Genomic DNA, 55,011 nt, shown 5'->3' with positions numbered 1-55,011 from the left:
ATCATCACCGCGGACGTGGCGAAGGGACTGGCGCTGGCCGACCGGATCCCGACCGGTATCGCGCACATCAACGACCAGACGGTCAACGACGAGGCGCTGGCCCCGTTCGGCGGCGTGTTCGACTCCGGCACCGGCTCCCGGTTCGGCGGGCCCGCCGCGAACATCGAGGCGTTCACCGAGACCCGCTGGGTCACGATGCGCGGCGACGTCGCCGGCTACCCGTTCTGACGCGCGGCGGGGGCGCCGGCGGCGCCCCCGCTCAGCCGACGATCCCGTCCACGAAGCACCAGCGCCAGTTCTCGCCGGGCTCGTAGCTGCGGATCACCGGGTGACGCGTGTCGTGGAAGTGCTGCGTGGCGTGCTTGCGCGGCGACGAGTCGCAGCAGCCGACGTGCCCGCACTCCAGGCACAGCCGCAGGTGCACCCACGACGAGCCCTCGCGCAGGCAGTCGACGCAGCCCTCGGCGTCGGTCTCCGGCACGCGTGCCTTCTCCAGGTGCTCGCAAGTGCCCGCCGTGGCCTCGGGGGTCTCCAGCTCACGTTCCATGCCCGGCTCCTCCTCGGGTCGCTCCAGCAGCGACTCCTCGATGTCCAGTCCGTCCATCACCCGCCGGAGCACCTCGTCGTCGGCGGTGCCCCGGTCCCGCGCGGTGAGCAGGACGTCCCGCTCGGCCGCGAGCATCTCGGCACGCAGCCGACGGTACGCGTCGCTGGGGGTCTCCTCCAGCGAACTGAGCCTGCCGAGGTTCTCCCACGCCGAGTCCGACCGGTAGGACTGCTTGTCCCGCAACCGGTCGATGACCTCGGGTGGGTCGGCCGGGCGGCGGATCTCCTCCAGCCGGGCCAGGCCCGCGGACGTCATGTCGTGCAGCAGCGCGGCCTCCTGCAGCGCGTCCTCCGCCGGGTTGGGCGGCGGCAGGCGCAGGCGGCGCACCAGGCCGGGCAGGGTCATCCCGTGCAGCAGCAGCGTTCCGGCCACGACGACGAACGCCGCCAGCACCAGCACCGCGCGCTGCGGGGTGTCGTCGGGGAGCACGAACGCGGCGGCGAGCGTGACCACGCCACGCATCCCGGCCCACGAGATCACCGCGAAGTACGACCACGGAGTGCGTTCGCCCGGCCGCATCCGCGCCACGAACCCGTACCCGAACACCCACACGATCCGGGCGAGGATGGTCGCGGCCAGCACGCCGGCGCAGATAAGCGTCAGCTCCCACCACGCGAGCCGGGAGTCGCCGACCTCCTCGACGATGCGCCGCACCTGCAGCCCGATCAGCAGGAAGACGACGTTCTCCAGCAGGAACTGGACGGTGCGCCAGTTCAGCCTGCTGGCCAGGCGGGACGGCCCGGACAGCAGCTTCGGCGTCTGGTGCCCCATGATCAGCCCGGCCACGACGACCGCCACCACCCCGGAGCCGTGGATGGCCTCGGCGGGCAGGTAGGCCAGGAACGGGATGACGAGCGACCACGCGGTGTCCATCACCGGGTCGGTCAGGCGGCGGCGCAGCAGGCTCGCGGCCCACCCGATCAGCGCGCCGACCGCGACGCCCCCGCCGGCGGCGAGCAGGAAGTCGCCGCCGACCTCCCAGATGCTGACCGCCCCGGCGATCGCGGCGATGGCCGTGCGCAGCGACACGAGCGCGGCCGCGTCGTTGAGCAGGCTTTCGCCCTCCAGGATCCGCACGATGCGGCGCGGCATGCCGACCCGGCGGGCGACCGCGGTGGCGGCGACCGCGTCCGGCGGCGCGACGACCGCGCCGAGCGCGAACCCGGCGGCCAGCGGGATGCCGGGCACGATGAGCCACACGACCCAGCCGACGACGAGCGTGGTGAACACGACCAGGCCGACGGACAGGGCCGCGATCGGCACGCGGTTGGCCCGGAAGTCGAACAGCGGCGTGCGGATCGCGGTGGCGTACAGCAGCGGCGGCAGCAGGCCGATCAGGACGACCTCGGGGTCGAGGTGGTAGTCCGGCACGCCGGGGACGAAGGACGCCGCGACGCCGATCAGCACCAGGCACAGCGGCGGCGACCAGTTGAGGCGCTGCGCGATGCCGGTGACGACGAGGACGACGGCCACCAGCACGGCCAGCTCGACGGCGACGATCATCGGGACCGCGCCGCCGTCGCCTCGCCTGCCAGCGGCGCGGCGACCTCGTAGAGGCGGGGGGTGGCGCGCCAGAAGTGGCTGCGGCCGACGATCCGGCGTCGGGCGTACCCGCGGCTTTCCAGTGTGTAGACGATCGAGGCGCACGTGGCGAGCGGGATGGCCGTCGCCCGCGCGAGCGCGGTGAGGGTGAGGCCCTCACCGGCCTCGACGAGGGTCTCCAGCACGGTCAGCGTGCGGTCGACCGAGGGGGATGCCGGTCTGTCCGACGCCATGCGCGGTGCCTCTCGGGGTGATCTTCTCGGGTCTCGATGATAGTCACCCCGGTCAGGGAGCGTGAAGGCCACCGTCAGCACGCTGAACGTCCCGGCGGTGGCCGCCCGCCTCACTTCAGGTGCGCCCACGCCTCCGGCTCGGCGGCGAGGAACTCGGCGAAGGTCCACGGACGCCGCCCGGTGACGTGCTCGACGGTGTGGCTGGTGACCGACACCTCGCCCGTCGCGATGGCCGCGTACGAGCCGACCCAGCCGTCGATCTCCCACTCCTGCGCGCCCGCCCGCGACGCGCGCGCCTCCTCCAGTGTCTCGGCGTGGTAGGTGATCTTCCGCCCGGTGACCTCGCTCAGCAGGGCCGCGGTCTCGTGCAGGTCGATGGCTTCGGGGCCGGTGACGTCGTAGACCTGGTTGGCGTGCGCGTCGTCGAGCAGGCATTCCACGGCCAGCCGCGCCACGTCCTGCCGCGCCACCCACGCCAGCCGCCCGTCGGCGGACGGGCCGCGCAGCACCCCGTCGGGCCCGACGAAGTGCGGCGCGACGTCGGCGTAGAGCGTGTTGCGCAGCGCCGTCAGCCGCAGCCCGGACTCCCGGATCAGCCGCTCGGTCTCCGCGTGCTCGCGGGCGAAGGTGAACGTCGCCAGCGGGGCCGCGCCGAGGAAGGAGGTGTAGACGACGCGGTCGACCCCGGCCTCGGCGGCGGCCCGCACCGCGCCGCGGTGCAGGTCCATCCGCTCCGGACCTTCGTGGCCGGACACCAGGAACAGCGTCGAAACCCCGGCCAGCGCGTCACGGAACCCCGCGGTGTCGGCGTAGTCCGCCGCGACGACCTCGGCGCCCTCGGTCTTGGGCGCCCGCGCCGGGTCACGCACGCACAACCGCTGCGGCACACCCCGCTCCGCGAGGAGCGCGGCCACCCGCGAACCCAGCTGCCCGGTGGCCCCGGTGACGGCGATCCTGCCCATGGTCCTCCCTCTCACGTGCCGGCACCGGGCAGGATACGTTCGGCGGCGGGTTGTCCGAGGGCCCGGTTCACCGCCGCGGGCACCTCCGCCACGTCGGTGAGGACGGCCGCCACGTAGGCGTCCGGGCGGATCACCCACACCTCGCCGGGCCGCGCGTCCAGCGCTTCGGCGAGCACGCCGGTCACGTCGATCTCGGCCAGGCGCAGGATCCGCATCGGCGCCCCGGTGTCCACTGCGTCCGCGGACGGGTCCAGGTCCACCCCGTCGGTGGTGAGCAGCAGGACGCCGTCGCGGGCCAGTTCGCGGAACCGGCCGCACGAGGAACCGGTCACCGACACCGGCACGTCCGGCGCCAGGATCCCCGGACCGGCAGGCGGCACCTCGCCGCGCGGCGGGCGGCCGGTGAACGGCCGCGTCGCCGCCGGCGTGGTCAGCGGCGAGTCCACGTACCAGAACGGCTCGGCCAGCCGCCCCGAGTCCACCTGCGCCCGCACCGCCGGATCGGTCGCCGCCGCCTCCAGCACCGAGCGGCGCCGGTGGTGCTGCTCGTCGGTCTGCGGCACCAGGAAGTCCATCGTGGCGGTGGTAACGGCGATGTTCTCCAGCGCCGCCGCGTGCCGCTCGTCGTGGTAGGACTCCAGCAGCTCCTCGCCCGCCCAGCCGTGCAGGACGAACGCGAGCTTCCAGGCCGCGTTCTCGGCGTCGCCGACCCCGGAGTTGAGGCCGCGCGCGCCGAACGGCGACACCAGGTGCGCGCAGTCCCCGGCGAGCAGGACCCGGCCGACGCGCATCCGGTCGGCCACCCGCGAGTGGAAGCGGTACACCGACTTCCACACGATCTCGTAGGGCTGGTCGCCGATGATCGCGCGGATGCGGGCGTCCAGCGCGCCACTGGCCTCCTCGGCGGCGAGGTCGTAGTCGCCGGGGACCTGCCAGTCGATGCGGAACGTCGAGCCGGGGCACGGGTGGATCAGCACCTGGCGGCCGGGGTTCCACTCCGGATCGAAGTAGAACCGCCGCTCCTGCGCCCAGCCGGGCATGTCGGCACGGATGTCGCAGATGAGGAACCGGTCGTCGAAGGAGTGCCCGCCGAAGCCGACGCCGAGCATCCGGCGGATGTCGTCGCCGCGGGCACCGGCGCACGCCACCGCGTAGTCGGCGCGCACGTCGCCCCGGCCGTCGACGGTGAGCGTGACGCCGTCATCGTCCTGGGCGATGCCGGTGACCCGGTGGCCCCAGCGCACGTCGATCAGCGGCTCGGCGGCGATCCGCTCGTCCAGGATCTCCTCGGTGCGGGCCTGGGAGATGTTGACGAACGGCGGGAACGCCGAGCGGCCGGGATCGGCCATCGAGTAGGCGAACAACTCGCGGTCCCGGTGGAAGGTGCGCGCGGTGGTCCAGGTGACGCCCTCGGCGGCGATCCGCCGCCCGGCGCCCACGGCCTCCCACACGTCGAGCACGTCGCGTTGCTGGCAGATCGCCTTGGAGCCGACCAGGTCGCGCTCCGGCCGCCCGTCCAGCAGCAGCACCGGAACGCCCCACCTGGCCAGCAGCAGCGCGGTCGTCTGGCCGACCGGGCCGTTGCCGATCACCGCCACACGGTGATGTCTGGTCGAGGGGTCTGTCGTCGTCATCGCTCAGCCCTGCAGCTGGTCCCAGACCTCGCGGTCCCGCTGCGCGGTCCAGATGACCGGGCGTTCGATGCCGGACAGCTCGTCCCACAGGCGGGAGACGTCGAAGGGCAGGCAGTGCTCGAAGATCGGCCAGTGCCCGTACTGCGGGGCCAGCGCGGCGTGGGTGCGCTCGAAGGCCTCCTTGAGCGTGCCGCCCGCGCGCTGCACGGCGCCGACCTCGCGGATCATCACGTCCAGGAAGCCGCGGGTCTGCTCGATCGCGGCGTCGACGGCGTCCCGGCCCCTGCTGACCGCGCCGCGGCCGCCGACCAGCGCCTCCGCGCCGAACGCCTTGACCCGGTCCAGCGTGCCCGAGGCCCAGTCGCGGTGGAAGGCGTCGCCGGTGTAGAGCGCGGCCTCGGCCTCCACCAGGTCGCCCGCGAACAGGATCTTCTGGCGCGGCAGCCACGCCACGATGTCGCCCTCGGTGTGCCCGCGGCCGCAGTACTGCAGCACGAGGTCGCCGCGGTCGCCGCCGAGGTCGATGGTGAGCCGGTCGGAGAAGGTCAGGGTGGGCCAGGTCAGGCCGGGCACCGACTCGGCGCCCTTGGCCAGCCGCGGCATCCGGCCGAACTCGCTCTCCCAGTCCTCCTTGCCGCGCTCGGCGACCAGGGCGCGGGTGTTCTCGTGCGCGACGATCACCTCGGCGTCGAACGCGGAGGCGCCGAGCACGCGCACCGCGTGGTAGTGCGAAAGCACGAGGTACCGGACGGGCTTGTCGGTGTGCTCGCGCAGCTTCGCGAGCCAGTCCTGGGCCGCGACCGGGGTGGCCAGCGCCTCGAAGCAGACCAGGAAGTCCTCCCCCTCGATGGCGCCGACGTTCGGGTCGCCCTCCGCGGTGAGCGCGTAGACCCCGTCCTCGAGCACCTCCAGGGTCTGCTCCTTCTCCGTCAGGTCGCCGGACGAGGCGAACGACTTCTGAGCCACCCCGCACCTCCTTTGATCAAAGCTTTGACTATTTGACGGACGTCAGAGTAACGCGGACCACTCCGCAAGGGAAGACTACTTCCGAATCAGGACGCTGTTCGGATGAGCGGGCGGGCAGCGCCTAGCCTGGGGCGCATGACCGCAGAACCGGCTGCCCCCGACGAGCTGGACTACCTGACGTTCGTGGACTACGCGATCGCGCGGACGACCGCCGAACTGCCGGCGGTCGACGCCACCGCGATGCGCCTCGGTCTGACGCTGCACCGCCTGACCAGCGCACTCGTGTACGACTGGGAGTCGACCGTGCACCGGCCGCGCGGGTGGAGCTGGGGCGGGTTCCGGGTCCTGTTCGCGCTGTGGCTGGCCGGCCCGATGGAGGCGAAGCGGGTCGCACAGCTGTCCGGGATGAGCCGCGCGGCGGTGTCCGCGCTGGTCAACACGCTGGAGCGGGACGGGCTCGTGTCCCGCAAGCAGGCCGAGCACGACCGGCGCGCGGTGCTGCTGAACCTCACCGAGGCCGGCCACGAGGCGATCACCAGCGCGTACGAGGCCCACAACGCCCGCGAGCAGGCGTGGGCCAACGCGCTGACCAAGCCGGAGCAGACGATCCTGATCGGCCTGCTGGAGAAGCTGACGACGAGCCCCGCGGCGATGGACGCCAAGCGGCGGTTCTAGGAACTGGCCCCTTGGCGTCCGTGGCGCAGGTCACTACGATGCCCCGCCGGATTTGTCAAAGCTTTGACCGATTCAGGCGGCCGGGAGCACCGCTTCGATAGCCTCGACGACCTCCGGGGCCTCCGGGTCGGTCCGCGGCCGGAAGCGCGCCACGACCTTGCCGTCCGGGTCGACGAGGAACTTCTCGAAGTTCCACTGCACGTCCCCGCTCGCGCCGTCGGCGTCCGGCGTCTCCACCAGCTCGGCGTAGACCGGGTGCCTGCCGGGGCCGTTGACCTCGATCTTTTCGAACATGGGGAACGTGACGCCGTAGGTCGCCGAGCAGAACGTGGCGATCTCCTCGGCGCTGCCCGGCTCCTGGCCCGCGAACTGGTTGCACGGGAACCCGACGACGGAGAATCCCTTGTCCCCGTAGCGTTCCTGCAGCCGCTCCAGCGCGGCGTACTGCGGCGTCAGGCCGCACTTCGACGCGACGTTCACGACGAGCAGGGCCTTGCGGCCCAGCCCGCCCAGCGTCGCGGTCTCACCGGCGAGCGTGCGCAGCTCGATGTCAGCCAGGGCCATGACGATCCTCCGCGGTGGTCGGCAGCTACCACCTGTGGCAACGCCGGCCCGGCCGCGCCGTTCCCCATCCGGCGGCGACCGTGACCAGCGTTACACCCGATCAGCCGAGCCGTTGCGCCGGAACCGGCGCGATCCCCTCCGCCGGCTTCAACCCGAGCGCGTCCAGCAGCAACGCGCAGTCCTCGGCGTTCTCCGCCGCGGACGCGACCGCGCGCACCGCTCGCCGGCGCTGCGCCACGATCATCTCGGTGTCCTCGGCCGACGTGACCGGGACGTTGAAGTCGGCGACCTCCTGCAGGTGCTCTCGCATGTCCATCCCCTGTCCGCACGTGATCCGTGTAGGGCGGCGGCGCCCCGGGTAGCCAAGAGACCGGAGAAAGGAGCGGTTGATGAACTACTCCCCGGACCCGGTGCGTGCCGAGGGCCCGGCCGCCGTTACCGAAGGTACCCCGGACGGGCCGACCGTGCTGGTGCTCGATCCGACCGGCCTGGCCAAGCACGAGGGACTGCCTGCGACCTGGCGGGACAAGACGAGCCAGTGGCAGGTCGTGTGGTGCCGCCTGCCCTCCGACGGCGGGCTGACCCAGGCGGACGACCTTCTGTCCGACCCGCCCGCCGCAGCGGTGCACGTGGTGGCGAGCGGGCCGTTCGCCGACGGAGCGCTGCGGCTGGCGGAGAAGCACAGCGGCGCGCTGCGCTCGCTCCTGCTGGTCGACCCGGCCGCGGACCAGTTCGTGCCGCCGGGCGACGGCGAGATCGCCGACCGGCACTGGGAGGACGACCACCGGGAGCGGATCGACGCGCTCGCGAAGTCCGGTGTGCCGGTGCGGGTCGTCGCGCACAGCACCGGCGGCGCCGAGGACCGGATCCCCGCGCCACTGCCGCTGGGCCACCCGGACGTGGTCGCGGGTGTCGAACGCGCGATCACCGAACTCGAGAACACCCACTGACACGAGGAGGGAACCCGCGTGACCGAGCCCGACGAGGAGTCCGTGCGCGAGGCGCTGGAACGGGAATCGCCGCTACCGCCCGACCCCGAGGCGCCGGAGGCCGACGCGCTGGCGCAACGGCAGAACGTGCACGCTCCGCGGCAGACCGGCCTGGAGCCCGGGCTCCCGCCCGAGGCAGACCCCGGCGACGTCGCCGAGCAGCAGCAGGAAGTGGAGTTCGAGACGGACGAGGAGGCGCTGCGTGGCTGACCCCGCCCGCATCGTGATCATCGGCGGGGGCTACGTCGGCGCCACCACGGCCCGGCAGCTGCGCAAGCGGCTCACCGCCGAGGAAGCCCAGCTGACCGTGATCGACCCGCGGTCCTACATGACCTACCAGCCGTTCCTCGCCGAGGCCGCGGCCGGTTCCGTCGAACCGCGGCACGTGGTCGTGCCGCTGCGCGAGGTGCTGCCCGGCTGCAAGGTGATGGCCGCCGAGGCGACCGGCGTGGACACCACGTCCAAGTCGGTCACGCTGCGCGTCGCCGACGGGCACGTCGAGCAGCTCGGCTACGACATCCTCGTGGTGGCGCCCGGCTCGGTGTCCAAGACGCTGCCCATCCCGGGCCTGGCCGAGCACGGCATCGGCTTCAAGACCCTGGAGGAGGCCGTCTACCTGCGCAACCACGTGCTGTCCCGGCTCGACCTGGCGGCCAGCACGATGGACCGCGAGCTGCGGCGCAAGCTGCTGACGTTCGTGTTCGTCGGCGGCGGCTACGCGGGCATCGAGGCGATGGCGGAGCTGGAGGACATGACCCGCCACGCGCTCAAGGACTACGGCATCGACCGTTCCGAGCTGCGGTGGGTGCTGATCGAGGCGGCCGACCGGATCATGCCGGAGGTCAGCTCGTCGCTGGCGAGCTACACCCTCGACGTGCTGACCAAACGCGGTTTCGAGGTACACCTGGGCACGACGCTCAAGTCGTGCGAGGACTGCCACGTCGTGCTGGGCGACGACACCGAGTTCGACGCCGACACGATCGTGTGGACCGCGGGCGTCAAGCCGAGCCCGATGCTCGCCGACACCGACCTGCCGCTGAACCCGCGCGGCCGGGTGTGCTGCGCGACGACGCTGGAGGTGGACGGCACGCCGGGCGTGTTCTCGGCCGGTGACGCCGCCGCGGTGCCGGACGTGACCAGCAAGGAACCGGGCGCGGTGTGCGCGCCGTCGGCGCAGCACGCGTCGCGGCAGGCGGTCGTACTGGCGAAGAACATCGTCGCGACGCTGCGCGGCGGGCCGCTGGCGGGCTACCGGCACTCCTACGCCGGGTCGGTCGCGAGCCTTGGCCTGTACCAGGGGGTCGCACAGATCTACGGCGTGAAGCTGCGTGGCTGGCCGGCGTGGGCGCTGCACCGCGCGTACCACCTGATGACGATGCCGACCGCGCACCGCAAGACGCGGATCGCCGCGGACTGGCTGATCTCGCTGCCGTTCCGGCGCCAGGTCGTCGCGACCGGCGAGCAGCACCACCCGCGGGAACAGTTCGTGCGAGCCAGCCAGAGGTAGCTGTGGGGTTCCCGGTCGCCCGCAAGCTGATCGACAGCCACCTGGTGTCGGGTGAGCCGGTGCCGGGTCGCGAGATCGGCCTGCGGGTCGACCAGACCCTGACCCAGGACGCCACCGGCACGCTGGTGATGCAGGAGCTGGAGGCGCTGGGGCTGGACCGGGCGCGCACCGAGGTGAGCGTCCAGTACGTCGACCACAACCTGCTGCAGGCGGACGAGAAGAACGCCGAGGACCACGCGTTCCTGCGGTCGGCGTGCCGCCGGTTCGGGATGTGGTTTTCCAAGCCGGGCAACGGGGTTTCGCACCCGACGCACATGGCGCGGTTCGGCGTGCCGGGGCGGACGATGGTCGGGTCCGACTCGCACACGTGCGCCGCGGGGTCGCTCGGCATGCTCGCGATCGGGGTCGGCGGGCTGGAGGTCGCGATGGCGATCGCCGGGGAACCGCTGTACCTGCGGATGCCGGAGATCTGGGGCGTGCGGCTGACCGGCGCGCTGCCGGAGTGGGTGTCGGCGAAGGACGTGATCCTGGAGATGCTGCGCCGGCACGGCGTCAAGGGCGGGCTGAACCGGATCGTGGAGTACCACGGGCCGGGGCTGGCGTCGTTGTCGGCGATGGACCGGCACGTGATCGCGAACATGGGCGCGGAACTAGGCGCCACGACGACGGTCTTCCCGGCGGACGATGCGGTGCTCGAGTTTTTGCGGGCGCAGGACCGGGCTTCGGATTTCGAGGAGCTCGTCGCCGATCCGGACGCGGTGTACGACGTGGCGGAGGAGATCGACCTGTCCGCGCTGGAGCCGCTGATCGCGTGCCCGTCGTCGCCGGACAACGTGGTGCCGGTGCGGGAGGTGGCGGGCACCGAGGTGCGGCAGGTGGTGATCGGCTCGTCGGCCAACCCGGGTTTGCGGGACTTCGCGGTGGCGGCGGCGATGGTGCGCGGGCGGCAGACGCACGACGCGGTGAGCTTCGACGTGAACCCCACGTCGCGGGAGATCCTCGCAGACCTGACCAAGTTGGGTGCGACGCTCGACCTGGTGTCCGCGGGCGCGCGGCTGCACCAAGCGGGGTGCCTGGGGTGCATCGGGATGGGGCAGGCGCCGGCGGCCGGGCACAATTCGCTGCGCACGTTCCCGCGGAACTTCCCCGGCCGGTCCGGGACGCGGGAGGACCGGGTGTGGCTGTGCTCGCCGGAGACCGCGACGGCGGCCGCACTGACCGGGGTGATCACCGATCCGCGTGAGCTGAGCATGGGTTACCCGTCGGTGGTGCTGCCCGAGCGGGCGACGGTCAACACGGCGATGCTGGTGCCGCCGTTGCCGCCGGAGCGGGCCGCGCGCGAGGAACTGGTGAAGGGGCCGAACATCTCGGCGCTGCCGGACTTCCCGCCCCTGCCGGACGACATCGAGGCCGTCGTGTTGCTGAAGGTGGGCGACAACATCTCGACGGACGAGATCTCCCCGGCCGGCGCGGCGGCCCTGCCGTTCCGCTCGAACATCCCGAAGCTGGCGGACTTCACGTTCACCCGCGTCGACGAGACGTACCCGTCACGGGCACGTGAGGCGGAGGGCGGGCATTTCGTCGTCGGCGGGGACAACTACGGGCAGGGCTCGTCGCGGGAGCACGCCGCCATCACGCCGCGGCACCTCGGTCTGCACGCGGTGATCGCGAAGTCGTTCGCGCGGATCCACTGGCAGAACCTCGCCAACTTCGGGATCCTCGCGCTGGAGTTCACCAATCCGGCGGACTACGACCGCGTCGAGCAGGGACACGTGCTGGCGCTACGGGATTTGCGCTCGCAGTTGACCGAAGGCGAGGAGCTGACCGCGACCGACACGACCACGGGGGTGGACATCCCGCTGCGGCACCGGCTCTCCCCGAGGCAGGTGGAAGCCGTCCTGGAGGGCGGCCGAATCCCCCTCCTCGCACGACGCTGAACCGGGCCCACGCGGGCCGGACAGCCGCCGGCGCCGGGCGGATTTTCCCTGGCACCGGGCGGTTTTCCCCAGCACCGCGGTGAACGCGACCCGCAAGCAGGCCACCGAACCACCAAGCACCGAAACGAATTCCCCTCCCACGGCCGAACCCAGCCCACGCGCAAGCCGCCGAACCCTCAAGCGCCGGGCGAAATTTCCTCCTGCGGCGGTGAACCCGGCCCGCACGCGGGCCGCCCAGGGATCAAGCAGCCGCGCGGATCCCCTCCCGGGACGGTGCACACCGCCCACCCCCGGGCCGCCCGGCCGTGCGGCCTGCGCGAGGGGCGCGATGTCGTCTCGCATCTTGGTGCCGCGTCACCCAGGGTCTCCGCCGCGGCTCGCAACCGTGACTCCAGTGCGCCTCCGAGCGTTTTCAGTTGTCAGGATCCAGGTTCCGTACCTCCCTTGTGGACAGCCGGCTCATCGCAGCCAGGAACGCGGCGTCGGCGCCAGGCGGAGCCGCTGGGGTGGCCGTGACCCGGCCGGGAGCAGGCCGGCCGGGGCCGCGGATCTGCTCAGCCAGACGAAAACCTGTTCGCCCTCGCGGACCGGCAGGCGCGGATAGTCGTTGGGGTGCGCCGAAGTGCGGAAGGACGCCAGCGGTGGCGCACCCGCTTCGGCGAGCGCGGGCAGCACCTCGCGGCGGAAAAGCTCCGGGAACGCATCCGGGTCCTCCGGGTGGCAGATCACGATCTCGAACCCCGCCGCACCGTCCCCGCCCGCGCGAGCCGGCGGCGATGCGCGAGCCGCGTCGAGGTCGCCGGTCACCGGGGTCAGCAGCAGCACGTCGTCCGAATCCATCATCGTCGCGTTGGCGGCCTCCCGGTGTGCCAGCCACGCGGGATGTCGCTCGTAGAAAGCGGCCAGCGACTCGGCTCTCCGGGAGGCGTCCGGGAAGCCCCGGATCCACACGAAGCGGTCCGGGTCGTCCAGGTCGCGGAACTGGCCGTACACCCGCATGCCCGCCTCGGCCTGCGACTCCACGAACTCGTTGTCGAACAACGCGATCAGCTCGTCGCGCCGTCCCGGGTGCAGCGTGTACTGCCGGAGCTCGAACAGCTCGGTCATCGGGTCCCCCTCGTCGTGATCCATCCAGCACGCCGAGGTTAACGAGCACCACCGACAATTCCGGGCCGCTCGGGCCGGTCCCCGTTCTGGGCGGTGTCAGCGGCGTTGCCGGCCGTGTTCTACTTCGGGGACATCCCGTTCGGGCCGGGGGCGCACGTGCACCCCCGGCGAGGAGAGGAGCCTGATGGATCTGGTCGCCCTGCGCCGGGACGTGCACGCGCACCCCGAACCCGCCTTCTGCGAGGTGCGGACGGCGGCGACGGTCCTCGCGCACCTGCGGGAACTCCCGGTGGAGGTGCGCACCGGCGTCGCGGCGATGCGGCGCGAGGGCGTGCCCGCCTACCCGGACGAGGCCACGCTCCGGGATTTCGCCGACCGGGCGGTCGCGACGGGCGCGGACGCCGCGGACGTGCGGCGGTTCGCCACCGAGGGCACGGCGATCATCGCCGACCTCGCCGGCCGCCGCCCCGGCCCGGTCTGGGCGCTGCGGTTCGACATGGACGCGCTGCCGGTCACCGAGGCCGACGACCCCGCGCACACCCCCGCGGCCGACGGGTTCCGCTCGCGGTACGAGGGGTTCATGCACGCCTGCGGGCACGACGGGCACGTGGCGATCGGGCTGGCGCTGGCGCGGCGGCTGGCCGACCGCGACTTCCCCGGCACGGTGCGGTTCCTGTTCCAGCCCGCCGAGGAGGGCGGCCGGGGCGCCCGCGCGATGCTCGCCGCGGACGCCGTCGCCGGGGTCGACCGTTTCCTGGCCGTGCACCTGGGCCTCGACCTGCCCGCGACGACCGTCGCGGCCGGGATCACCGGCATCTTCGCGACGACGAAGATGCGTGCGCGGTTCACCGGGGTCGCCTCGCACGCGGCGGCGGCGCCCGAGGACGGCCGCAACGCGCTGCTCGCCGCCGCGACGGCCGTCCTCGGCATCCACGGCCTGCCGCGGTTTTCCGCCGCCGACACGCGGGTCAACGTCGGCACCCTGCACGCCGGGGGCAACGTCAACATCGTGCCCGCGGCGGCCGAGCTGACCTGCGAGGCGCGGTCGACGGACGGCGCGGTGAACGCGGACCTCACCGAGCGGATCAAGCAGGTCCTGTGCGGCGCCGCGCAGGCGCAGGGCGTGGCGGTGGAGATCGAGGAGACCGGCGGCTCCACGTCGTTGAACTGCGACGACGAGCTGCTGGACGCCGTGCTCGCGGCGGCCGCCGCGACCGGTCACGGCGAGCGGGCGCTGCGGACGCACGAGATGGGCGGCAGCGACGATGCCAGCCTCTTCGCCGAGGCCGTGCAGCGCGCGGGCGGTCTCGCCACCTACACGGTGATCGGTGGCGGCAACCCCGCGCCGCACCACAACCCGTACTTCGACGTGGACGAGGCGGCGCTGCCGGTCGCGGTCGACGTGCTGGAAGCTCTTGTGCGCCAGACCACACGTACGGATGACAATACGTAGCCGACTCGGTGGTTCGGCTGATGTGTGCTCGTCTCGCCGAGGGGCACCCTTTGTGGTATGACCGCGCAAGATATGCAAGCCCTGGCCGACACGGCCGCCGGGCTCATCCTGTTCCACAACGGCTTGTGGGGAGCGCCCACGTGCTACATGTGGGCCGGCCCCGACGGCGCCGCGGCCGGGCGCGTCCCGCCGTGGGAGTGCGAGGCGCTCGACCGGCTCCGCTGGCGCAAGCTGATCTCCGCGCCGTCCGGCTCGGGAGTCGAGGATGTGCCCGTCGTGCCCACCGAGGCCGGGCTCGCCGCGCTGCGCGCGCAGCGGGCGCACGCCGCCTGAAGATCGCGGTCAGCGCACCAGCGCGCTGAAGTCCTCCGTGAACCGGGCCAGCAGCTTCGCGAGCGCCGCCCGGTCGTCCCGATCCCACCCGGCCGTCACCTCGGCCACCACCCTGGCACGGAACGCCTGGATCTCCTCGATCGCCCGACGGCCCTGGGCCGTGGGTTCCAGCAGTGATCGGCGGCCGTCGGCCTGATCGGCGCGCCGGCGCACCAGTCCCGCTTCCAGAGCTTGCGCGGTCAAGCGGCTCGCCCGGGGCTGGTCGATCCCGAGCGCGGCGGCGGCCTCGGTGACCGTCGGCGCGCGCCCGGCCGCCGCGACGATGTCCAGCAGCTCGTACACGGCGTCCGGCACCGGGCTCGTCCTCCCCCGCTCACGCGACAACCGGCCCAGTGCGCGCCGTGACTGCGCCCGGCGCAGAGTGGCCAGCGCGCGGGCGATCGAATCGGCGTTGCGGTCCATGCCCGTCCTCATCCATACTCGAAGACAACTACATGTCATATTACATAGGAGTTGTCGTGGACCCGCTCGACAAGCCGATCGGTTTCTGGCTCAAGCACGTGGACAACCTGCTGGAGGACGGCCTCACGCGGGTGCTCGCCGACCGCGGCCTCACGCGCCGTCACTGGCAAGCTCTCAACACCTCACGGCATGGCGCGGACGCGCTCGAGGTGTTCGACGGCGCCGCGGAGGCACGAGCCGACCTGGTGGCCCGCGGCTGGATCACCGCGGACGGCGCGCTCACCGACGAGGGCCGCGCGGCGAGGGGCGAGATCGCCGAGCGGGTGCGGCGCTTCCGCGAACTGTCCGTCGCCGGGCTGACGAAGGACCAGTACGCCGAGACCGTCCGGGCATTGGCGACGATGGCGGGCAACCTGGAGGCTGCACGGTAGGTCCCCAGCTCAGCGGGGACAATGGCCGCGATGTCGCGTGGATCAGCGACAGCGGCCAGCGCAGCGGCTCGGCCAGCACGGTCGAAACCACCGCGCGGACAGCGCGAAACCCTGGAGCCCGCGGAGTCTGAAGGCCGCGTGCACCTCCCGCAGCAGGCCGCCGCCGCAGGAGACAGTCGCCACGTCGAGTGAATCAGCGACAGCCGCTCGGCCGGCGGCGCCGACACCGTCGAAACCCCCACGGGTACAGCAGGAAACCTGGAGCCCCCGCGCCGACGTGTAGATTCCCCGGGCCCGTGCGCGGCGGCCACCCAGCCGCAGAAGCCCCGCGACCACCCCGGCCGCCAGGAGTCACGACACCTCGGCCCCCAGCTCCGCGTGCACCTCCCGCAGCAAAGCCGCCGCCGCGGGAGACAGCGGCCGCGCCGTCGCGTGGATCAGCGACACCGACCAGCGCAGCGGCTCGGCCAGCGGCACCGGCACCACGCCCGCCATGTTCCCCGCCGCGCCCGAGGGCAGGAAACCGATCCCGAGCCCCTGGCAGATCAGGGCCCGCGCGGTGCCGTAGTCCGACACCTCCAGCGGCACCTGCCTGCTCAGCCCGGCCCCGGCGAAGGCGCGGTCCACCAGCGTCCGGTTCCCCCACCCCACCGGGAAGTCCACGAAGGACTCCTCCGCCAGCTCGGCGAGCGTCGCCCCGCTGCGGCTCGCCAGCGGGTGGTCCGGCGCGGCCAGCAGGCTCAGGTCCTCCTCCGTGACGATCTCGTGCGCCAGCCCGGCCGGCACCTTGCCCGCCAGGGACGCCAGCGCCAGGTCCATCCGCCCGTCGAGCACCGCCCGCACGTGTCCCGCCGAGCCCGACGGCGAGTACTGCAACCGCACGGCCGCGTGCGGGTGCCGTCGCGAGAACCGGCCCAACAGCCGCGGCACGTTGACGCGCCCGGTCGACAGGAGCGTGCCCATGGTGACCGCACCGCGCACCTCGCCGCTCGCTCCCGCCGCGGCCTGCGCCGCCGCGCGGGCCGCGGCCAGTGCGGTTCGCGCCTCGGGCAGCATCGCGGCGCCGGCGGCCGTCAGCGCGACCCGGCGGCTGTCCCGGTCGAACAGCTCGGCCCCGACCTCCCGTTCCAGCGCCCGGATCGCCGTCGACACCGCCGACTGCACGACCCGCAACCGCTGCGACGCGCGCGTGAAGCTCAGTTCCTCGGCGACCGCCACGAAGTACGACAGCTGACGCAGTTCCACACTGCCTATCTAACACTGCGATAGCTGTCAGCGAAAACATTCGTTGGACGAGATGAGCAAACGGGCGCACTCTGGGGTCGTGATCATCGAGGCCCTTCCCCCGCGCACCACGTCCCGCCGTCACGGCGCGGGCTTCTGGCTCGTCGCCTACACCTTCGCGGTGACCATGGGGTTCTCCGCCGCCCCGGCCCCGCTCTACGTGCTCTACCAGGCCAAGGACGGGTTCGGCCCGTTCACCGTCACCCTCGTCTTCGCCGCGTACGCGCTGGGCGTGATCGCCAGCCTGTTCGTCGCCGGGCACGTGTCCGACTGGGTGGGCAGGCGCCGGGTGCTGGTGCCAGCCGTGCTGGTCAACGTGCTCGCCGGGATCGTGTTCCTGGCCTGGTCGGCAGTGCCCGCGCTGCTCGCCGCGCGGTTCCTGTCCGGCATCAGCATCGGCCTGCTCACCGCGACCGCCACCGCGCACCTGACCGAACTGCACCTGGCGGCGCGGCCGGGCGCTTCGCGGACCCGGGCGGACGTCGTGGCGACCGCGGCGAACCTCGGCGGCATCGGGCTCGGCCCGCTCGTCGCCGGGCTGCTGGCCGAGTACGCCGGCGACCCGCTGCACGTGCCGTACCTGGTGTTCCAGGTGCTGATGCTGATCGGCGCGCTCGCGGTGACGCTGGCGCCGGAGACGGTGACCGCCACGCGCGTGCGCTACCACCCGCAGCGGGTCTCGGTGCCGCCGCACGCCCGCGCCCGCTACCTGGCCGCGGGGGCGGCCGCGCTCGCCGAGTTCGCCGTGTTCGGCATGTTCACCTCGCTCGCGCCGGGGTTCCTGGCGAACACCCTGCACCAGCACTCGCACGCGCTGGCCGGGGCGAGCGTGTTCGCGGTGTTCGGGTCCGCGGCGGTGGCGCAGATCGTGCTGGCGCGGACGGCGCTGCGGCGGTTGCTCGCCACCGGGCTCGGCCTGCTGACGGCGGGCCTGGTGCTGGTGACGGTCGCGGTGTGGCTGCCGAGCCTCGCGTTGTTCCTGCTCGGCGCGGTGCTCGCCGGCGCCGGAGCGGGCGCCGGGTTCAAGGCCAGCGTCGGGATCGTGCTCGGCCTGGCCCCGGCGGAGAGCCGTGGCGAGGCGCTGTCCGGGCTGTTCCTGGCCGCCTACGCCGGACTCGCGGTGCCGGTGCTCGCGCTCGGGGTGGCCACCCAGGCGGTGGACGTGCGGATCGCGCTGGCCGGGTTCACCGTGGCGCTGCTGGCGATCCTGGCGACCGTGGTGCGGCGGCTGTTCCGGGCGAGCTGAGCGCCTGCACGTCCGCATAGGACGGGACAGGCGGGATGGCGCCGCCCGCCGTGATCGCGCCGACCGTGCGGACCACGGCCTGCAGCGCGGCCCGGAACAACAGCGACCCGCAGCTGACGCGCCGGACGCCGAGCTCGGCGAGCCGCCGCAGGGGCGGGCCGGCCAGGACGTTCACCGGGACGTCGACCGCCGCGACGACCGCGGCGATCGTCGTCTCGTCCGTCAGCCCGGGCACGAACACCCCGTCGGCCCCGACGTCGCGGTAGGCGCGGACCCGGGCCACGGGGTCGTCGCCGGTGCCGAGCCAGTGCGTGTCGGTGCGGGCGTTGACGAACAGGCCGGGCGCGGCGTCCTTGAGCGCGCTGATCAGTCGCTGCTGGTGCGCGGGCTCGGCGAGGCGCCCGCCGTCCCGGCCGTCCTCGATGTTCACCCCGGCCACGCCGAGCGCGGCGAGTTCCGCGCCCAGGGCGGCGACCTCGCCGGGGTCGTCCGAGAAGCCGCCTTCGATGTCGACGGTGACGTAGCAGGGCAGCCGGGTCAGCCTGCGGGCGAGGGCGACGGTCTCGTCCTTGGTCGCCCCGGTCCCGTCGGGCAGGCCGGCCGCGGCGGCGACGCCCAGGCTCGTGGTGCCGATGGCCGCGAAGCCTTCGGCGACGAGGACGGCCGCGGACGCGTAGTCCCAGGCGTTGGGCAGCAGCAGGGGTTTCCCGGTCCGGTGCAACTCGGCGAAGCTCATGCCGGAACGCTAACGCCGGGAATTGTCGGTCGTGGCCGATACGATCCGTTCCGTGAGCAACCCGCACCTGGAACCGGACCCGGTCTTCGCCGGCGCGCCCCTGGACCGGGCCCGGCGCGCCGCGCTCGTCGTGCACGGGCGAGGTCAGACGCCGGACTACATGCTCGCGATCCTCGACCGGGTCGCGGTGCCGGACATCGCGTACGTGCTGCCCCGGGCCGCGGGGCAGACGTGGTACCCGGCGGGGTTCATGCAGCCGCTCGCGGCGAACCAGCCGTGGGCGGACCACGCGCTGGACGCGATGGCGGCATTCCTGGCGCGCATCGCCGAGGCCGGGATCGCGGCGGAGGACGTGTTCCTGGTCGGGTTCTCGCAGGGGGCGTGCCTGTTGTCGGAACTGCTGGTGCGCTCGCCGCGGCGGTACGCCGGGGCGGCGCTGCTGACCGGCGGGTACCTGGGGCCGGACGAGCGCGCGCCATCGGGGTCGCTGGCGGGCACGCCGGTGTTCGCCGGCACGAGCCGCTACGACGAGTGGGTGCCGCTGGAGCGAGCGGAGGCCACGGCGAGGCTGCTGGAGCGGATGGGAGCCGCGGTGACGATGCGCGTGTACGAGGACCGCGAGCACCTGGTGAACGACGACGAGATCGCGGAGGTGCGCAAGCTGCTGACGAGCTGAGGTGCACCTGCCGCGGTGATTTGGACCGTGCGCGGGTCACTCACGGCCAGGTGGCCGGGACATGTGGGTGGCGCCCAGGGGACGATCGCGGTTCCAGGCTGAGATTCGGTCCGCCGGGTGGGGAGGGCTCCCCGGGCACACGGCTGCTGGGGGAACACCCGCACCCGCCAGGGGAACCACACGCCCGGCCAATCCCCCGCGCCGCCGCCTGCACCAACGGCGCCAACGCAGCCGGCTGGACACCATCCGCGTGCGCCACCAACGACACGGCCGCGACCACCGCACCCGAACCACCCCACACGCGCGCGGCAATACCCCACCGGCCAACACAAGCGCGGCGCGCACTCACCGGGCAATCGGCTCCCGCGGAAACACCCGCGCCCCACCAGGGGAACCACACGCCCGGCCAATGCCCCGCGCCGCCGCCTGCACCAACGGCGCCAACGCAGCCGGCTGCGCACCATCGGCATGCACCACCAGCGACACGGCCGCGACCACCACACCCGAACCGTCCCGCACGGGCGCCGCCACCGAGACCGCGTCCGTGGTCACCTGGCCGTCGCTGACGGCGTAGCCGGTCTGGCGCACCGCGGCGAGCATCTCGCGCAGCCGGGCCGGGCTCGTCACCGTCTTCGGCGTGTACGCCTGCAACGGCGCGGCCAGCACCTCCTCCTGCACCTCCGCCGGCGCGTGCGCGAGCAGTGCCAGCCCGACGCCCGTCGCGTGCAGGGCGAACCGGCCGCCCACCCGCGTCCACACCGGAACCGCCTTGCGGCCGGAAATCCGTTCCACGAACACGAGTTCCAGGCCCTCCCGCACGGCGAGCTGCACGTTCTCGTGCGTGACCTCGTACAGGTCCTCCAGGAACGGCATCGCCGCCTCACGCAGGGCCAGCCCGCGCGGCGCCAGCGAAGCGACCTCCCACAACCGCAACCCGACGCGGTACCGGCCGTCCGCGCCGCGCTCCAGCGCGCCCCACGCGACCAGTTCCGCGACCCGCCGGTGCGCGGTCGCCAGCGACAGCCCCGCCCGGCGCGCCAGCTCCGACAGGGTCAGCTCGGGGCATTCCGGGGTGAACGCGCCGAGCAGCGCGAGCACCTTGCCGGTCACCGTCCGGACTTCGCCGTCCATCCGATCATCCTGCCCCGCGCCGGCCTACAGATCCAGCACGAGCCGCGGCCCGCACGAGCGCGACACGCAGATCATCATCGTGTCGTTCGCCGCGCGCTCGGCGTCCGTGAGCAGCGAGTCCCGGTGGTCCGGCACGCCGTCGAGCACCGGCGTCTCGCACGTCCCGCAGGTGCCCTCCTGGCACGACGACAGCACGCTCACCCCGGCTTCCTCGACCGCGGCCAGGATCGACTTGTCCGGGGGCACGGTCACGGTCCGGCCGGACGCCGCGAGCTCCACCTCGAACGTCGTCCGCTCCCCCGCGTCCGCGCCCGCCTTCGGGGAGAACCGCTCCACGTGCAGCGAGCCCGGTGGCCACGCGGCGCAGCGCTGCTCGACCGCCGCCAGCAACGGCTCCGGCCCGCAGCAGTACACCGCCACGCCGTCGTGCGGTGCGCCCAGCAACTCGTCCAGGTCCAGCAGCCCGGTCTCGTCCTGCGGCCGGATCTCCACCCGGTCGCCGTAGCGCGCCACCAGCTCCTCGCGGAACGCCATCGACGCCCGCGACCGCCCGCCGTACACCAGCCGCCAGTCCGCGCCGGACGCCTCGGCCCGCGCGATCATCGGCACGATGGGCGTGATCCCGATCCCGCCCGCGACGAACAGGTACCGCGGCGAGTCCACGAGCCGGAAGTGGTTGCGCGGCCCGCGGATCCGCACGGTGTCCCCTGTGGACAGACGGTCGTGCACCCAGGCCGATCCGCCGCGCCCGTCCGGCTCGCGCAGCACCGCGACCTGCAGCACGCTCCGGTCCGCCGGATCGCCGCACAGCGAGTACTGCCGCACCAGCCCCTCGCCGAGCACGAGGTCCAGGTGCGCCCCCGGCTCCCACTCCGGCAGCGGCTCGCCGGCGGGGTGCCGCAGGGTCAGCCGCACCACGCCCGCGGCGAGTTCTTCCTTGCGCTCCAGGAGAACGTCGAGTTCCACTTCGGTCAGCACCGCCGTCATCACGCACTCCCCGCTCCGGCGAGCACCGGGTCACCGGCGGGCGCCGGGTCGTCGTGGCCGTCGGGATGGGCCAGCAGCCACTCCCACAGCTCGACCGGGTCCTCCGACTCGTGCTCGGCGCCGCAGTGGCAGACGCCGATGAGGAGATCGGTGCCCAGTTTCCAGTGGATGCGGTACACGGTGTCGCCGTGCAGCATCGCGGTCCGTTCGGTCATCGCGTGGCGGCCTTCTCCGGTTCGCCCGCCATCTTCTTCAGGATGCGGCGCGCGGCCAGGCCGCCGGTGTCGATGTTGACCGACAGCTCCTGGTAGCCCTGCGGCTCGGCCTGGATGACCCGCTCCAGGATGTCGAGCGCCTCCACGTCCTGCAGCACCACGGTGCGGTTGCTCTGCGCGAGGAAGTCGGACACCTCCTGGTCGTCGAGCGCGAAGTCCCGCGCCACGGCCCAGAAGTCGTGGGTCGAGTGCTCGGTCTCCGGGGTGATCGCGTAGACGACCTCGACGTGGAACCCGTCCGGGTCGGTGCCGTCGGCGTTGGGCAGCACGCCGACCGGCGCGATACGGCTGTGCAGCAGGTACAGGCACGGCGGGTGGTACTCGATGTCCTGCCAGCGCGTGATGCGGCCCTCGATGCCGGTCGACTTCGCGTAGAACGGCGGGCAGGCCGCGTCGTCCATGTGGCGGCTGACGTAGATGATCCGCCGGTCCTCGTCGACCTCGGTGGTGATCGGGGTGTTGGCGACCTCCGGCGTGCCGATGTAGCCGCCGTGCAGGTAGGTCTCGTGGGACAGGTCCATCAGGTTGTCCACGAGCAGCTCGTAGCGCGCGGCCAGCGGTTCCATGCCGCAGACGGTGGTGTAGGCGGGATCGGCGAGCCACGGCGCGCGCGGGATGAGCGTGGTGTCGGCGCGGGCGGGGTCGCCGATCCACACCCACACGAACGAATCCTGCTCGACGACCGGGTAGGACGGCACGCGCGCGGTGCGCGGGATCCGGGACTGGCCGGGCACGAAGACGCAGCTGCCGGAGGGCTCATAGGTGAAGCCGTGGTAGCCGCACACGATGCGGTCCCCGTCCAGGCGGCTTTCCGACAGCGGGTAGCGGCGGTGCACGCAGCGGTCGGCCAGCGCGACGACTTCCCCGGCTTCGGTGCGGTAGAAGACGATGGGCTCGCCCAGGATCGTCCTCGCCAGCAGCTCCCGCCCGACCTCGCTCCCGTAGGCGGCGACGTACCACTGGTCGCGCACGAACGCAGTCATCTGCAGCTCCTTCGGTGTAGATGCGACGACCACACTTTCGCTGCCGGGACCGGGCCGGGACCAGCCGTGTTTTCAGCAGGTGAAAGCTCACCGGCGGAGCGACTTCTCCCACCGGCGGGCCCAGGTGTCCAGCGGCAGGAGCGATTCGACGAGTTCGCGGCCGAGCCGGGTGAGCCGGTAGCCGTCGGCGCCCTCCTCGACGAGGGCGACGTCGGTCAGCTCGGCCAGCCGGGTGGTCAGGACGCTCGAGGACATCCGGTCGCAGCGCCGCTGGAGCTCACGGAAGCCGGCCGGCGCCCGGTGGAGCTCCCAGATCACGCGCAGCGTCCAGCGCCGCCCGAGCAGGTCCAGCGCCGCCATCACGGGACGTCCGGTGGACGAGCCGCGGACGGGGGATCCCGGCCGGGGCACGGACTGGTCCGCCATGGCTCAACTCCTTGCGCTTCGATTCTCGAAGCAGCATAGTGGTTCGAAAATCGAAGCACTACCCGCAGGAGGTCCCGTGACCCGGATCGCGCCACTGACCCCGCCCTATCCGCCCGGCATCGAGGACGCGCTGCGGCGCTGGATGGCGCCGCACGTCGCGCACGATCCGCTGGTGCTCTTCCGCGTGCTGCACCGGCACGCGGAGCTCGCGTCGCGGATGCGGGTGCTCGGCGCCGGCCTGCTCGCCCACGGAGAACTTCCCGCCGCGGACCGCGAGCTGGTGATCGCCCGGACCTGCGCGCGCTCCGGGTGCGAGTACGAATGGGGCGTGCACGCGGTGGTGTTTCCCGAGCTCACGGCGGACGAGCTGGCCGCGACGGTGCACGACGGCGCCGGCGCCCCGGTCTGGTCACCGCGGCAGCGGGCACTCGTGGGCGTGGTGGACGACCTGCACGACACCGCGACGGTTTCGCAGGCCAGGTGGGCCGAGCTGGCCGCGCACCTGCCCGACACCCAGCTGCTGGAGTTCCTGGTGCTGACCGGCTGGTACCGGACGATCAGCGGGCTCGCCAACGCCCTCGCCCTGCCACCCGAACCCTGGGCGGCGCGCTTCGGGGACAATGCCGATCATGCTGGATGAGGAGAGCTTCCTGTTCTTCACCGATCGCGCGCTCGACGGGATGACGGCGATCCTCGCCGGCCTGGGTGACGAGCTGGCCAACACCCGGCCGGATCTGCCGGGCGCGAACACGCCCTACGCGATCGTGAACCACTGCCTCGGTGTGATCGCCGCCTGGGCCGGGCAGGTCGTCGCGGGCCGCAGCGTGCACCGCGACCGCGAGGCCGAGTTCGCGGCCGCCGGGCCGATCGCGCCGCTGCTCGACCGCGTCGCGCGGGTGCGGGAGCGACTGCGCGAGGATGTCGCGGCCGCCGATTTCGACGCTCCGCCGCGGGGCGAGGTGCCGGACAAGTACGCGAACACGCCGGTCGGGCGGCGGCAGGGCGCCGCACTCGTGCACGTCTACGAGGAGCTGGCCCAGCATCACGGTCAGCTCGAGCTGACCCGCGACATCCTGCTGGCCTCCGTCAAGTCCTGAGCAGCCGCCGGAGGATCTTGCCCGTCGGGGACTTCGGGATCCGCTCCACGAACTCGACCTCGCGCACCTTCTTGTACGGCGCGACACGCTCGGCCACGAACGCCATCAGCTCGTCCGCGCCGACGGCGCCCTCGGCGACCACGAACGCCTTCGGCGCCTCGCCGCCCTCGGTGTGCGGCACGCCGACCACCGCGGCGTCCAGCACGGCCGGGTGGGTCAGCAGCACGGCCTCCAGCTCGGCGGGCGCGACCTGGTAGCCCTTGTACTTGATCAGCTCCTTGAGCCGGTCGACGACCCAGAACACGCCGTCGTCGTCCGCGCGCACCAGGTCGCCGGTGTGCAGCCAGCCGCCGGTGATCGTCGCGGCGGTGGCGGCCGGGTCGTCCAGGTAGCCGTCCATCACCTGCGGGCCGCGGATCAGCAGCTCGCCGGTCTCGCCGGGGGCGACGTCGGAGTCCGTGCCGGGCGCCACGATCCGCGCCTCGGTGTTCGGTGACAGCCGTCCCACACTGCCCGGCGGGGTCGTCGGGAAGTCGTCGTCGAACACCTGGTGCGTGCCGGGGCTGGCCTCGGTCATGCCGTAGCCCTGCCGGATCAGGCAGCCCAGGCGCCGTTCCGCACGCTCGGTCACCTCCACGTCCAGCGGCGCGGCCCCGCACAGCGCGAACCGCAGGCTGGACAGGTCGTGGTCCTCGACGTGCGGCGCGGTGGCCAGCGCCAGCACCATGGGCGGGGCGAAGTAGGCGCGCGTGACCCGGTGCGCGGCCAGCGTCCGCAGGTACTCGTCCAGCTCGAACCGCGGCAGCGTCACCACCTTCGCGCCGCCGAGCAGCCCGGAGTTGAGGATGATCGTGAAGCCGTAGATGTGGAAGAACGGCAGCACGGCGGCCTGCACGTCGTCCGGGCCGATCCGCCACCCGGCCCGCGTCTGCGCCAGGTTCGCCACGAGGTTGCGGTGCGTCAGCCGCACGCCCTTCGGGATCCCGGTGGTGCCGCTGGAGAACGGCAGGACCGCGACCGTGGTGGCCGGGTCCAGGTCCAGCTGCGGCGCCGGCCCGTCGGTGAACAGCGACGTGAACGAGCGGGCACGCGGGTGCTCGCCCAGCACGAACACCTCGCTCGCGACCTCCAGCGCCTTGTCCACCACGGGTTCCGCGGCGATCAGCAGCCGCGCGCCGGACAGCCGCAGCTGCTTGGCGATCTCCCCTGGCGTCAGCGCCGGGTTGACCGGGGTGACCGCCGCCCCGGCCGCGATCGCGGCGTGCAGGGCGACCACGAACGACGGCTGGTTGTGGCTCATCAGCGCGACGACGTCCCCGGGCCCGACGCCGTGCGCCGCGAGGCCGGCCGCCCCGGCCGTGACCGCCGATCGCAGCTCGGCGTAGGTCAGGCTTTCGCCGGTGCGGCCGTCGACGAGCGCGGTCGCGTCGCCGAACCGGGCCGCGCCGCCGATCACGAACTCAGTGAGCGTGACGCCGGGGATCTCGACGTCCGGCAGCGGGCTGCGGTGGATCATCCCCGCTCCTGGGCCAGGCCGAGCACGCGGACGGCGTTGTCCTTGAGGATCTTCGGCCGCACGTGGTCCTTGATGTCGAGCCGCGCGAAGTCGGCCATCCACCGGTCCGGCGTGATGAGCGGGTAATCCGAGCCGAACAGCACCTTGTCCTGCAGGAGGCTGTTGGCGTAGCGGACCAGCTGCGGCGGGAAGTACTTGGGCGACCAGCCGGAGAGGTCGATGTAGACGTTCGGCTTGTGCGTGGCCACGGCGAGCGCCTCGTCCTGCCACGGGAACGACGGGTGGGCCATGATGATCGTCAGGTCCGGGAAGTCGATGGCCACGTCGTCGAGCAGCATCGGGTTGGACAGGCCGAGCCGCACTCCCCCACCGCCGCGCATGTTCGCGCCGATGCCGGTCTGACCGGTGTGGAACAGCGCGGGCAGGCCGTGCTCCTGCGCGATCTCCAGCAGCGGGTACGCGCTGCGGTCGTTGGGCGCGAAGTCCTGCAGGCTCGGGTGGAACTTCAGGCCGCGCACGCCGTGGTCGGCGATGAGCCGCTCCAGCTGCCGGGCGCCCGCCCGGCCCTTGGCCGGGTCGATGCTGGCGAACGGGATGAGCACGTCCGGGTGCTTGGCCGCCGCCTCCGCGATTTCCTCGTTGGACAGCGCGGGGTGCCCGGTGAACGCCTCGATGTCGACGGTGAACAGCACCGCCCCGATGCGGCGCTCGCGGTAGTAGGCCGCGATCTCGTCGATGGTCGGGCGCCGGGCGTCGGCGCCGAAGTAGGCCGAGGACGCCTCGACGAAGTCGTCGGGCAGGGACAGGTGCCCGTGGTCGTCGGTCTCGACGTGGACGTGCACGTCGATCGCCTCGAGCTGGCTGGGATCCATGGTTGTCAGGTGTACTGATACGTATCCGGCGCTGTCAACGCCGCTTCTGCTCGCCGGAAGTGTCCGCTTCATTGCAGATCCTCCGGAAATGCGCATCAGAATGCGATCCGGATCACCGCTCACACAGTGAGAGCTTGGTCATCCGATCCGGCGAAAATCAGTTAGCATAGGTCAACTAATTTTCGCTGGTTGGAGTGATGGAAGTGCAGCCTGCGCTCGGTCCCCGCTACAAGTGGATCGCGCTGTCCAACACGACGCTGGGCATGCTCATGGCCACGATCAACTCCTCGATCGTGCTCATCGCGCTGCCGGACATCTTCCGCGGCATCGACATCAACCCGCTGGAGCCGTCGAACACCAGCTACCTGCTGTGGATGATGATGGGCTTCCTCGTCGTCACCGCGGTGCTCGTGGTCGGTTTCGGCCGGCTGGGCGACATGTACGGCCGCGTGCGCATGTACAACCTGGGTTTCGCGGTCTTCGCGGTGTCGTCCATCTTCCTGGCGATCACGTGGATGAACGGCGGCGCGGCGGCGATCTGGATGATCGCCTGGCGCATCGTCCAGGGCATCGGCGGCGCGTTCCTGATGGCCAACTCCAGCGCGATCCTCACCGACGCCTTCCCCAAGCACCAGCGCGGCATGGCGCTGGGCATCAACGGCGTCGCCGCGATCGCGGGCTCCTTCCTCGGCCTGGTGATCGGCGGGCTGCTCGGCCCGGTCGAGTGGCGGCTGGTCTTCCTCGTCTCCGTCCCGTTCGGCGTGTTCGGCACCATCTGGGCCTACCTCAAGCTGAAGGACACCAGCGAACGCCACCGCGCGAAGATGGACTGGTGGGGCAACCTGACCTTCGCGGTCGGCCTCATCGCGGTGCTCGTCGGCATCACCTACGGCATCCAGCCCTACGGCGGGCACACCATGGGCTGGACCAGCCCGTTCGTGCTGTCCTGCCTCATCGGCGGCGCCGTCGTCCTGGTCCTGTTCTGCGTCATCGAGACCAGGGTCGCGAACCCGCTGTTCAACCTCGGGCTGTTCAAGATCCGCGCGTTCACCTTCGGCAACCTGGCGAACCTGCTCGCCTCGCTGGGCCGCGGCGGCCTGCAGTTCGTGCTGATCATCTGGCTGCAGGGCATCTGGCTGCCGCAGCACGGCTACAGCTTCGAGAAGACCCCGCTGTGGGCGGGGATCTACATGCTGCCGCTGACGATCGGCTTCCTCGTCTCCGCGCCGGTGTCCGGCATCATCTCCGACCGCATCGGCGGGCGGCTGCTGTCCACCGGCGGCATGCTGATCACCGCCGTCAGCTTCGTCCTGCTGGAAGTCCTGCCGGTCGACTTCAACTACTGGGCCTTCGCCGCGATCCTGCTCCTCAACGGGCTCGGCATGGGCCTGTTCACCTCCCCCAACCGGGCCGAGGTGATGAACAGCCTGCCGAACAACGCACGCGGCGCGGGCGCCGGGATGACCGCGACCTTCCAGAACTCCGCGATGGTGTTGTCCATCGGCTTCTTCTTCAGCCTGATGATCGCCGGCCTCGCCGACCACCTGCCGTCCGCGATGGCGCAGGGCCTGACCGCCAACGGGGTGCCCGCCGCCGACGCGAACCAGATCGCGTCGCTGCCGCCGGTCGGCGTGCTGTTCGCCGCGTTCCTCGGCTACAACCCGATCGAACAGCTCCTCGGCGGCGTCCTGCACACCCTGCCGCCGGACCAGGCGGCCTACCTGACCGGCCGCAGCTTCTTCCCGCAGCTGATCTCGGGACCGTTCGCCGACGGCCTGACCGCCGCGTTCTGGTTCGCGATCATCGCCTCCGTGGTCGCCGCGCTCGCGTCCTGGTTCACCGGCCACGGACGCAAGCCCGCGCCGGGGCAGCCGCACGAGACCGTGGGCTCCGAACTCGCCGCGGCGGTGGGCGACCTGGTCGACGTGAGCGAGCACGACACCGTCGCCACCGGCCCCGGCCGGATCGCCGGCCGCCTGCGCACCGCGGGCGGCAACGCGCTCGCCGGCGGCGTGGTGACCGTGACCGGCGCGGACGGCAGGCAGGCCGGCCGCACCCGGGCCGGCGCGGACGGCGGCTACGCGGTCTCCGGCCTGCGCCCCGGCACCTACACACTGATCGTCACCGCGCCCGGGTTCCAGCCGGAGGCCGCCGCGGTCACCCTCAACGGCTCCGGGGCCGTGCGCGACTTCGTCGTGTCCGGCGGCGGGACCGTGACCGGGATCGTGCGCCGCGCCCCCGGCGGCGCCGGAGCCGGCGACACCGCGGTGGTCGCCACCGACAGTGGCGGCCAGGTGGTCGGGCAGACGCGCACCCTCGACGACGGCACGTTCCAGCTCACCGGACTGCCCGCCGGGGAGATCACGGTCACCGCGCACCTGGACGGCCACCGCCCTGAGGCCGCAACGGTCGTGGTGTCCGGCACCGAACCGGCCGTGGCCGACCTGCTGGTCCAGGCCGCCGGGACGCTGCGCGGCACCGTCACCGGGCCGGACGGCCGCCCGGTGCCCGGCGCGCGCGTCGCCGTCAGCACCGCCGCGGGCGAACTCGCCGCGGCCGCGGTGACCGACGAGCACGGCGGCTACGCGGTGGACGAGCTCGCGCCCGGCGACTACACCGTGGTGACCAGCCTGTTCGAACCCGTGGTGCGGCAGGTGGACCTGAGCGGCGGCGAATCGGCCACCGTCGACGTCGACCTGCACGCCGGCCGTCCCGAGCAGGCCCGCTCATGACCGAGGTGACCGGACGGGTGCGCGACACCCGGGACGCTCCCGTGCCCGGCGCCGCGGTCACGCTCGTCGACTCCGCCGGACAGCAGATCGCGCGCGGCGCCACCGGCCCGGACGGCGGCTACCGGCTGCCCGCGCCCGGCCGCGGCGTCCACGTCCTGATCGCCTCGGCGCCGGCGTACCGGCCGGAAGCGGTCACCCTGACCGTCGGCGACACCGCGGCAGTCCTGGACCTCGTGCTGGACAACGCGACCGGGCTCGGCGGCGTGGTCCGCTCCGCGGGCACCGGGGCGCCGGTCGCGAACGCGACGGTGACGCTGACCGACGCCCGCGGCGAGGTCGTCGGGTCCTACATCTCCGGCCAGTGCGGCGAATACTCGTTCGGCGCCCTGCCCGCCGGGACGTACACGCTCGCCGTGAACGCTCCTGGCTATCGGCCCTCCGCGGTGGCGGTGCACATGACCGACGCGACCGTGCGACAGGACCTGGACCTGACCGAGGCCGCGGTCATCCACGGCACGGTCAACGTGCGCGACCTGCCGCGGCCGTGGCCGCGGATCACGGTGAGCCTGCTGGACGAATCGGGCGACGTCGCCCGGCGCACGTACGCGGGCGAGGACGGGCACTACGCCTTCCACGACCTCGAACCCGGCACCTACACCGTCGTCGCTACGAGTTACGCACCGGTAAGGAAAGCGGCCCGCGTCGGCGGCGGCGACACCCGGCTGGACGTGCGGCTCACCTGAGCGTTTCCCGTGACGGGACAAGGTGAACCACCTTCCGTCGATCACCCGGGCACGGTGCGTCAAGATCGCGGAGAGTGGTGGACACGGGCGGGGTCGGAGTGGTTGCATAGCGTTCACCGGCGCGGGTTCGGCCACACGCGGGGGAAGGGGTCCCCGCGACGGTTGAGCCGCCGCACGTGACGAACCCAGGCAGTTAGGACGACATGGCGACGCGGGCTCGAGAACTGCTCAACCGCTCACGCGCGCTGCTGGACCGCTCGAGGGAAGCGGCCTCGCAGCTCTTCGGCCCCCCACCCGCGCAGCCGCCACCGCGGCGGCCGCCGGTGATCGTGCAGTCCCCGTCCCAGGCGGAGCGCGAGCGGGCCAACGAAGAGGCGCTCGCGGCGCTCTGCGCGAACGTGGCGCTGCGCGACCTCAACCTGGTCGACTCCCTGCTCTCCCAGCTGGAGGAGATGGAGGCCAGGGAGGAGGACACCGAGCGGCTCGGCGAGCTGTACCGGCTGGACCACCTCGCGACCCGGCTGCGCCGCAACGCGGAGAACCTGCGCGTGCTGGCCGGCCGCGACGCCACCGACACCGCGACCGAGACGACCTCGCTGGTCGACGTGGTGCGCGGCGCGATGTCGTCGATCGACCAGTACGCCCGCGTCAACATCGGGCGGATCGTGTCGCTGGGCGTGGTCGGCTTCGCGAGCGAGGACCTCAGCCGGCTGATCGCCGAACTGCTGGACAACGCGACGAAGTCCTCGCCGCCGAACACCCCGGTGCGGGTCAGCGCCCACCTGACCGAGGCGGGCAGCGTGCTGGTGCGGATCGAGGACGAGGGCATCGGCCTGCCGCCGGACCGGCTGCAGGAACTCAACGACCGGCTCTCCGGCGAGCCGGTGCTCGACGACTCCTCGGTGCGGCACATGGGCCTGGCGGTGGTGCGGCGGCTGTCCGCCCGCCACGGCATGCGCACCCGGCTCGACCGCCGCGTCCCGCACGGCACCACCGCCTCGGTGCTGCTGCCCGCGGGTCTGGTCGCCGATCTTCCGGAGGCCAACTGGTCCGGCACGCAGACGGTGGTGTTCCCGCAGTCCCCGCGCGGCACGGCGGTGGCCGAGGCGCCCGCGCAGCCCCGCCACCGCGCCGGGCTGCCCAAGCGGGAGCCCGCGCCACCGAGGCCGGCGCCGGCGCGCCGCCCCCAGCCTGGGTCGATGGTCGGCGGCACCACCGCCAGCGGCCTGCCGCGCCGCGTCTCGCACAGCCTGAAGAACCCCCAGGGGCAGGCGCCCTCGGCGCAGTCCGCGGCGGAGCCGACCCCCGCCGAGGACCGCGCCGCCGGGCACGAGAAACTGCTCGCCGATCTCGGCGCCTTCACCGACGGCGAACGTGCGGCGCGCGAGAAGCAGGGCACCGACGAATCCGGGGGGCAGCAGCAGTGACCGCCGACACCGGCCAGGACTTCACCTGGCTGATCAACGACTTCGTCCGCAAGGTCCACGGCGTGTCGCACGCGCTGATCATGTCCTCGGACGGGTTCCCGCTCACCGCCTCCGACGACATGTCGACCGAGGAGCGCGAGCAGCTCGCCGCGATCGCGAGCGGACTGCTCAGCCTGGCCCGCAACAGCGCGGCTCTGTTCCACAAGGGCACCTGCGAGCAGATCATCATCCGGCTCACCCATGGGTACTTCCTGTTCATGGGCATCGACGCGCACGCCGGGCTGGCGGTGCTGACCACCTCCGACTGCGACATGAAGGTCGTCGCCTACGAGATGACGCAGTTCGTCTCCAGCGCCGGCCACGCGCTGACCCCCGAGATGCGCGCGGACCTGCGCCGCGTGCTCACCGGCCGCCGGCCCCAGGCCTGAGCACTCCCGACAGGATGTGATTCACGATGTCCCAGGACACCGGGCCGGACGAGCGGGCGGTCAAGCCGCGCAGCAAGCGGATCCGGCCGTACACCCTGACCGGCGGCCGCACCAGGGCACGGCACCAGCTGCTGGTCGAAACGCTCATCTCGGTGCCCCAGTACGACCCGGCCCTGGCGGAGAAGCTCATGCCGGAGTCGCGGGCCCTCTACGAACGGGCCCGCTCCCAGGTCTCGATCGCCGAGCTGTCCTCGCTGCTGACCATTCCGCTCGGGGTGGTCCGCGTGCTGGTCAGCGACCTGGCCGCGCAGGGGGCGGTGTTCATCCACCCGACCGCCCACGCCTACTCCCACGACCGGAACATGCTCGAGAGGATCCTCAATGGACTCAAGCAGCTCCCCGTCTGATCCGGGCCTGCTGACGATCTCGGCGAAGATCGTGATCGCGGGCGGGTTCGGGGTGGGCAAGACGACGCTGGTCGGGTCCGTGTCCGAGGTGCCGCCGCTGAACACCGAGGCGTGGATGACCGAGGCCGGCGAGGGCGTCGACGACCTGCCGCCGGACGGCGCCAAGACCACCACGACCGTCGCGATGGACTTCGGCCGGATCTCGCTGTACGACGACCTGATGCTGTACCTGTTCGGCACGCCCGGGCAGGCGCGGTTCTGGTTCCTGTGGGACGACCTCTCACGTGGCGCACTCGGCGCGATCGTGCTGGTCGACACGCGCCGCCTGGACCAGTCGTTCGCCGCGATCAACTACTTCGAGAACGACTCGGACCTGCCGTTCATCGTGGCGATCAACCGGTTCGACGGGGAACTCGCGCACGACGTCGACGAGGTCCGGGAGGCGCTGGCGCTGAGCCCGGACGTCCCGCTGGTCACCTGCGACGCCCGGGACAAGGCGTCGGTGCTGGAGACCCTGCAGGAACTGGTGTCCTACACGCTGTCACTGGCCGAAGTCTCGGAGGGGGGCCGGATCCGCGCCCATGCGTAAGATCCTGATCGTCGGTTCGGGCCAGTCGGGCCTGCAGCTCGCGCTGAGCCTGCAGGAGCACGGCTACGACGTGACCGTGATGTCCGCGCGCACGCCGGACGAGATCCGCGCCGGGTGGGTCACCTCGACCCAGTGCATGTTCGCCGACGCGCTCGCCATCGAGCGCAAGCACGGGCTGAACCTGTGGGACGACGTCGCTCCCCGCGTCGCGGGGCAAGGGTTTTCGATGGCCGGGCCGGACGGGCAGCGCGCGCTGAACTGGATCGCCTCGTGGGACGGCGGGCCGGCGCAGTCCATCGATCAGCGGGTGAAGATGGCGGCGTGGCTGGAGTTGTTCGAGGAGCGCGGCGGCAACGTCGTGATCCACGGGGTCACCACGGCCGACCTGAACGGCCTGGCGCGGCTCTACGAGCTGGTGATCGTCGCGGCGGGCAAGGGCGAGCTGGTGCAGCTGTTCGACCGCGACCCGTCGCGATCCCCTTACACGAAGCCGCAGCGCCGGCTTTCGGTGTCCTATGTGCACGGTCAGGAGTCGCGTCCGGAGCGACCGGGCACCACCGACGTGTGGATGAACATCATCCCGGGCGTCGGCGAGCTGATCAACATCCCGGGCTACACGTTGTCCGGGCCGTGCGACATCTTCTATGTGTCCGGCATCCCGGGCGGGCCGTTCGACGCGTTCGCCGACCGGCCGCCCGCGGAGGAGCAGTTGCGGCGGCACCTGGAGCTGTTCCGGCAGTACATCCCGTGGGAGTACGAGCGGGCGAAGAACGCCGAGCTGACCGACGGCAAGGCGGTGCTGGTCGGCGGGTACCCGCCGGTCGTGCGGCGCCCGGTGGGCGAGCTGCCCTCCGGCGGGTTCGTGCTCGGCATGGCGGACGTGGTGGTGGCGAACGACCCGATCACCGGTCAGGGCGCGAACAACGCAGCCAAGTGCGCCGAGTCGTACCTGGGCAGCATCCTGGAGAACGGGGACCGGCCGTTCGACCGGGAGTGGATGCAGGGGGCGTTCGACCGGTACTGGGAGCACGCCCAGTGGGTCACGATGTTCACCAACGCGATGCTGCAGCCGCCACCGCCGCACGTGCAGCAGATCCTCGGCGCGGCGCAGACGAACCCGGCCGTGGCGAAGCGGTTCGTGAACGGCTTCAACAACCCCACGGACTTCCAGCACTGGCTGCTGGACCCCGCCAAGACGGAGGAGTACCTGGCTTCGGTGTGACCGGGCGGCCGTCCGCGGCCGCCCGGCGCTCGTTTCAGTGGCCCACGTCGATGACGACGCGGGTCGGTGCGGTGAGCGTGAACACCCGCACCCAGGACTTGTACCGCGTGCCGAGACCGATCGACACGTAGCCTTCGAAGTCCCCGGTCACCGCGACGGCCATGACGTTGCGGAGGTTGCGGGTGCGGAACTTGTCGGGCCCCGGGTAGGTGCGGTTGCCGTTGTCGTCGTGGGCGCGGGCCGGTGTGGTGGTGACGGCGACGAAGTACTCGCCGGTGAGCCACACGATGTCGCCGGAGCCGTCGGCGATCAGCTCGTCGACCCACTGGTAGGACGCCTGGGGCGCGGGGCCCGTCATGTCCAGCACGATCCGGTCGAAGCCGGTGTTGAGGCCGGTGCGGATGTTCGTCATGGTGGCGACACCCGCTTGCGCACCGGCCGGCGCCGCCGCGACGACGGTGCCGGAGAGCGCGAGCAAGGCGGCGGCGCAGACCGCGAACAGCCGCCGTGGGGTGAGGGTCATCGGTGACCTCCTGCCGGGAGGGGATGGGGTTCCCAGCGCTGGTGCCTGAAGAGACGTGCCCGGCGGGATGGAGGTTGTCCGGGTTCGGTCTCGGTACGGACACCGCGCCGGCGCGCCCGCCGGCCGGGCCAGCGGCCCGTGGGCGGCGGCACCGGTGACGCCCCACGGCCGCACTGGATGCGCGAACCACCACCCAGCCGCTCCCCTTCCGCCCCGCCGGCGGGAACCACCGCCCCTCCGGCCTAGCGTTCCCAGCGCACCTCCGCCCAGGGCACCTCCCGCGTCCCCCGGTGCAGCACCTTCGCCAGCCACGCCAGCAGCATCGGCCCGCGCTGGCTGGTCCGCTCGTACCCCAGCAACCGCCCCCGCCGGCGAGGGGTCACCAGCACCGCGACGGTCCGTTCCCGGCCGAGCTCGTCCGGCCGCGTGATCAGGTCGGTCACCTTCCCCAGCGGACGGCCGCGCGCGTCGTACACCCGGCGTCCCAGCAGGTCGCTCGCCCGCACCTCATCCCCCGGCATGGCCGCTCCCCGGGATCCGCGCGATCAGCTTGTCCCGCAACCACTTCTCCAGCGACGGCACCTCCAGCACCTCCGCGCGCAGCGACAGCGTCACCTCGCTGCTCACCTGCTTCACGTGGTCGTAGGTGATCCGCAGCGGCTCGGGCCGCCCGCCGCCCAGTCGCGTGGCCAGCCGGCACAGCACCTTCCCGAGCAGGCCGCCGATCCGCTGCCCCAGCGCGTGCTGCCCGACCAGCAACGCGACGACGTGGTAGGTGCCGTCCGCGTCGCGGGCCAGTTCGACGTCGTCGACCTTGCCGACCGGGTGCCCGTCGACGTCGACGATCTGGCGGTCCAGCAGGTGGAATTCGACCCGCAGCGGGTCCGGGCGGCCGTGGGTCATGTCTGCCCCATCCCGGTGATGATCATGAGCGGGACGGCCGCGACCGCGGCGACGACGACGACGATCAGGAACGTCACGCCGAGGAAGTTCTGCACCCGCCCGTTCGCGTGGTCGCCGAGGTAGTCCCGGTCGTTGGCGACGACCAGGATCGGCAGGTAGGTCAGCGGCAGCACCACCGCGCTGAACAGCAGCGACAGCTCGGTGATCTGCACCGGGTCGATCGTCGTCAGCAGGGCCGCCGTGCCCAGCAGGACGCTGACCAGCACCACGGTGTGGAACCGCGCCGCCTCACGGGGTTTCACCAGCTTGCCCCACTGCCAGCCGAAGTACTGCGCGATCGAGTACCCGGTGGACAGCCCGGTCTCCAGCGCGGCGCCGAACGTGGCCGCGAAGAACCCGATCATCACCACGACCAGGCCCAGCTTGCCCAGTGCCAGCGCGACCGGCAGGGCGGTCTGGCTGAGCTGGTCGACCTGGATGCCGGCGGGGAAGAACACCGTCGCGGCGCAGCCCATGATCGCCAGTCCGAGCAGCCCGCCGAGGGGGAAGCCGACGAAGGTGTTGCTGCGCTCGGTCGCCAGGTCCTTCGTCGTCCACTTCTCCTCGACCCCGCCGGAGGAGAAGAAAAACACCTCGTACGGGGTGAGGGCGGAGGCGAACAACGACACGGCGAGGTAGCCCCAGGTACCCCAGTTCTCGCCCTGCGGCGGGCCCGCGTGCGTGAGCTGCTCGGCGAAGGCGCCCCACGGCGGGTCGAGCGCGATCAGGGCGACCACGAACACCACCAGCGCCAGCCCGAACACGCCGAACACCTGTTCCATCACCTGGAACTTCACGCGCCACAGCACGATCCACACGGCGAACCCGGCCAGCGGCACCCACAAGACGTGCGGCAGGCCGCTGGCGAGCTGGATGGTGAGCGCGATGCCGCCGATCTCCGCGGTCAGGGTCAGCAACGTGACCAGGTAGGACCCGACGAGGTTGGTCATCGCGATGCGCGGCCCGAGGCGCTCGCGCACCAGGTCGAACACCGGGCGGCCGCTGACCGCGGCGACGCGGCCCGCCATCTCGGCGAACACGCAGATGCCGACGACGCCGACGACCACGACCCACGCCTGCCGCATGCCGAAGCGGGCGCCGGACTGGGCGTTGGCGACCAGGTCGCCGATGTCGACGAACCCCCCGATGGCGGTGAGGATGCCCAGTGTGACGGCGATGAGCTTCTTCACTGGTGGCCCGCCACGAACGCGGTCAGCTCGTCGCCGACCCGCACCAGCTGGGTGTCCGCCGCGGCGATCCGGCCGGTGTCGCCCGAGTCCAGCGCCTCGCGGGCCTCGGTGACGCGCGCGACCGCGTCCTGCAGGTGCGGGTGCAGCTCGTCGTAGAGCTGCTGGGTCTCCGGGCTGGTGGGCGGCCGGCTGTCCAGCTCGTCGAGCGCCTTGGTGGCGGTGGCGAGCACGTCGTCGGTCGCCGCGGTGGCGAACGTGGGGAACAGGCGGCCCTCGGTGTGGGCCCGGATGACCTGGTGCAGGGTGCCGACGGCGGAGAGGCCCTCCTGCGCGCTGACGACCGCACTGTCCTCGTAGCTCGCTGCTGAGCTGCCGGAACAGGCGGTGAGCGTGACCGCGAGCGCGAGGCCCGCGAAAGCCGTCCTCCTCCGCATCAGGCCTGGTGTACCCCTAGGTCAACTTGGCAAACGCGACCGGTTCTCAGGGGTTTCACGGCCGAGCGGCAGGCGATTCTCAGAGAAGCGGGGTTCACTGGAGGGCGGAGGAGGGGCACTCATGAGCTATTACCCACCGCAGTACGACCCCTGGGCGCCGCCACCCCCGCCGCCGCCACGCCGGAAGCGCGGGCTGGGCACGGCGCTCGCCGCGCTGGGCCTGGTGGTGCTGGTCGTGCTGGGTTTCGTCGCGTGGGACCTGGGCCGCGGGTCGCTGTCGCCGGGCAGCACCTCGTCGCCGCTGGAGCGGAGCCTGCGCAACGAGCAGACCGGCAACTCGACGCTCGACGTGGCCGAGGTCGCGGAGAAGGTCGAGCCCGGCCTGGTCGACGTGTACTCGACGCTCGGGTACTCCGGGCAGCAGGCCGCGGGCACCGGCATGGTGCTCACCGAGGACGGCAAGGTCCTGACGAACAACCACGTCGTCGCGGGGGCGACCAGCATCAAGGTGACCGACGTGGACACCGGCCGCACCTACCGCGCCGAGGTCCTCGGGTACAGCCGGTCGCGGGACGTGGCGCTGCTGCAGGTGCAGAACGCCTCCGGGCTGGGCACCGTCACCACGGGCGACTCGTCGGAGGTGTCCGTGGGCGATCCGGTGGTGGGGCTCGGCAACGCGGGCGGCGACGGCGGCGAACCCAGCGTCTCGCCGGGGAAGGTCACCGCGCTGAACCAGTCCATCACCGCGACGGACGAGTCCACGGGCAGTTCCGAGCAGCTGACCGGGCTCATCCAGGTGGACGCGAACATCCAGTCCGGCGATTCCGGCGGCGCGCTGGCCGACGCCGAGGGCCGGGTGATCGGGATGAACACCGCGGCCTCGACCGGTTACCAGTTCGGGCAGACCGAGCGCGCCGCCGGGGTGAGCGGGTTCGCCATCCCGATCGACGACGCACTGAACCTGGCCCGGAAGATCGAGGCGGGCCAGGGCTCCGACACTGTCCACATCGGACCGTCGGCGTTCGTCGGCGTGTCGGTGAGCGACGCGGGCGGCTCGGGTGCACTGGTGCAGCAGGTGGTCCCCGGCGGACCGGCCGACGACGCGGGACTGGTCGCCGGCGACGTCATCGTCGCACTGGACGGGCGCACGGTCGGCTCGGCCACCGACCTGACCGCGGTGATGGACACGCTGCACCCCGGCGACCAGGTCTCGGTGACCTGGCTGGACCAGTCCGGGCAGCAGCGCAGCGCGACCGCCACCCTGGTCGAGGGGCCGGTGGGTTAGCCGCCGCGGCGCCGGGGTAGCTGGGAGGTATGACGAACACAGCTCCCCTGCCCGCGGAGCAGGGCGGACGGCCGCGGACCGCGATCGTGACCGGTTCCGACTCCGGCATCGGGCGCGCGATCGCCGTCGCGCTCGGTGGTGGCGGCGTGGACGTCGGCATCACGTGGCACCGGGACGAGGAGGGCGCCAACGCGACCGCGGCGCAGGTGCGCGAAGCCGGCGCGCGCGCCGAGGTGCGGCAGCTCGACCTCGGCGACCTGCCCACGGCGGCGGCCGCGATCGACGAGCTCGCCGAGGCGCTCGGCGGGGTCGACGTGCTGGTCAACTGCGCCGGCACGGGCACCGGCCAACGGGTCATGGACATGGACTTCGACACCTGGCGGCACGTGCTGAGCGTCGACCTGGACGGCGCGTTCCTGTGCGCGCAGCGGGCGGCGCGGCACATGATCGACGCCGGTGGCGGCGGGCGGATCGTCAACATCACCAGCGTGCACGAGCACGCCCCGAAGGTCGGCGCGGCGCCCTACTGCGCGGCGAAGGCCGGGATGGGCATGCTCACCAAGGTGCTGGCGCTGGAGCTGGCCGAGCACGGCATCACGGTCAACTCGGTGGCGCCCGGCGAGATCTCCACGCCGATGACCGGCCAGACCGACGTGAACCCGCGCGACCAGGAGCGCCCCGGCGTGCCGCTGGGCCGGACCGGGCACGCGGAGGAGGTCGCCGCCGTGGTGGCGTTCCTGACCACGCCCGCGGCCGGCTACGTGACCGGCTCGTCGTACGTGGTGGACGGCGGGATGCTCCTCATGGGCCCCCAGGGAGCCTCCGGCCTCGGTGACAACAGCTGGCGCAAGATCTGACAACGCCCGTATGCCGCGAGCGTGAGCGGGACTCGCGAGGTCAGGTCAGCTCCGCCAGCACCGCTTCGATGCGGGACGCCAGCCACAGGTCCGGCTCGGTGACCCGGCCGGGGAAGCCCGTGGTGACGGTGAACGTCAGCTCGCCGCGGCGGCGTTCGAACTGCGCGTGGTCGCTCAGTTCCGCCGCGTCCCGCTGCACGCGGTCGATCAGCGCGCCGTGCGCCTGCTCCGGCACGCGCACGGTGCGCGACAGGTGGCCGGCGTCCCCGCGCCATCCCGCCAGCCCGCCCAGCGCCCGGGCGATTTCGGTGTCCGACAGCGTCTCCGGCACGACGTCCTCCTTCCGTTTCCCGGGCGGGTACCCGTGGCCCCGCGGGGCGAACCGCGCAAGATTGGAGAAGACGCGCGGCACCCGTGCTCCTTACGGTCTAACCACCTGACACGGGAAGGAGCGGCGATGAGCGGGGTTCGCGTGCTGGTCGGCACACGCAAGGGGGCCTTCGTCCTGACGTCCGACGAACGGCGCGCCGACTGGGAGGTCACCGGCCCGCACTTCCCGGGCTGGGAGATCTACCACGTCAAGGGCTCCCCCGCCGATCCGGACCGGATCTTCGCCGCCCAGTCGACCAGCTGGTTCGGCCAGCTGATCCAGCGTTCGGACGACGGCGGGAAGACGTGGCACCCGGTGGGCAACGAGTTCGCCTACGAGGGCGTGCCCGGCACCCACCAGTGGTACGACGGCACACCGCACCCGTGGGAGTTCGCCCGCGTGTGGCACCTCGAGCCGTCGCTGACCGATCCGGACCTGATCTACGCCGGGGTCGAGGACGCGGCGCTGTTCCGCTCCAACGACGCGGGCGCGACCTGGCAGGAGCTGCCCGGCCTGCGCGGGCACGGCTCCGGCCCGAAGTGGCAGCCCGGCGCGGGCGGGATGTGCCTGCACACGATCATCCAGGACCCGCGCGACGCGAACCGCCTGATCATCGCGATCTCCGCGGCAGGCGCGTTCCGCACCGAGGACGGCGGCAAGACCTGGCAGGCCATCAACCACGGCCTGAAGTCCGGCCAGATCCCGGACCCGGACGCCGAGGTGGGCCACTGCGTGCACCACATCGCGCGCCACCCGCAGCGGCCGGACGTGCTGTTCATGCAGAAGCACTGGGACGTGATGCGCAGCGACGACGGCGGCGACAACTGGTACGAGATCAGCGGGAACCTGCCGACCGACTTCGGGTTCGTCATCGACGTGCACGCCCACGAGCCGGACACCGTCTACGTGGTCCCGATCAAGAGCGACGAGCACCACTTCCCGCCGGACGGGCGGCTGCGCGTGTACCGCAGCCGCGGCGGCGGCCACGAGTGGGAGCCGCTGACGGCCGGGCTGCCGCAGGAGAACTGCTACGTCAACGTGCTGCGCGACGCGATGGCGGTGGATTCGCTGGAGTCGTGCGGCGTCTACTTCGGCACGACCGGCGGCCAGGTCTACGCGTCGGCCGATTCCGGGGACACCTGGGCGCCGATCGTGCGCGACCTGCCCGCGGTCCTGTCGGTGGAGGTCCAGACGCTGCCATGATCCGCGTCCACCTGCCCGCGCACCTGCGCACCATCGCCCACATCGACGGCGAGGTCGAACTGGAGCTCGACGGCGCCGTCACCCAGCGTGCCCTGCTGGACGCGCTGGAGGAACGCTATCCGATGCTGCGCGGCACGATCCGCGAGCACGGCACCGGCAAACGGCGGGCGTTCGTCCGGTTCTTCGCCTGCGAGGAGGACCTGTCACACGAGGAACCGGACGCCCCGCTGCCCGCGCCGGTGGTCGCGGGCGCCGAACCGTTCCTCGTGATGGGCGCGATGGCAGGCGGTTGATCTTTTCCCGGTACGGCCGGGAATCGCGGAACATTCACCACGGGGCGGCGCTTGGTCGGCGCACCGGATGTGTTTAGGGTGAAGGCCCCCGACCGGTCCCCCGACGCGATGCCCTGGTGATGAAGACAATTAGCGACGACACTGTCGAAATTCCGCGGGAGAAACCCGTTTTCGTCGATCCGTCCGGGCGAAGACGCCGCATCGTGCGCCGCGTGAGCATCGCGGCGTGCGCTCTGGTCAGCGGTTACGCCGTGCTGTTGGTGGCTTCGCTGCTGGGCGCGCCGATCCCCGCCTCCGTGCTCCTGCCGGTGCCCGCCGCGCCGTCCGCGTCCCCGGCACCGCCGCCGCAGGGCGGCCCGTCGGTGGCCGACGACACCACCGCACCGCGCGGCACCGACCCGTCGTCCCAGGCCCAGACCCAGACCGAGGGCACGGACCAGGGCACGACCGCACCGGTGCCGCAGGCCCCGGCCGTGACCACCACGGCCGCACCACAACCACCGTCGTCTCCCGGCGAACCGCGCAACTCGCGCGCCCGCCCCGATCCACCCGGGCGCGGGCAGGGCGGCGAGCCGGAACCCGGCCGGTGACCCGGCACCGGCGGCCGAGCCCGCCGAAGGCCCACTGGCTGCTGCTGTCGGCGATCCTCGCGGTCGTCGCAGGCCTGCTCGCGCTCGACGCCGTTGTCACGGGGGCGGACGGCGGCGAGGACACGTCGCCGCCGGGTCCCGCGACGACCGTGCCCGCGCAGGTGCGCGGCGGCGGCGCGGTGATCGACCCGCGGTCGGCTTCCCCGGTAACCGCGCGGGCGCGGGACCACGCCATCGCCCTGACCTTCGACGACGGGCCGGATCCGGTGTGGACGCCGCGGATCCTCGACGCGCTGGACCGCAACGACGCGAAGGCGACGTTCTTCGTGACCGGCGCGCGCGCCGCGCAATACCCGGACCTGGTCCGCGAGATCCTGGCCCGCGGCCACGAAATCGGCAACCACACGGCGAGCCACACCGACCTGAGCACGGCGAGCGGCTTCCGGGCCGATCTGGAGATCCGCACGACGGACCTCGTCCTCGCCGGCACCGCGGGTGTCATCCCGGCGCTGGTGCGGCCGCCCTATTCGTCCACTCCGGACGGCCTGGACGACCGGGACTGGGCCGCGGCGCAGCGGCTGGGCGCGGACGGCAAGCTGGTGGTGTTGTCCGATGTGGACTCCCAGGACTGGCGCCGCCCGGGCGCGGACGCGATCGTCGCGAACGCGACCCCGGCCGGGAACGCCGGCGCGGTGGTCCTGATGCACGACGGCGGCGGGGACCGCGCGCAGACCGTCGAGGCCCTCGACCGGCTGATCCCGGAGCTGCGGTCGCGCGGCTGGACGTTCGGCACGGTCAGCGAGTCCGTCGGGCTGGCCGGAACCCAGGCGGCGGCGCCGGTCCGCGCGCGGGTGGGCGGCTGGCTGCTCGTGTTCGCCGTGGGCGCCGCGGAGTTCACGGCCGGGGCGCTGTTCGTGCTGACGGTGGTGGCGACCGTGCTGGCGCTGCTGCGCACGGTTCTGCTCGGCGTGACGACGAGCCTGCACGTGCGGCGGCGCCGCCCGCGGGAGGCGCCGGACCAGCCGGTGACCGTGATCATCCCCGCCTACAACGAGCGCGAAGGCATCGAGTGGGCGGTCCGCTCGGCGCTCGCCGCGGGCCCGCGCGTGCAGGTGATCGTGGTCGACGACGGATCCACCGACGGCACCGACGCACTGGTGGAGCGGATCGCCCGCCGCCGCCCGAGCGTGCGCCTGATCCGGCAGGCCAACGCGGGCAAGGCGGCCGCGCTGAACACCGGCCTCGCCGCCGCGCGCACCGAACTGGTCGTGCTGATGGACGGCGACACCGTGCTGGAGCCGGGTTCGGTGCCCGCGCTCGTGCGCAACTTCGCCGACCCGGCCGTGGCGGCGGTGTCCGGCAACGCCAAGGTCGGCAACCGCGGCCGGCTGCTCGGGAGGTGGCAGCACATCGAGTACGTGTGCGGCTTCAACCTGGACCGGCGGCTCTACGACGTGCTCGAGTGCATGCCCACGGTGCCGGGCGCGGTGGGCGCGTTCCGGCGGTCGGCGGTGCTGCGCGTCGGCGGGGTGCCCACGGACACGCTCGCCGAGGACACGGACCTGACGATGGCGCTGGAGCGCGGCGGCTGGCGCGTGGTGTACGAGGAGGAGGCGCGGGCGCTGACCGAGGCCCCGGCGACGCTGGCGGAGCTGTGGAAGCAGCGGTACCGCTGGTGCTACGGGACGCTGCAGTCGGTGTGGAAGCACCGGCACGCGGTCGCCGAGCGCGGCAGCGCGGGACGGCTGGGGCGGCGCGGGCTGCCGTACCTGCTGCTGTTCCAGGTGCTGCTGCCGATCGTGGCGCCGCTCGTCGACGTCGCCGCCGTGTTCGGGCTGTTCACCGGCGAGCGGTGGCTGGTGCTCGGGGCGTGGCTGGCGTTCCTGGCGCTGCAGGCGATCCCGGCGGTGGTGGCGTTCCGGCTGGACCGGGAACCGCTGCGGCCGCTGCTTGCGCTGCCGTTGCAGCAGTTCGTCTACCGGCAGCTGATGTACCTGGTGGTGCTGCAGTCGCTGAGTACGGCGCTGGCCGGGGCGCGGCTGCCGTGGCACAAACTGCCGCGCCGCGGCCTGCTCAAGCCGTGACTCGCGAGCGGGCCCTGACGAACGAGCGGGCGCAGTCGAGCACGGTGTCCGCGAGCGGCCGGGGGTTCCAGCCCAGCACGTCGCGCGCCTTGCCGGTGGCGAAGCGGAACTCCTCGCCGAGATCGGGCACGACCTGGCGCAGCGCGGGGTCGAACAGGGCGGCGGCGCGGACGAGCGGGCCGGGCAGCCGCCGGGACGGCACGCGCGCGCCGGGCTGCCCGCGCAGGATGGCCGCGATGTCCTCGATCCAGTGGAACGGCCCGGCGGCGAGGAACCGCTCCCCCGCCGCGTCCGGGCTGAGCATCGCGGCGACATGCAGTGCGGCGACGTCGCGCACGTCGGTGAACGGGAAGCCGAGGCGCGGCAGCCCGGCACCCGGCCGGTCACGAGCCGCTCGACCACCGACAGCGAGTAGGACGGGCGGCCGCGCACGGGTCCCAGCAGGGTGCCGGGCGCGATCACGGTCAGCCGGTCCGTCATCCCGTGCTCGCGGGCGTACGCCCAGGCGGCGCGCTCGGCGAGGGTCTTGGACCGGACGTAGGCGCGGGCCAGCGGGTGGCCGGGGTCGGTCCAGTGGTCCTCGGTGATCGGGTCGGGCCGGGGGCCGGCCGGGTAGGCGGCCGCGGACGACGACGAGGTCACCACGATCCGCCGCGCGCCCGCGGCCCGGGCGGCGGCGAGGACGCGGAGCGTGCCGTCCCGGGCGGGGCCGACCAGGGCGGCGGGATCCCGCGGCGGCACGGCCGGGAACGGCGACGCGACGTGCAGGACGAAGTCGCAGCCCGCCGCGGCCTCCGCCCAGCCCGCGTCGGAGCCGAGATCGGCCTCGACAACGGTGAGGCGCGCGGTGGGGTGTCCCGCCGGCAGCTGGGCGGCCACCACCGGGCGGCGGGAGCGGTCGCGGACGGTGGCCCGCACGTGGTAGCCGCGGGCGAGGAGGAGGTCGATGCACCAGCCGGCGAGGTAGCCGGTGCCGCCGGTCACGAGGACGGTTTCGTCGGTCACCTGTCCAGGCTGCGGGCGCGCACGGGCCGCGGCCTCGTCCCGCGCGCCGGTCGCGGCGGCCGCGCGGCGGATGGGGGCTCGTCCTGAAGGAGGAGGACGAGACGCAGCCTCGGCTAAAGAGCCACCCGGAACCTCCCTCCCTAGCGGAACCGCGCGGTCCGACCACCGGACATCCACTACCGCCCACCAACCCCAGCGCAACAACCCCCGAGAACCAGCCGGACCTCCTTCCCAGGGAGGAACCGCCCGGCGCGCCCGCCGGTTAGTGTCGGTTCTGTGCTCCTGGGGTGGGTTGGGCGGGCGGTCGGCGACCGGTTCGGGCCCGCGCGTCTGCTGCCGCTCGTGATCGGCCCTGGTTATCTGCTGCTGGTGCAGCGGCCGGAGCCGACGCCGGCGGATTGGGTGGTCGTGTTCGCCGCGGCCGGGGTGTTCCTCGCGGGAGGGGTGTGGCCGCTGGCGGTCGCGGGCGTGGAGTCGCTGCTCATCCTGGCCGCGCACCAGTGGGCCGACGCCACGCCGGTGGCGGTGAAGGTGCTGGCCGGCGTCGCGGTGTTCGAGCTGGCCATCCGCCGCCCGATGCGCACCGCCCTGCTCGGCGCCGCCGTGCTCACCGCGGTGTACTTCGTCCTCGGCACCTACGACCACGTGCTGACCGGCGTGCTCGCCGTCGGCTACCGGGTCCTCACCGTCGTGGGCGGCCCGCTGCTGCTCGGCGCCTACCTGCGGGCCGGGGTGCGGGCGGTGGCGCAGGCGAGCGCGCGGGCCGAGGAGGCCGAGGCGCGCCGGGAACTCGCCGCGCGTGGCGCCCGCCTGACCGAGCGCACCGAGATCGCCCGCGAGCTGCACGACCTGGTGGCCCACCACGTCGCGTCGATGGCGCTGCGGGTGGGCGTGGCGCGGGCCGTGGTGCCGGACCTGGATCCGCGTGTCGGCGAGGTGCTCGACGACGTCCACGCCTCGGCCACCCGGACCCTCGCGGACCTGCGGGAGCTGGTGTCCGCGCTGCGCGACCCGGCGAGCGTGCGCGACCACGGCGTGCTCATCGAGACCGCGTCGCTGCCCGCCGCGGTGGAGTCGGTGATCGGGCGCAGCAGGCAGGCCGGGCTGGCGATCGACTGCCACGTCGACCCGGCCATCGCGGCCCTCGATTCGCTGCGCGGCCTGGCGGTGCTGCGGCTGGTGCAGGAGAGCCTGACGAACGTCGCCAAGCACGCCGGCCCCGGCGCGCGGGCGCACGTCCGGGTGGACGCCGGCGGCGGGCAGGTGCTGGTCGAGGTCACCGACACGGGCGGCGCGCGGGGCGGCGGCGGTGAACCGGGCTACGGACTGGTGGGCCTGCGGGAACGCGTCGACCTGGTCGGCGGCACCCTCGAGGCCGGCCCGCACGGCGACGGCTGGCGGGTGCGTGCGCTGATCCCGGCGGAGACGTCCGCCCCGGTCGATTCGGAGGTCCCGTGATCCGCACCCTGCTCGTCGACGACCAGCAGCTCGTCCGCGCCGGCCTGCGCATGCTGTGCGAGTCCACGTCGGACATCGAGGTCGTCGGCGAGGCGCCGCACGGCGGTGAGGCGATCCGGCTGGCCGGCCGGGTCAAGCCCGACGTGGTGCTGATGGACCTGCGGATGCCCGGCACGGACGGCATCACCGCGACGAAGACGATCCTCGGCGAGCGGCCCGCGACGCGGATCGTCGTGCTGACGACCTTCGACGACGACGAGCACCTGTACCCGGCGCTGGCGGCGGGCGCGTGCGGGTTCCTGGCCAAGGACGCCACGCCCGCCGAGCTGCTCGACGGGATCCGCCGGGCGGCCGCGGGCGGCAGCCCGTTCAGCGACGACGTCCTGCGGCGGCTGGTCGGGCAGGCGGTGCGGTCCAGGGCGGAGCGGCCGGATCTGCCGTTGACGCCGCGCGAGCGGGAGGTGCTCGGACTGGTCGGGATGGGACTGTCCAATGCGGACATCGCGGCGCGGATGCACGTCGGCGTCACGACGGTCAAGACGCACGTGGCGAACCTGATGGACAAGACCGGCAGCCCCAGCCGCGTGCACCTGGCGATCCTCGCCGTGCGCCACGACCTGACCCCGGACGACGGGAAACGGTGACCCCCGGCCTCACCGGGGGTCACCGTCAGGGAGAGAGGCGGAGCGGGTGACGTCAGTCGTCGTCGCCCTCGTCTCCGTCGTCGTCCCAGTCGTGGTCGTGGTGGTGGTGACCCGCGACCGACCAGGTGTCACTGGAGTGCGCGCCCTCCGGGCCCGCCCACTGGCAGCCCTCACCGTAGAAGGAGGTGTGGCCGTTGGTTCCGGAGACGGTGTAGTCGCCGCCCGCCCCCTCCGGGCCTGCCGACAGGTTGGCGTCGTAGTAGCCGGCGTAGCCGTGACCGTAGCCGTCGTCGTCGTAGCCGTAGTCGTGGCCCGCGACCGAGCCGGTGCTGGAGATCGCGGCGCCGTCCGGGCCGGCGGACGCGGCGGAGTCGCCGTAGCTGTCAGCCGACGCGATGCCCGCGGCACCGAACGACAGCGGGATGGCCAGCAGACTGGCGATCGCGAAGCGACGAACGTTCATGGTTCTGAATTCCCTTCGTATCAACGGATTCCGGGCCGGAACCTGAGCGGCTCCGCGGACCGGGTGCCCGGGACGGCTGGGGCAAATCCGGCACGCAGATGTGACGCAGGACACGTTGCGATCACGGCGTGGCGACATGACAGGCGAACTCTCGCTGGTCGGCCCCGCGAAACCGATCCGTCACGGCGGACGCCGCGAATTCCGTTGCCCCGCAGGGCATCCACCCTTGGTGCGTCACTCACGCGTGTGGACTGGACCAGGCCGCGGCGCTTGACAAAGATCGCCCCGCCGCCGATGCTCATCGCAGTAACTGTTACTTCGGGTAATAGCTTCAGCGAGGAGGCGGCGTGGTCCGGCGAGTGGTGTCCCGGGACGGCACGCGGATCGCGGTCGCGGAAGCCGGTGATCCGACCGCGCCGACCGTGGTGTGCGTGCACGGCTACCCCGACGACCGGTCCGTTTGGGACGGTGTGGCGGCCCGCCTCGCGGACAGGTTCCACGTGGTCACCTACGACGTCCGTGGCGCGGGCGAGTCGGACCGGCCCGCGCGGCGCGAGGGTTACGCGCTCGACCGGCTGGCCGAGGACCTGGCCGCCGTGCTCGACGAGGTCAGCCCGAACCGGCCGGCGCACCTCGTCGCGCACGACTGGGGTTCGATCCAGAGCTGGCACGCGGTGACCGGGGACCTGCTGCGCGGGCGGATCGCGTCGTTCACCTCGATCTCCGGGCCCTCGCTCGACCACGCCGGGCACTGGTTCCGCACCCGGTTGCGGCGGCCGTCGGGGTGGGGGCCGGCGCTGCGGCAGCTGGTGCACTCGACCTACATCGTGTTCTTCCAGATCCCCCTGGTTCCCGAGCTGGGCTGGCGGTCCGGGGTGGGCCGCCGGGTGCTGCGGCGGCTGTCGGGCAGTGCGGCGGGCAGCCCGGCGGTGGCGGACGCCGTGCACGGGCTGGAGCTGTACCGGGCGAACATCGGCGCCCGGCTGTCCCGTCCGCGGCCGCGGCCCGCGGAGGTGCCGGTGCAGGTGCTCGCGCCGCTGGACGACCCGTACGTGACGCCCGCGCTGCAGACGGACGTGGCGCGGTGGGCGCCGCGGCTGTGGGTGCGGCGGTTGCCGGGCGGGCACTGGATCCCGCGCGAGCGGCCGGACGTGATCGCCCGCTGCACGGCCGAGCTGGTGGATTTCGCCGAGGGTGCGCCGGAGAGCCGGGGACTGCGGCGGGCGCGGGCGGCAGGGATGGTGGATTCCGCGGTGGGGACGACGGGAAGGCGGGCGCGAGCGGCCGGGCTGGTCGATTTCACGCCGGAAAGGCGGGCGCGGGCGGCCGGGACCGAGCTCGTGGATTCCGTGGAGAGGGCGTCGGAGAGCGTGGCGCTTCGGCGGGCGCGGACCGTCGAGGCCGGGCTGGTGGGTGCCGTCGAGGGGGCGCCGGAAAGGCGGGGGCGGCGGCGGGTGCGGGCCGTCGGGGCCGGGCCGGTGGATTCCGTCGAAGGCGCGCCGGAGAGCCGGGGGCGGCGGCGGATGCGGGCCGTCGGGGCCGGGCCGGTGGATTCCGTCGAAGGCGCGCCGGAGAGCCGGGGGCGGCGGCGGGCGCGGGCGGCCCGGTTCGACGGGTACCTGGTGGTGGTCACCGGGGAGAGCCGGTTCGCGCGGGCGGCGGCCGCGGCGTTCGCGAGGGCCGGGGCCGAGGTGCGCGGCGACGGGCCGGACGTGCCGGACGTGGTGGTGGACAGCCGGGGCACGGCGCGGGAGTTCGCGGCGCGGATGGCCGACCGTGGCGAGGGCGGGCAGCTGGTGCTGCACGACCCCGCGGAAGCCGCCCGCCTGCGACGCGAATACCCCGGCCTGAACGTGATCGTGGCCGGGGACGGCTCCCCGGAGCGCGCGGCGAGGCGGGTGCTGCGGGCCGTGGCCCGCAACCGCCACGCGGGAGTCTGAACCGCCCCGGCGGCCTGTGCCGCGCGCGGTGGCCCGCATCCCCGCCACGCAGGAATCCGAGGCCGCACCAGCGGCGCGTGCCGCGCTCCGTGGCCGGCAAGCGCCACGTGGGAATCCGCGGCCTCCCCGGAGCCCTCGGTAGCCCGTGCCGCTGGTGCGGCACCTGCGACAAGAATCCCCGGACACAGCACTACCCGCGCGGCGCACGGCGCCCGCCGCGCGGCGGGTGTTGCGCGAGAACCTGAGGGCAGCGCCGCCGCCAGCGACCTCGCCGAAGCCGAAGGGGCGCCCGGCCAACGCCGGGCGCCCCAGGGGATCAAGCGCGCGCCAAACCCCGCTCCACCGCGGCGATGATCTGCGGCCGCAGCTCCTCCGGGCGGATGATCGCGTCCACCGAGCCGACCCGTTGCGCCCGCTGGATCGAGTGCACCCCGTCGAACTCGGCGGCCACCTCGCCCAGCTTCTCGGCCCGCACGGACGCCCGCACGTCCGCCAGCTGCGTCACCAGCGCGGCCCGCGAAGCGCTGTCCGCCGCCGCGATCCGCGCCTCCAGCTCCGACACCCGCGGGTCGTTCGCCGTGCGGGAGTTGACCTCCTGGGCGAACACCACGGCCGCCGCGGGGGCGCCGCCCAGCACGGACGCGTACGAGCCGTCCACGGCGAGCACCGTCATGTTCGGGTTCAGCGTCTTCGAGAACACCACGAACGCCCCGCCGTGGTAGCGCGAGATGACACAGAACACGATGGGCCCGCGGAAGTTCACGATCGCCCGCCCGATCTCCGCGCCGTACTCCAGCTGGAGCTTGCGCATCGACTCCGGGGAACCGTCGAAACCGGACAGGTTCGCCAGCACCACCAGCGGCCGGTTGCCGCTCGCCGCGTTGATCGCGCGCGCCGCCTTCTTCGACGAGCGCGGGAACAACGTGCCCGCGGTGTAGGTGTCCGGGCCGTCGGTGGGCGGGAAACCGCGCCGCGGCACCGACCGCGACTCGATGCCCAGCAGGCACACCGGGATCCCGCCGAGGTGCACGTCCTGCACGACCGCGGTCTCCGCGTCCGCCATGCCGGCCCAGCGTTCCAGGATCGCGTGGTCCTGGTCGGCCAGCGCTCGCATCACGGTGCGGATGTCGAACGGCTTCTTGCGGTCCGGGTTGGTCTCCCGCGAGAAGATCTGGCCCACCGTGGTGAAGTCGGACCCGACGATGGCGTGCGGGTAGTCGCAGACGTCCCGGTCGACCGGGTCGGTCGTCGTCGCCCGGCGCGGGCCGGTCTCGCCCGGCAGCACGTACGTGTGGTCGTAGTGGGTCATCAGCACGCCGTGCGCGGCGCCCAGGTTCGGCGCCCAGTACTGCGCCTGACCGTTCGGCCCCATCACGCGGTCGTAGCCGCCGATGCCGAAGTTGTCCTCGGCGGACACGCCACCGGAGAAGTCCAGCGACTGCTTGCCCGTCAGCACCATCGCCGAGTCCGGCGTCATCACCAGGATGCCCTTGGTGTGCATGAGCATCGTGGCTTCGGCGTTCCAGTACGGCTGCGCGCCCACGTTGATACCGGCGACCACGATGTTGATCTCGCCGCCGTCCTGGGTGAACTGGACGATGCGGCGCAGGGCCGCGGCGATCCAGTCCATGTTCTCGGTGCCCGAGTCCATCGCGATCCGCGCGCCTGCCGACAACGCGTACCACTCGACCGGGACCCGCAGCCGCTCCGCGAGGTCCAGCGCCGCGATCACGCGGGCGCACTCCGGTTCGGACAGTGCGCCCAGCGCCTTCGTCGGGTCGCCGAGCAGCACCACGCGGGTCACGCCTTCCGGGTACCGCTCGGTCGGCGTGGTCGCCACCCCCGCGACGATCCCGGCCTTGTTCAGGCCCCGCTCGCGCTCGACCGGCACCAGCGCCCCGGCGTCGTCGAGGTCGTACTCGGTGAACGAGCCGCCCTCGCCGGCGAGCATGCCGGTCAGCTCGTACGGGTAGACCGTGCCGCGGCGCCGCGCGCGCAGCACCTTCTGGCCGTAGTCGTCCAGCGGCTGGATCAGCTCGGTCGGCGGGTCGGTGATGGTCAGCCGGACACCGGTGGCGACGTCGTAGGTCACCCGCACCGCGATCGGCCGCAGCTCGCCGGTCTCCTTGTCGCGCTGGCGGCCGAGGAACAGCACCTCCTCGACACCGGCGCCCGCGGTGGTCGGCACCACCCGCTGCGCGACCGTGTTCAGGTCGTCGGCGGTGAGGTCGCTGGGCGGCCACACGTAGAGGAAGATCCGGTTGGTGTCGAGCCGCTTCTTGGCCGGGCGCTGGGCCTGCACCTTGCGGATCGCGTCCAGGCACGCGCCGAGCGCGCCCTCGACCGCGGGCAGGGCGAGGATGCGGCCCTCGTCGTCGCGCAGCGGGGTCAGGTCGCGGACCTGCGCCATCGCCACGAGGCGTTCGTCGGACGGGTTCTTCGGCGCGACGCAGCGCACCAGGTAGACGTCCTCGTCGGCCGACGGCAGCCGGGTGAGGTCGAAGTTCTGCAGGCGCCGCAGCTGCAGCCGCTGCCCGATCAGCGGGTGCAGGCCGCGGATCAGCCGCTCCTCGGCCAGGCCCGCCGACGACGGCCGGAACGTGAAGTGGTGGTGCATGGCCGATCCGCTGCGCCCGGCGACCGTGGTGGTCAGGCGGCGCAGGTTGTTCGGCAGCGCGACGCGGGACAGCACCTCGCGCAGCTCGGCGGCCATCAGGTCGGCCTCGGCCGGCTGGCCGGTCCAGGTCAGGTAGATGTCGGCGACCAGCGCGCCGGGCTCGGTCTTCGCGGCGACCTCGGCGACCCTGTGCACCGCGTCGGCCAGGCCGTCGAAGTCGGCGACGGTCGCGATGAGCCGCTGCCGCTGGCCGTCCAGGTCGTACCCGGCGGTGACGAACGCGTGCCCGCCCGCCATGCCGGTCTCCACGCCCTCCAGGCCGTGCTCGCGGTAGTAGCGGCGGCTGAGCACCTCCAGCAGCGGGCCGGGGTCGAGGCCGGGCCGTCCGATGCGCTGGCCGAGCAGCCGCACCAGCGGTTCGGGGCTGGCGACCATCTCGGCGATGCGCTGCTCGCGGTCCGGCGCCTCCGGGTTCGCGTCGAGGTAGCTGAGGTGGCGGCGCACCTTGGTGTAGACCTCGGCGCGGGTGCGGCGCAGCAGCGGCTGGGCGAACCAGCGGAACACCAGGCTGCGGGCGAGGTCGCCGACCACCGGGAACCGCAGCTGGGTGGCGCGGATCAGGTGCTCCAGCGCCTGGCCGACGGTCTGCCGGAGCCCGTTGTGCGGCGGGGCCTCGGTGAGCCACTGCTGCAGCAGCGCGGTGATCACGGCGACGTCGGAGGCCGCGCGCTGCTGGGCGAGGAAGATGCGGAAGACCGCCTCCTCCAGCTCGGGCGTGCGGTCCAGCCCGTCGACGCCGTAGTGGCCCAGCACGCGGGTCAGGCGGCCCTGGAAGGTCTCGGACAGCCCGGCTCGCTCCGCGTCGAGGCTCTGCAGGTAGGTGTGGAAGTGCTCGCGCGGGCTGTGCACCCGCGTCTCGGCCTTGGTCTCCTCGCCTTCCGGCTTGTTGCGGGACAGCTCCGACAGGTCGGCGAAGACCTCCAGCAGCGCGGTCTCCGCCTCCAGCGGCCGCTGCGGCAGCTCGGCGCGCGCGGCCAGGTACCCGGCCAGGGTGCGGCCGCCGTCGCGCGGGTCGACGTCGAACCCGAGCAGCATGCTGCGCAGGTCGGCCAGGCCGCGCTCGACGCGGTGCGCCGCGGACAGCCCGTCCGGCTCGGACGGCAGGTCCAGGTCCACCCCGGCGGTCTCCGGGGCGGCGTCGGCGTCGTCGTCGGCGAGTGGTTCCAGCCGCAGCAGCGCGGCGCCGGTCTCCACCTGGCTGCCGACGGAGACCAGGGACTCCTTGAGCAGCGCCCGGAACGGCGCGCGCAGGACGGTCTCCATCTTCATGGATTCGAGCACCAGCACGGGGGCGCCGGCCTCGACCTCGTCGCCGACGGCGAGTGGCGTCGCGACCACCAGCGCCGGGGCGGGCGAGCGGACGACACCGCCCTCGTCGCGGCTGATCCGGTGGGTCACGCCGTCGACCTCGACCAGGTGGATCGGCCCGTGCGTGCCGGTCACCAGCCGGAAGCGGTGGCCGTTGACGTGGATCTGGCCGGTGTGGGAGTCGTAGCGTTCCAGCTCGGCGTCGACGGTCTCCACGTCGTCGCCCGTCACGAAGCCGATCCGGTAGCGGCCCGGCCCGGTCTGGGCGACGGTGAGGCGGTAGCTCGCGCCGCGCAGCTTCAGGTCGATCGGGCGGCCGACCTCGTGCTGCACCTGCGGGCGCCCGCCGTGCGCGGTGGACAGCAGGCGCTGCAGCTCGACCTGCTTCTCGTCCTGGTAGGCCTCGATCGCGGCGGTGGCCAGCGCAATGCCGGAGTGCGCGTGCGAGACCAGGCGGCCCTGCGCGCGGACCCGGTCGATCCAGCCGGTGTCGGCGCTCGCGTCGATCACCTCGGGCTGGCCGAGCAGGTCCAGGACGAAGCTCTTGTTGGTGGTGCCGCCCTCGATGAGCACGGTGGTCTCGCGCATGGCGCGGCGCAGGCGGGACAGCGCCTCGTCGCGGTCGCGGCCGTAGGCGATGATCTTGGCGATCATCGAGTCGAAGTCGGCGGGGATCGTGTCGCCCTCGCTGACGCCGGTGTCGACGCGGATGCCCGGGCCTGCCGGGAGGTCGAGCAGCGCGATGCGGCCGGGGGCGGGCGCGAAGTCGCGGTCGGGGTCCTCGGCGTTGAGCCGGGCTTCGATGGCGTGGCCCAGCTCGGCGGGCGGGGCGCCCTCCAGCTTGCCGCCGGACGCGACGTGCAGCTGGGCCTTGACCAGGTCCATGCCGGTGGTGGCCTCCGTGATCGGGTGCTCGACCTGCAGGCGGGTATTCACCTCCAGGAAGGCGAACAGCTTCTCGCCGGGGTGGTAGAGGAACTCCACGGTGGCGGCGCCGCGGTAGCCGACCGCGACGGCGAGCCGCTCGGCGGAGGCTTTCAGCTCGGCCACCTGCTCCGGCGCGAGCACCGGCGAGGCGGACTCCTCGATGATCTTCTGGTTGCGGCGCTGCACGGAGCAGTCCCGCACGCCCAGCGCCCACGCGGTGCCCTGGCCGTCGGCGATGACCTGGACCTCGACGTGCCGGGCGCCGGTGACCAGCCGCTCCAGGAACACGACACCGCTGCCGAAGGCGCGCGCGGCCTCCTGGCTGGTGCGCTCGTAGGCGTCCCGCAGCTCGTCCGCGTCGTTGACGACCCGGATGCCGCGGCCACCGCCGCCCGCGGTGGCCTTGAGCATGAGGGGGTAGCCGATCTGCTCGGCGGAGCGCAGCGCGGCGTCGAGGTCCTCGACCGGCCCGCGGCTCCACGGCGCGACGGGCACGCCCACCTCTTCGGCGATCAGCTTGGCGCCGATCTTGTCCCCCAGTTTGCGCATGGCCTCCGGGTTCGGGCCGATGAAGGTGACCCCGAGCTTTTCGCAGAGCTCGGCGAAGGCCGGGTCCTCGGCGACGAAGCCCCAGCCGAC

At 72.9% G+C, this 55,011-nt stretch carries 56 protein-coding genes and 1 pseudogene (2 of these 57 only partly in view); 29 read left to right on the top strand and 28 right to left on the bottom strand.

Annotation, left to right across the window (positions count from 1 at the left end):
• Positions 1-228, top strand: partial view of a benzaldehyde dehydrogenase gene (locus tag AMYTH_RS0100575; RefSeq protein ID WP_027928657.1) — the end only. The gene continues 1,233 nt to the left of window position 1, outside the view; the window shows 228 of its 1,461 coding nt (coding positions 1,234-1,461); its start codon lies off the left edge, out of view; its stop codon occupies positions 226-228.
• 31 nt (positions 229-259) lie between these two features.
• Here the strand turns inward: AMYTH_RS0100575 and AMYTH_RS0100570 are convergent, their stop codons facing one another.
• The 5 genes from AMYTH_RS0100570 to AMYTH_RS0100550 form a co-directional block, all read right to left on the bottom strand.
• Complete coding sequence (locus AMYTH_RS0100570) at positions 260-2,110, bottom strand: Na+/H+ antiporter (RefSeq protein ID WP_027928656.1); 1,851 nt, start codon at positions 2,108-2,110, stop codon at positions 260-262.
• On the bottom strand, positions 2,107-2,382 hold the full coding sequence (locus AMYTH_RS0100565) for a helix-turn-helix domain-containing protein (RefSeq protein WP_027928655.1): 276 nt from the start codon (positions 2,380-2,382) through the stop codon (positions 2,107-2,109). Before AMYTH_RS0100565 ends, AMYTH_RS0100570 begins: the two co-directional genes overlap by 4 nt.
• Positions 2,383-2,492: 110 nt before the next feature.
• Positions 2,493-3,344, bottom strand: a complete 852-nt coding sequence (locus AMYTH_RS0100560) for an SDR family oxidoreductase (protein WP_027928654.1) — start codon at positions 3,342-3,344, stop codon at positions 2,493-2,495.
• Positions 3,345-3,355: 11 nt separating this feature from the next.
• On the bottom strand, positions 3,356-4,978 hold the full coding sequence (locus tag AMYTH_RS0100555; RefSeq protein ID WP_051362446.1) for an FAD-dependent monooxygenase: 1,623 nt from the start codon (positions 4,976-4,978) through the stop codon (positions 3,356-3,358).
• Positions 4,979-4,981: 3 nt separating this feature from the next.
• Entirely contained in the window at positions 4,982-5,944 is a 963-nt protein-coding gene (locus AMYTH_RS0100550; protein ID WP_017983127.1) for an MBL fold metallo-hydrolase, read from the bottom strand.
• A gap of 135 nt (positions 5,945-6,079) precedes the next feature.
• Here AMYTH_RS0100550 and AMYTH_RS0100545 point away from each other — a divergent pair, with 135 nt between their 5' ends.
• Complete coding sequence (locus tag AMYTH_RS0100545; RefSeq protein WP_020422132.1) at positions 6,080-6,619, top strand: MarR family winged helix-turn-helix transcriptional regulator; 540 nt, start codon at positions 6,080-6,082, stop codon at positions 6,617-6,619.
• Between the two features lie 72 nt (positions 6,620-6,691).
• Here the strand turns inward: AMYTH_RS0100545 and AMYTH_RS0100540 are convergent, their stop codons facing one another.
• The gene (locus tag AMYTH_RS0100540; RefSeq protein ID WP_027928652.1) at positions 6,692-7,183 is read right to left on the bottom strand and encodes a glutathione peroxidase; all 492 of its coding nucleotides are present in this window, start codon (positions 7,181-7,183) and stop codon (positions 6,692-6,694) included.
• A gap of 100 nt (positions 7,184-7,283) precedes the next feature.
• The gene (locus tag AMYTH_RS0100535) at positions 7,284-7,499 is read right to left on the bottom strand and encodes a hypothetical protein (RefSeq protein WP_027928651.1); all 216 of its coding nucleotides are present in this window, start codon (positions 7,497-7,499) and stop codon (positions 7,284-7,286) included.
• A gap of 73 nt (positions 7,500-7,572) precedes the next feature.
• Between AMYTH_RS0100535 and AMYTH_RS0100530 the strand changes: the two genes are divergently transcribed.
• The 4 genes from AMYTH_RS0100530 to AMYTH_RS0100515 are packed head-to-tail and all read left to right on the top strand — an operon-like array spanning position 7,573 to position 11,616.
• A complete protein-coding gene (locus AMYTH_RS0100530; RefSeq protein WP_027928650.1) occupies positions 7,573-8,133 on the top strand; it encodes a hypothetical protein in 561 nt (186 codons plus the stop codon).
• An 18-nt stretch (positions 8,134-8,151) separates the two neighbouring features.
• The gene (locus AMYTH_RS0100525; protein WP_017983132.1) at positions 8,152-8,382 is read left to right on the top strand and encodes a hypothetical protein; all 231 of its coding nucleotides are present in this window, start codon (positions 8,152-8,154) and stop codon (positions 8,380-8,382) included.
• Complete coding sequence (locus AMYTH_RS0100520) at positions 8,375-9,679, top strand: NAD(P)/FAD-dependent oxidoreductase (RefSeq protein ID WP_027928649.1); 1,305 nt, start codon at positions 8,375-8,377, stop codon at positions 9,677-9,679. Before AMYTH_RS0100525 ends, AMYTH_RS0100520 begins: the two co-directional genes overlap by 8 nt.
• Before the next feature lie 2 nt (positions 9,680-9,681).
• Positions 9,682-11,616, top strand: coding sequence for an aconitate hydratase (locus tag AMYTH_RS0100515; protein ID WP_027928648.1), 1,935 nt, complete (start codon positions 9,682-9,684; stop codon positions 11,614-11,616).
• A gap of 459 nt (positions 11,617-12,075) precedes the next feature.
• Here AMYTH_RS0100515 and AMYTH_RS0100510 read toward each other — a convergent pair whose 3' ends face one another.
• Complete coding sequence (locus AMYTH_RS0100510) at positions 12,076-12,747, bottom strand: putative quinol monooxygenase (protein ID WP_051362445.1); 672 nt, start codon at positions 12,745-12,747, stop codon at positions 12,076-12,078.
• A 160-nt stretch (positions 12,748-12,907) separates the two neighbouring features.
• Here AMYTH_RS0100510 and AMYTH_RS0100505 point away from each other — a divergent pair, with 160 nt between their 5' ends.
• Together AMYTH_RS0100505 and AMYTH_RS0100500 are read left to right on the top strand one after the other, a co-directional pair.
• On the top strand, positions 12,908-14,176 hold the full coding sequence (locus AMYTH_RS0100505) for an amidohydrolase (RefSeq protein WP_027928646.1): 1,269 nt from the start codon (positions 12,908-12,910) through the stop codon (positions 14,174-14,176).
• Between the two features lie 57 nt (positions 14,177-14,233).
• Positions 14,234-14,509, top strand: coding sequence for a hypothetical protein (locus AMYTH_RS0100500; protein WP_020422142.1), 276 nt, complete (start codon positions 14,234-14,236; stop codon positions 14,507-14,509).
• A 9-nt stretch (positions 14,510-14,518) separates the two neighbouring features.
• Here the strand turns inward: AMYTH_RS0100500 and AMYTH_RS0100495 are convergent, their stop codons facing one another.
• Positions 14,519-14,971, bottom strand: a complete 453-nt coding sequence (locus tag AMYTH_RS0100495; protein ID WP_027928645.1) for a MarR family winged helix-turn-helix transcriptional regulator — start codon at positions 14,969-14,971, stop codon at positions 14,519-14,521.
• Positions 14,972-15,027: 56 nt separating this feature from the next.
• On the opposite strand from AMYTH_RS0100495, the gene AMYTH_RS0100490 reads away from it, so the two are divergent.
• A complete protein-coding gene (locus tag AMYTH_RS0100490; protein WP_027928644.1) occupies positions 15,028-15,402 on the top strand; it encodes a hypothetical protein in 375 nt (124 codons plus the stop codon).
• Between the two features lie 351 nt (positions 15,403-15,753).
• Here the strand turns inward: AMYTH_RS0100490 and AMYTH_RS0100485 are convergent, their stop codons facing one another.
• Positions 15,754-16,647, bottom strand: coding sequence for a LysR family transcriptional regulator (locus AMYTH_RS0100485; protein WP_037322085.1), 894 nt, complete (start codon positions 16,645-16,647; stop codon positions 15,754-15,756).
• Positions 16,648-16,726: 79 nt separating this feature from the next.
• On the opposite strand from AMYTH_RS0100485, the gene AMYTH_RS0100480 reads away from it, so the two are divergent.
• Positions 16,727-17,932, top strand: coding sequence for an MFS transporter (locus AMYTH_RS0100480; protein ID WP_027928642.1), 1,206 nt, complete (start codon positions 16,727-16,729; stop codon positions 17,930-17,932).
• On the opposite strand, the gene AMYTH_RS0100475 is transcribed toward AMYTH_RS0100480, so the two are convergent.
• Positions 17,871-18,668 carry an isocitrate lyase/PEP mutase family protein gene (locus AMYTH_RS0100475; RefSeq protein ID WP_027928641.1) on the bottom strand — a complete coding sequence of 266 codons (798 nt, stop codon included), beginning with the start codon at positions 18,666-18,668 and terminating at the stop codon, positions 17,871-17,873. The genes AMYTH_RS0100480 and AMYTH_RS0100475 overlap by 62 nt on opposite strands.
• 52 nt (positions 18,669-18,720) lie before the next feature.
• On the opposite strand from AMYTH_RS0100475, the gene AMYTH_RS0100470 reads away from it, so the two are divergent.
• On the top strand, positions 18,721-19,344 hold the full coding sequence (locus tag AMYTH_RS0100470) for an alpha/beta hydrolase (RefSeq protein ID WP_228684503.1): 624 nt from the start codon (positions 18,721-18,723) through the stop codon (positions 19,342-19,344).
• 345 nt (positions 19,345-19,689) lie between these two features.
• Here AMYTH_RS0100470 and AMYTH_RS0100465 read toward each other — a convergent pair whose 3' ends face one another.
• The 5 genes from AMYTH_RS0100465 to AMYTH_RS0100445 all read right to left on the bottom strand — a co-directional run bounded on the left by AMYTH_RS0100465 (position 19,690) and on the right by AMYTH_RS0100445 (position 23,146).
• Entirely contained in the window at positions 19,690-20,475 is a 786-nt protein-coding gene (locus AMYTH_RS0100465) for an IclR family transcriptional regulator (RefSeq protein ID WP_027928639.1), read from the bottom strand.
• A 24-nt stretch (positions 20,476-20,499) separates the two neighbouring features.
• Positions 20,500-21,462, bottom strand: a complete 963-nt coding sequence (locus tag AMYTH_RS0100460) for a PDR/VanB family oxidoreductase (RefSeq protein ID WP_027928638.1) — start codon at positions 21,460-21,462, stop codon at positions 20,500-20,502.
• Entirely contained in the window at positions 21,462-21,677 is a 216-nt protein-coding gene (locus tag AMYTH_RS0100455; RefSeq protein WP_027928637.1) for a hypothetical protein, read from the bottom strand. The genes AMYTH_RS0100460 and AMYTH_RS0100455 overlap by 1 nt, the downstream gene beginning before the upstream one ends.
• The gene (locus AMYTH_RS0100450; RefSeq protein ID WP_027928636.1) at positions 21,674-22,720 is read right to left on the bottom strand and encodes an aromatic ring-hydroxylating dioxygenase subunit alpha; all 1,047 of its coding nucleotides are present in this window, start codon (positions 22,718-22,720) and stop codon (positions 21,674-21,676) included. Before AMYTH_RS0100450 ends, AMYTH_RS0100455 begins: the two co-directional genes overlap by 4 nt.
• A gap of 87 nt (positions 22,721-22,807) precedes the next feature.
• On the bottom strand, positions 22,808-23,146 hold the full coding sequence (locus tag AMYTH_RS0100445) for a winged helix-turn-helix transcriptional regulator (RefSeq protein ID WP_027928635.1): 339 nt from the start codon (positions 23,144-23,146) through the stop codon (positions 22,808-22,810).
• Positions 23,147-23,222: 76 nt separating this feature from the next.
• Between AMYTH_RS0100445 and AMYTH_RS0100440 the strand changes: the two genes are divergently transcribed.
• Both AMYTH_RS0100440 and AMYTH_RS0100435 read left to right on the top strand, forming a co-directional pair.
• The gene (locus tag AMYTH_RS0100440; protein ID WP_027928634.1) at positions 23,223-23,786 is read left to right on the top strand and encodes a carboxymuconolactone decarboxylase family protein; all 564 of its coding nucleotides are present in this window, start codon (positions 23,223-23,225) and stop codon (positions 23,784-23,786) included.
• Entirely contained in the window at positions 23,776-24,243 is a 468-nt protein-coding gene (locus AMYTH_RS0100435; RefSeq protein ID WP_027928633.1) for a mycothiol transferase, read from the top strand. Before AMYTH_RS0100440 ends, AMYTH_RS0100435 begins: the two co-directional genes overlap by 11 nt.
• Here the strand turns inward: AMYTH_RS0100435 and AMYTH_RS0100430 are convergent.
• A complete protein-coding gene (locus AMYTH_RS0100430; RefSeq protein ID WP_027928632.1) occupies positions 24,233-25,759 on the bottom strand; it encodes an AMP-binding protein in 1,527 nt (508 codons plus the stop codon). The genes AMYTH_RS0100435 and AMYTH_RS0100430 overlap by 11 nt on opposite strands.
• Positions 25,756-26,631: an amidohydrolase family protein gene (locus AMYTH_RS0100425; protein WP_027928631.1), complete on the bottom strand. Its 876-nt coding sequence runs from the start codon at positions 26,629-26,631 to the stop codon at positions 25,756-25,758. The genes AMYTH_RS0100430 and AMYTH_RS0100425 overlap by 4 nt, the downstream gene beginning before the upstream one ends.
• A gap of 197 nt (positions 26,632-26,828) precedes the next feature.
• Here AMYTH_RS0100425 and AMYTH_RS43340 point away from each other — a divergent pair, with 197 nt between their 5' ends.
• From AMYTH_RS43340 to AMYTH_RS0100390, 7 genes are all read left to right on the top strand, one after another.
• Positions 26,829-29,363: an MFS transporter gene (locus AMYTH_RS43340; RefSeq protein WP_084022464.1), complete on the top strand. Its 2,535-nt coding sequence runs from the start codon at positions 26,829-26,831 to the stop codon at positions 29,361-29,363.
• Positions 29,360-30,106, top strand: a complete 747-nt coding sequence (locus AMYTH_RS0100415) for an MSCRAMM family protein (RefSeq protein WP_027928630.1) — start codon at positions 29,360-29,362, stop codon at positions 30,104-30,106. Before AMYTH_RS43340 ends, AMYTH_RS0100415 begins: the two co-directional genes overlap by 4 nt.
• Positions 30,107-30,309: 203 nt before the next feature.
• Positions 30,310-31,533, top strand: a complete 1,224-nt coding sequence (locus AMYTH_RS0100410; RefSeq protein ID WP_027928629.1) for a sensor histidine kinase — start codon at positions 30,310-30,312, stop codon at positions 31,531-31,533.
• Positions 31,530-31,961: a roadblock/LC7 domain-containing protein gene (locus AMYTH_RS0100405; RefSeq protein WP_020422161.1), complete on the top strand. Its 432-nt coding sequence runs from the start codon at positions 31,530-31,532 to the stop codon at positions 31,959-31,961. The genes AMYTH_RS0100410 and AMYTH_RS0100405 overlap by 4 nt, the downstream gene beginning before the upstream one ends.
• Positions 31,962-31,987: 26 nt before the next feature.
• The gene (locus AMYTH_RS0100400; protein ID WP_020422162.1) at positions 31,988-32,368 is read left to right on the top strand and encodes a DUF742 domain-containing protein; all 381 of its coding nucleotides are present in this window, start codon (positions 31,988-31,990) and stop codon (positions 32,366-32,368) included.
• Positions 32,343-32,957: a GTP-binding protein gene (locus AMYTH_RS0100395; protein WP_020422163.1), complete on the top strand. Its 615-nt coding sequence runs from the start codon at positions 32,343-32,345 to the stop codon at positions 32,955-32,957. Before AMYTH_RS0100400 ends, AMYTH_RS0100395 begins: the two co-directional genes overlap by 26 nt.
• Positions 32,950-34,179 carry a styrene monooxygenase/indole monooxygenase family protein gene (locus AMYTH_RS0100390; RefSeq protein ID WP_027928628.1) on the top strand — a complete coding sequence of 410 codons (1,230 nt, stop codon included), beginning with the start codon at positions 32,950-32,952 and terminating at the stop codon, positions 34,177-34,179. The genes AMYTH_RS0100395 and AMYTH_RS0100390 overlap by 8 nt, the downstream gene beginning before the upstream one ends.
• Positions 34,180-34,213: 34 nt before the next feature.
• Here the strand turns inward: AMYTH_RS0100390 and AMYTH_RS0100385 are convergent, their stop codons facing one another.
• The 5 genes from AMYTH_RS0100385 to AMYTH_RS0100365 form a co-directional block, all read right to left on the bottom strand.
• Positions 34,214-34,702 (bottom strand): AMIN-like domain-containing (lipo)protein, encoded by a 489-nt coding sequence (locus tag AMYTH_RS0100385; protein ID WP_027928627.1) that lies wholly within the window; start codon positions 34,700-34,702, stop codon positions 34,214-34,216.
• Positions 34,703-34,944: 242 nt separating this feature from the next.
• Positions 34,945-35,223, bottom strand: coding sequence for a PRC-barrel domain-containing protein (locus tag AMYTH_RS0100380; RefSeq protein WP_027928626.1), 279 nt, complete (start codon positions 35,221-35,223; stop codon positions 34,945-34,947).
• Positions 35,210-35,605 carry a hypothetical protein gene (locus tag AMYTH_RS0100375; protein ID WP_037322073.1) on the bottom strand — a complete coding sequence of 132 codons (396 nt, stop codon included), beginning with the start codon at positions 35,603-35,605 and terminating at the stop codon, positions 35,210-35,212. The genes AMYTH_RS0100380 and AMYTH_RS0100375 overlap by 14 nt, the downstream gene beginning before the upstream one ends.
• On the bottom strand, positions 35,602-36,834 hold the full coding sequence (locus AMYTH_RS0100370) for an NRAMP family divalent metal transporter (protein ID WP_027928624.1): 1,233 nt from the start codon (positions 36,832-36,834) through the stop codon (positions 35,602-35,604). The genes AMYTH_RS0100375 and AMYTH_RS0100370 overlap by 4 nt, the downstream gene beginning before the upstream one ends.
• The gene (locus AMYTH_RS0100365) at positions 36,831-37,268 is read right to left on the bottom strand and encodes a hypothetical protein (protein ID WP_027928623.1); all 438 of its coding nucleotides are present in this window, start codon (positions 37,266-37,268) and stop codon (positions 36,831-36,833) included. Before AMYTH_RS0100365 ends, AMYTH_RS0100370 begins: the two co-directional genes overlap by 4 nt.
• A 121-nt stretch (positions 37,269-37,389) precedes the next feature.
• Here AMYTH_RS0100365 and AMYTH_RS0100360 point away from each other — a divergent pair, with 121 nt between their 5' ends.
• A complete protein-coding gene (locus AMYTH_RS0100360) occupies positions 37,390-38,553 on the top strand; it encodes a S1C family serine protease (RefSeq protein WP_084022463.1) in 1,164 nt (387 codons plus the stop codon).
• 29 nt (positions 38,554-38,582) lie between these two features.
• A complete protein-coding gene (locus tag AMYTH_RS43335; protein WP_051362443.1) occupies positions 38,583-39,410 on the top strand; it encodes an SDR family oxidoreductase in 828 nt (275 codons plus the stop codon).
• A gap of 40 nt (positions 39,411-39,450) precedes the next feature.
• Here the strand turns inward: AMYTH_RS43335 and AMYTH_RS0100350 are convergent, their stop codons facing one another.
• Positions 39,451-39,822, bottom strand: coding sequence for a 4a-hydroxytetrahydrobiopterin dehydratase (locus tag AMYTH_RS0100350; RefSeq protein ID WP_051362442.1), 372 nt, complete (start codon positions 39,820-39,822; stop codon positions 39,451-39,453).
• A 45-nt stretch (positions 39,823-39,867) separates the two neighbouring features.
• Here AMYTH_RS0100350 and AMYTH_RS0100345 point away from each other — a divergent pair, with 45 nt between their 5' ends.
• From AMYTH_RS0100345 to AMYTH_RS0100330, 4 genes are all read left to right on the top strand, one after another.
• Positions 39,868-40,983 carry a WD40/YVTN/BNR-like repeat-containing protein gene (locus tag AMYTH_RS0100345; RefSeq protein WP_027928620.1) on the top strand — a complete coding sequence of 372 codons (1,116 nt, stop codon included), beginning with the start codon at positions 39,868-39,870 and terminating at the stop codon, positions 40,981-40,983.
• Positions 40,980-41,276 (top strand): MoaD/ThiS family protein, encoded by a 297-nt coding sequence (locus AMYTH_RS0100340; protein WP_027928619.1) that lies wholly within the window; start codon positions 40,980-40,982, stop codon positions 41,274-41,276. Before AMYTH_RS0100345 ends, AMYTH_RS0100340 begins: the two co-directional genes overlap by 4 nt.
• 212 nt (positions 41,277-41,488) lie before the next feature.
• A complete protein-coding gene (locus AMYTH_RS0100335) occupies positions 41,489-41,866 on the top strand; it encodes a hypothetical protein (protein WP_228684501.1) in 378 nt (125 codons plus the stop codon).
• Complete coding sequence (locus AMYTH_RS0100330; protein ID WP_027928617.1) at positions 41,863-43,950, top strand: bifunctional polysaccharide deacetylase/glycosyltransferase family 2 protein; 2,088 nt, start codon at positions 41,863-41,865, stop codon at positions 43,948-43,950. Before AMYTH_RS0100335 ends, AMYTH_RS0100330 begins: the two co-directional genes overlap by 4 nt.
• On the opposite strand, the gene AMYTH_RS50065 is transcribed toward AMYTH_RS0100330, so the two are convergent.
• Both AMYTH_RS50065 and AMYTH_RS50060 read right to left on the bottom strand, forming a co-directional pair.
• Entirely contained in the window at positions 43,940-44,287 is a 348-nt protein-coding gene (locus AMYTH_RS50065; protein ID WP_027928616.1) for a Rossmann-fold NAD(P)-binding domain-containing protein, read from the bottom strand. The two genes, AMYTH_RS0100330 and AMYTH_RS50065, sit on opposite strands and share 11 nt — an antisense overlap.
• A gap of 110 nt (positions 44,288-44,397) precedes the next feature.
• A pseudogene (locus AMYTH_RS50060) lies at positions 44,398-44,934 on the bottom strand (NAD-dependent epimerase/dehydratase family protein); the annotation flags it as partial.
• A 297-nt stretch (positions 44,935-45,231) separates the two neighbouring features.
• On the opposite strand from AMYTH_RS50060, the gene AMYTH_RS0100310 reads away from it, so the two are divergent.
• Together AMYTH_RS0100310 and AMYTH_RS0100305 are read left to right on the top strand one after the other, a co-directional pair.
• Positions 45,232-46,413, top strand: coding sequence for a sensor histidine kinase (locus AMYTH_RS0100310; protein ID WP_051362441.1), 1,182 nt, complete (start codon positions 45,232-45,234; stop codon positions 46,411-46,413).
• The gene (locus AMYTH_RS0100305) at positions 46,410-47,057 is read left to right on the top strand and encodes a response regulator transcription factor (RefSeq protein ID WP_027928613.1); all 648 of its coding nucleotides are present in this window, start codon (positions 46,410-46,412) and stop codon (positions 47,055-47,057) included. Before AMYTH_RS0100310 ends, AMYTH_RS0100305 begins: the two co-directional genes overlap by 4 nt.
• Before the next feature lie 52 nt (positions 47,058-47,109).
• Here the strand turns inward: AMYTH_RS0100305 and AMYTH_RS0100300 are convergent, their stop codons facing one another.
• Entirely contained in the window at positions 47,110-47,520 is a 411-nt protein-coding gene (locus AMYTH_RS0100300; protein ID WP_027928612.1) for a hypothetical protein, read from the bottom strand.
• 359 nt (positions 47,521-47,879) lie between these two features.
• On the opposite strand from AMYTH_RS0100300, the gene AMYTH_RS0100295 reads away from it, so the two are divergent.
• Positions 47,880-49,460 (top strand): alpha/beta fold hydrolase, encoded by a 1,581-nt coding sequence (locus AMYTH_RS0100295; RefSeq protein ID WP_027928611.1) that lies wholly within the window; start codon positions 47,880-47,882, stop codon positions 49,458-49,460.
• Positions 49,461-49,776: 316 nt separating this feature from the next.
• Here the strand turns inward: AMYTH_RS0100295 and AMYTH_RS0100290 are convergent, their stop codons facing one another.
• A protein-coding gene (locus AMYTH_RS0100290; protein ID WP_027928610.1) for an ATP-binding protein crosses the window boundary here: on the bottom strand, positions 49,777-55,011 show its 3' portion. It continues 252 nt past the right edge of the window; the window shows 5,235 of its 5,487 coding nt (coding positions 253-5,487); its start codon lies beyond the right edge, outside the window; the stop codon is at positions 49,777-49,779.

This window comes from Amycolatopsis thermoflava N1165 (assembly GCF_000473265.1).
Classification (GTDB): Bacteria; Actinomycetota; Actinomycetes; order Mycobacteriales; family Pseudonocardiaceae; genus Amycolatopsis_E; species Amycolatopsis_E thermoflava.
Note: the sequence above shows the minus strand (reverse complement) of the source record. Positions and strands in the feature narration are given on the sequence as shown.

Coding starts and splice junctions, on each gene's coding strand:
- AMYTH_RS0100360 (WP_084022463.1), top strand. CDS start 37,390: ATGAGCTATTACCCACCGCAGTACGACCCCTGGGCGCCGCCACCCCCG.
- AMYTH_RS0100545 (WP_020422132.1), top strand. CDS start 6,080: ATGACCGCAGAACCGGCTGCCCCCGACGAGCTGGACTACCTGACGTTC.
- AMYTH_RS0100410 (WP_027928629.1), top strand. CDS start 30,310: ATGGCGACGCGGGCTCGAGAACTGCTCAACCGCTCACGCGCGCTGCTG.
- AMYTH_RS0100390 (WP_027928628.1), top strand. CDS start 32,950: ATGCGTAAGATCCTGATCGTCGGTTCGGGCCAGTCGGGCCTGCAGCTC.
- AMYTH_RS0100415 (WP_027928630.1), top strand. CDS start 29,360: ATGACCGAGGTGACCGGACGGGTGCGCGACACCCGGGACGCTCCCGTG.
- AMYTH_RS0100555 (WP_051362446.1), bottom strand. CDS start 4,978: ATGACGACGACAGACCCCTCGACCAGACATCACCGTGTGGCGGTGATC.
- AMYTH_RS0100570 (WP_027928656.1), bottom strand. CDS start 2,110: ATGATCGTCGCCGTCGAGCTGGCCGTGCTGGTGGCCGTCGTCCTCGTC.
- AMYTH_RS0100495 (WP_027928645.1), bottom strand. CDS start 14,971: ATGGACCGCAACGCCGATTCGATCGCCCGCGCGCTGGCCACTCTGCGC.
- AMYTH_RS0100300 (WP_027928612.1), bottom strand. CDS start 47,520: ATGAACGTTCGTCGCTTCGCGATCGCCAGTCTGCTGGCCATCCCGCTG.
- AMYTH_RS0100530 (WP_027928650.1), top strand. CDS start 7,573: ATGAACTACTCCCCGGACCCGGTGCGTGCCGAGGGCCCGGCCGCCGTT.
- AMYTH_RS0100395 (WP_020422163.1), top strand. CDS start 32,343: ATGGACTCAAGCAGCTCCCCGTCTGATCCGGGCCTGCTGACGATCTCG.
- AMYTH_RS0100465 (WP_027928639.1), bottom strand. CDS start 20,475: ATGGACGGCGAAGTCCGGACGGTGACCGGCAAGGTGCTCGCGCTGCTC.
- AMYTH_RS0100435 (WP_027928633.1), top strand. CDS start 23,776: ATGCTGGATGAGGAGAGCTTCCTGTTCTTCACCGATCGCGCGCTCGAC.
- AMYTH_RS0100510 (WP_051362445.1), bottom strand. CDS start 12,747: ATGGATCACGACGAGGGGGACCCGATGACCGAGCTGTTCGAGCTCCGG.
- AMYTH_RS0100505 (WP_027928646.1), top strand. CDS start 12,908: ATGGATCTGGTCGCCCTGCGCCGGGACGTGCACGCGCACCCCGAACCC.
- AMYTH_RS0100450 (WP_027928636.1), bottom strand. CDS start 22,720: ATGACTGCGTTCGTGCGCGACCAGTGGTACGTCGCCGCCTACGGGAGC.
- AMYTH_RS0100430 (WP_027928632.1), bottom strand. CDS start 25,759: ATGATCCACCGCAGCCCGCTGCCGGACGTCGAGATCCCCGGCGTCACG.
- AMYTH_RS0100425 (WP_027928631.1), bottom strand. CDS start 26,631: ATGGATCCCAGCCAGCTCGAGGCGATCGACGTGCACGTCCACGTCGAG.
- AMYTH_RS43340 (WP_084022464.1), top strand. CDS start 26,829: ATGGAAGTGCAGCCTGCGCTCGGTCCCCGCTACAAGTGGATCGCGCTG.
- AMYTH_RS43335 (WP_051362443.1), top strand. CDS start 38,583: ATGACGAACACAGCTCCCCTGCCCGCGGAGCAGGGCGGACGGCCGCGG.
- AMYTH_RS0100455 (WP_027928637.1), bottom strand. CDS start 21,677: ATGACCGAACGGACCGCGATGCTGCACGGCGACACCGTGTACCGCATC.
- AMYTH_RS0100560 (WP_027928654.1), bottom strand. CDS start 3,344: ATGGGCAGGATCGCCGTCACCGGGGCCACCGGGCAGCTGGGTTCGCGG.
- AMYTH_RS0100365 (WP_027928623.1), bottom strand. CDS start 37,268: ATGCGGAGGAGGACGGCTTTCGCGGGCCTCGCGCTCGCGGTCACGCTC.
- AMYTH_RS0100475 (WP_027928641.1), bottom strand. CDS start 18,668: ATGAGCTTCGCCGAGTTGCACCGGACCGGGAAACCCCTGCTGCTGCCC.
- AMYTH_RS0100385 (WP_027928627.1), bottom strand. CDS start 34,702: ATGACCCTCACCCCACGGCGGCTGTTCGCGGTCTGCGCCGCCGCCTTG.
- AMYTH_RS0100500 (WP_020422142.1), top strand. CDS start 14,234: ATGACCGCGCAAGATATGCAAGCCCTGGCCGACACGGCCGCCGGGCTC.
- AMYTH_RS0100380 (WP_027928626.1), bottom strand. CDS start 35,223: ATGCCGGGGGATGAGGTGCGGGCGAGCGACCTGCTGGGACGCCGGGTG.
- AMYTH_RS0100565 (WP_027928655.1), bottom strand. CDS start 2,382: ATGGCGTCGGACAGACCGGCATCCCCCTCGGTCGACCGCACGCTGACC.
- AMYTH_RS0100400 (WP_020422162.1), top strand. CDS start 31,988: ATGTCCCAGGACACCGGGCCGGACGAGCGGGCGGTCAAGCCGCGCAGC.
- AMYTH_RS0100375 (WP_037322073.1), bottom strand. CDS start 35,605: ATGACCCACGGCCGCCCGGACCCGCTGCGGGTCGAATTCCACCTGCTG.
- AMYTH_RS0100445 (WP_027928635.1), bottom strand. CDS start 23,146: ATGGCGGACCAGTCCGTGCCCCGGCCGGGATCCCCCGTCCGCGGCTCG.
- AMYTH_RS0100535 (WP_027928651.1), bottom strand. CDS start 7,499: ATGGACATGCGAGAGCACCTGCAGGAGGTCGCCGACTTCAACGTCCCG.
- AMYTH_RS0100340 (WP_027928619.1), top strand. CDS start 40,980: ATGATCCGCGTCCACCTGCCCGCGCACCTGCGCACCATCGCCCACATC.
- AMYTH_RS0100540 (WP_027928652.1), bottom strand. CDS start 7,183: ATGGCCCTGGCTGACATCGAGCTGCGCACGCTCGCCGGTGAGACCGCG.
- AMYTH_RS0100345 (WP_027928620.1), top strand. CDS start 39,868: ATGAGCGGGGTTCGCGTGCTGGTCGGCACACGCAAGGGGGCCTTCGTC.
- AMYTH_RS0100460 (WP_027928638.1), bottom strand. CDS start 21,462: ATGACGGCGGTGCTGACCGAAGTGGAACTCGACGTTCTCCTGGAGCGC.